Consider the following 54921-nt stretch of genomic DNA (forward strand, 5'->3'; position numbering starts at 1 on the left):
CTCGAAAATCGAGAAGGACGCTGTCAGCGGCCAGCAGACCACCGGCCATGAATGGGACGGCATCCGCGAGCTGAACACCCCGCTGCCGCGCTGGTGGCTCTGGACCTTCTACGCCTGCATCGCCTTCGCGGCGCTCTGGGTGGTGCTCTATCCGGCGCTGCCCTTCAGCACCGGCCTGACCGGCTGGACCGCGCGCGGCGCCATCGGCGAGGAGCTGGCGCGCCATGCCGCCGAGCAGGAGCCGCGGCTGGCCGCCATCCGCCAGGCCTCGCTGGAGGAGATCCGCAGCGAGCCGGGCCTGCGCGCCTATGCCCTGGCTGGCGGCCGCGTCGCCTTCGCCAACAACTGCGCCGCCTGCCATGGCGCCGGCGGGCAGGGGGCGCCGGGCGGCTTCCCGTCGCTCGCCGATGACGACTGGCTCTGGGGCGGCAGCCTGGCCGCCATCCAGGCCACCATCACCCATGGCATCCGCAATGCCGAGGACGAGCGGGCGCGCAGCAGCATGATGCCGCGCTTCCTGGCCGATGGCCTGCTGAAGGCGCCGCAGGTGAACGACGTGGCCGAGCATGTGCTGGCGCTGTCGGGCCGCGGCACCGACGCGGCGGCCGCCGCCCGCGGCGCCGCGCTGTTCGCCGAGAACTGCGCCGCCTGCCATGGCGACCGCGGCACCGGCAACCGCGAGATGGGCGCGCCGAACCTGGCCGACCAGGTCTGGCTCTATGGCGGCGACAAGCGCGCCATCGTGCAGAGCATCGCCTATGCCCGCGGCGGCGTCATGCCGGCCTGGGGGCAGCGGCTGGACCCGGCGGTGATCAAGATGCTCGCCGTCTATGTCCACGCCCTCGGCGGCGGCGAGGCGGAGTAGCGCATCATGGGCCGCATCGCCCTGCCACGCAGCGGCTCGGGGAGCGAGGAGGGCGCCTCGCTCTACGCCGCGCACCAGAAGGTCTATCCCAAGGCGGTGCGCGGCCCGGTGCGGCGCCTCAAATGGGTGATGCTGGCCGCCTGCCTGGCCATCTACTACCTGTTGCCCTGGCTGCGCTGGGACCGTGGTCCCGGCCTGCCGGACCAGGCCGTGCTGGTCGACGTCGCCGATGCCCGCATCTTCCTGTTCAACCTCGAGATCTGGCCGCAGGAGATCTATTTCGTCACCGGGCTGCTGGTGCTGGCGGCGATCGGGCTGTTCGCCGTCACCAGCCTGTTCGGCCGGGTCTGGTGCGGCTTCGCCTGCCCGCAGACCGTCTGGACCGATCTCTTCCTGCTGGTCGAGCGCTGGATCGAGGGCGACCGCAACGCGCGCATCAAGCGCGACGCGGCCCCGGCCTCGCGCGACAAGGTGCTGCGCAAGGTGCTGAAGCACGCCGCCTGGATCGCCATCGCGGCGGCGACCGGCGGCGCCTTCGTCATCTACTTCCAGGATGCGCGCGCTGCCCTCCGCGCCATCCCGGCCGGGACCGCCTCGGTCGAGACCTATGTCTTCTTCGCGCTCTTCACCGGCACCACCTACCTGCTGGCCGGCTGGGCGCGGGAGCAGGTCTGCACCTACATGTGCCCCTGGCCGCGCTTCCAGGCCGCCATGCTGGACGAGCAGTCGCTGGTGGTCACCTATCGCGCCTGGCGCGGCGAGCCGCGTGGCAAGGCGCGCGCCGAGGGCGTCGGCGACTGCGTCGACTGCCGCGCCTGCCTGCATGCCTGCCCGACCGGCATCGACATCCGCGACGGGCAGCAGCTGGCCTGCATCGGCTGCGGCCTCTGCATCGATGCCTGCGACGAGGTGATGCACAAGCTGCAGCGCCCGCACGGCCTGGTCGCCTTCGAGACCCTGGCCAACCTGGCCGCCAGCGATGCCGCGACGCTCGGCATGCCGCCGGGGCCGGTGCGGCAGCTCTGCGGCATGAAGGCGCGCGCCCCTGTCCGCCTCGCCCGGCCGCGCAGCCTGATGTATGCCGGCGTGCTGGCGCTGGTGGCCGCGGTGATGCTCGGCGCCTTCCTGCTGCGCGACAGCGCGACGCTCGCCGTGCTGCGCGACCGCGCCCCGCTCTATGTCCGCCTCTCCGATGGCGGCATCCGCAACGGCTACACGCTGAAGCTGGCCAACCGCCGGCTGGCCGAGCCGGCCCTGCTGCTGGAGCTGGTCGCGCCGCCCGGCTTCCAGCTGGTGGTGCAGGAGGCGCCGCTGGACGCGGGCGGCCATCCCCGCCTGCGCCTGGCCGCCGACGGCATCACCGAATGGCGCGCGCTGGTCAGCCTGCCGGCCGGCCAGCCGGTCGCCGCCAGCACGCCGATCCGCTTCCGCCTGCGCGACGCTGCCGGCCGGGTGCGGCTCGACGAATCCAGCGTCTTCCTCGCTCCTGAAAGAGGCTCGCCATGACCGCCCTCGCGTCGGACCGCCGCAGCAGCTGGATTCCCTGGGTCTTCGTCGGCGGCATGCTGCTGGTGATCGCGGTGAACGGGGTGCTGATCGTCTCGGCGCTGTCCACCTTCACCGGCGTCACCGAGGGCCAGGCCTATGACCGCGGCCTCGCCTACAACGACGTGCTGGCCGAGAATGCCCGCCAGGCGGCGCTGGGCTGGCAGGGCGAGGTGCGGCTGGCCGAGGATGGCAGCCTGGCGGTCAGCGTCACCGACCGCGACGGCCGCCCTGTCCCCGGCACGCTGCGCGGCGTGCTGCTGCGGCCGCTGGAGGCCACCGCCCTGCCGCTGGCCTTCACGCCGCAGGGCGAGGGCCGCTTCCGCGCCGCCCTGCCGGTGCCCAAGCCCGGCCAGTGGGAGGCGCGGCTGGTGCTGACCGGACCGGAAGGCCAGGAATTCGACCTGCGCCGGCGGCTGGTGCTGCCGTGACCCTGCTCTCCCCCGCCGAGCGGCCGGCCGCCCTGGCCTGCGCGCATTGCGGCGCGGCGCTGCCGGCGGGTGGCGGCCGCTTCTGCTGCCGCGGCTGCGAGGCGGCGGCGGGGCTGGTGGCGGGGCTCGGCCTCGATGCCTTCTATCAGCGGCAGAGCACGGCGGCCGGCACGCTGCGCCCGGCCGAGGCGCTGCCGGACACCGATTTCGCGGCCCTGACGATTGCCGAGAAGGGCGGCGTGCAGCGGCTGGAGCTGATGCTGGCCGGCCTGTCCTGCGGCGCCTGCGTCTGGCTGGTCGAGCAGGCGCTGGCCGCCGAGCCCGACGTGCTGCGGGCGCGCGCCAGCCTCTCCGCCCGGCGGCTGACCATCGCCTGGCGCGGCGAGCCCGCGCGCGCCAATGCGCTGGTGGCGCTGATCGCCTCGCTCGGCTTCCGCGCCGCGCCCTGGTCGCCGGCCTGCCTGCGCGCCACCGAGGATGCCGAGGGCCGCGCCCTGCTGCGGGCGCTGGGCATCGCTGCCTTCGGCATGATGAACGTCATGCTGGTCTCGGTCGCCGTCTGGGCCGGGGCCGACATGGGGGAGGCGACGCGCGGGCTGATGCACTGGCTGGCCGCGCTGATCGGCCTGCCGGTGGTGCTGGTGGCGGGGATGCCCTTCTACCGCTCGGCCTGGCGCGGCCTGCGGGCCGGGCGGCCGAACATGGACCTGGCGGTCTCGCTCGGCGTGCTGGCGACCACGGCGATGAGCCTGTCGGAGACCCTGCGCCAGGGCCCCTATACCTGGTTCGACGGCGCCACCGCCCTGCTGGCCCTGCTGCTGGCCGGGCGCGTGCTGGACCGCGCCGCCCGCCGCCGTGCCCGCCAGGCGGTGGCCGAGCTGCTGGCGCTGCAGGATGGCACCGTGCAGCGCATTGATGCCGGGGGGCGCGTCACCCATGCCCCGGCCGGCCAGCTGGTCGCCGGCGACCGCCTGCTGCTGGCCAGCGGCGAACGGCTGCGGCTGGATGCCGCGCTCGACGCGCCCGAGGCGCTGCTCGACACCGCCGCCACCACCGGCGAGAGCCTGCCGTGCCGCGTCCTGCAGGGCGAGGGGGTCGCCGCCGGCGCCGTCAACCTGGGCAACCCGGTGGCGATGCGGGTCACCGCCGCCGCCGCCGACGGGTCGCTGGCCGCCATGGCGCGGCTGCTGGAACGCGCCGAGCAGGCGCGCGGCCGCTTCGTGACGCTGGCCGACCGCGCCGCCCGCTTCTACGTGCCCATCGCCCATGCGGTGGCGCTGGCCACCTTCCTCGGCTGGTGGCTGTGGATGGGCCTGCCCTGGCAGCAGGCGCTGGTGCCGGCCGTCGCCGCGCTGATCATCACCTGCCCCTGCGGCCTGGCCATCGCCGTGCCCGCCGTGCAGGTCGCGGCCTCGGGCGCGCTGTTCCGCCGCGGCGTGCTGGTCGCCTCGGCCAGCGCGCTGGAGCGGCTGGCCAGCGCCGACTGCGCCGTGCTCGACAAGACCGGCACCCTGACCGAGGGCCGCCCGACCCTGCTGGAGGCGCCCGGCCGCCCGGCCTCCGCCCTGCGCGAGGCAGCCTCGATCGCCCGCGCCTCCCGCCACCCGCTGGCCCGCGCCCTGGTCGCCGCCTGCCCCGACGCCCCCGCCGCGCCCGAGGGCGTGCAGGAGATCCCCGGCCAGGGGCTGCGCGCCGGCGCGGTGCGGCTCGGCAGCGCGCCCTTCATCGGCCTGGCGCAGGAGGATGAGGGGCTGACCCTCTGGCTCGCCCGGCCCGGCCTGTCGCCGGTGCCCTTCCGCTTCGCCGACCGGCTGCGCCCCGATGCGGCGGCCACCGTCGCGGCGCTGGCCGGTCTCGGCCTGCCCGCCGAGCTGCTGTCCGGCGATGCGGGGCCGGCGGTCGAGGCGGTCGCCGAGGCCACCGGCATCGGCCCCTGGCAGGCCCGCGCCACCCCGGCCGACAAGGCCGATCGCGTCGCGGCGCTCAGCGTCGCCGGCCACAAGCCGCTGATGGTGGGCGATGGCCTGAACGACGCGGCGGCGCTGGCCCTGGCGCATGTCTCCGCCACCCCGGAAGGGGCGACCGACCTGGCGCAGACCGCGGCCGACCTGTTGCTGCGCGGCCAGGGCCTCTCGGCGCTGCCCTATGCCATCCGCGTCGCCCGACGCGCCCAGCGCCTGGCCCGGCAGAATATTGCTTTCAGCTTGATCTACAACATGGTCGCCATCCCCTGCGCGGTGCTGGGTTACGCGACCCCGCTGATCGCGGCGCTGGTCATGGCCAGCTCCTCGATCATCGTCATCCTCAATGCGCTGCGCGCCGGAAAGGCCCCCGCATGAACGCCCTGCTGCTGCTGGTGCCGCTGGCCCTGTTCCTCGGCCTGCTGGCCCTCGCCCTGTTCCTCTGGACGCTGCGCGCCCGCCAGTACGACGACCTGGACGGCGCCGCGTCCCGCATCCTGTTCGACGATCCCACGCCCGGAGGCCGCCCATGACCGCCAACCGCATCTTCTTCCTGGTCTTCAACGCCATCCTGGCCCTGGTCGGCCTGCTGCTGGCCGGCGCCTCGGTCGACGCGCCGCTGACCTTCTTCGCGCTGTCGCTGTTCCTGTTCGGGACCTTCTTCGCGCTGTGGCTGGTCAAGAAGACCTATGATGAGGCTGACCATCAGTCCTGAAGGGAAGGCCAGGAGAAGGAATTCCCCTGGACCCCATCTTTTTTTTGATTTCTTGGCCCTGCTCAGGCCTGCGCCACCCTGCAGGCCGCGCTTCGGCCGGGCCGTTTCGCCCCTCGTCGCCACCTGGACACGGCAGTCACCGCAGAAAATCGGGGGAATTCATTCCCCCGACCTTCAACCGGCCTGCTTTCTTCCGTTGACGGAGCGCCGCACCGCGCCCATGGTCCGGCGCCCTTTTTTCAAGCCAGGAAATCCCTGACCGATGCCTGCGATCACGTTGCCCGACCAGTCCGTCCGCGTCTTCGACGAGGCGGTGACGGGCACTACCGTGGCGGCCTCCATCGGTCCGGGGCTGGCCAAGGCGGCCTTGGCCATGCAGGTGGACGGGCAGCTGCGCGACCTGTCGCACCGCATCGAGGCCGATGCGGCGGTGCGCTTCATCACCCGCAAGGACCCGGAGGCGCTGGAGCTGATCCGGCATGACTCCGCCCATGTCCTGGCCGAGGCGGTGCAGGAGCTGTTCCCCGGCACCCAGGTGACCATCGGCCCGGCGATCGAGAACGGCTTCTATTACGATTTCGCCCGCAACGAGCCCTTCAAGCCGGAGGATTTCCCGGCGATCGAGAAGAAGATGCGGGAGATCATCGCCCGCAACGCCGCCTTCGTGCGCGAGGAATGGCCGCGCGAGCAGGCCATTTCTTTCTTTGAGGCGAAGGGCGAGCGCTACAAGGCGGAGCTGATCCGCGACCTACCGGTGGACGTGCCGATCAGCATCTACCGCCAGGGCGAGTGGCTCGACCTCTGCCGCGGGCCGCATATGCGGACCACGGGCGACATCGGCGCGGCCTTCAAGCTGATGAAGGTGGCCGGCGCCTATTGGCGCGGCGACCACCGCAACGCCATGCTGAGCCGCATCTACGCGACCGCCTGGCGCGACCAGAAGGAGCTCGACGCCTATCTCCACCAGCTGGAGGAGGCGGAGCGCCGCGACCACCGCAAGATCGGCAAGGAGATGGGCCTGTTCCACCTCCAGGAGGAGGCGGTCGGCTCGATCTTCTGGCACCCCAAGGGCTGGCGCCTCTACACCCGGGTGCAGGACTATATGCGCCGCCGGCTGGACGCGACCCAGTACCAGGAGGTGAAGACCCCGCAGCTGGTCGACCGCCGGCTGTGGGAGGCCTCGGGCCATTGGGAGAAGTACCGGGAGAACATGTTCCTCGCGACCGTCGACGACGAGTCGGAGAAGGACCGCGTCCTGGCGCTGAAGCCGATGAACTGCCCCTGCCATGTGCAGATCTTCAACCATGGCTTGCGCTCCTACCGGGAGCTGCCGATGCGCATGGCCGAGTTCGGCGCCTGCCACCGCTACGAGCCCTCGGGCGCGCTGCACGGCATCATGCGGGTGCGCAGCTTCACCCAGGACGACGCGCATATCTTCTGCACCGAGGCGCAGATCGCCGCCGAGACGGTCGAGTTCGTTGCCCTGCTGTCGCGCGTCTACAAGGATTTCGGCTTCGAGAGCTTCCGGGTGAAGTTCTCCGACCGGCCGGAGAAGCGCGCCGGCGACGACGCCACCTGGGACCGGGCCGAGGGCGCGCTGAAGGAAGCCTGCCTGACCGCCGGCGTCGAGTATGAGCTGAACCCGGGGGAGGGCGCCTTCTACGGCCCCAAGCTGGAATTCGTCCTGCGCGACGCGATTGGCCGCGACTGGCAGTGCGGCACGCTGCAGGTCGACTTCGTGCTGCCCGAGCGGCTGGACGCGGTCTATGTCGGCGAGGACGGCAACCGGCACCGCCCGGTCATGCTGCACCGCGCCATCCTGGGCAGCTTCGAGCGCTTCCTCGGCATCCTGATCGAGCAGCATGCCGGGCGCTTCCCGCTCTGGCTGGCCCCGGTGCAGGTGGCGGTGGCCACCATCGTCGACGAGGCGGCGCCCTTCGCCCGCGAGGTGGCGGCCGCCCTGCAGAAGGCCGGGCTGGCGGTGGAGCTCGACCTGCGCAACGAGAAGATCAACCGCAAGGTCGTCGACCATATCGACCAGCGCGTGCCCGTGCTGGCGGTGATCGGCAAGCGCGAGGCCGAGGAGGGCAAGGTGGTGCTGCGCCGCCTGCCGGGCCGCGAGCAGGTGGTGGTGACGCTGCAGGAAGCGGTCGCCACCCTTGCGGCGGAGGCCACGCCACCCGATCTGTCACCGGACGCATAGCATTTGGTGCGCAAAGGTTGCAGCGGCCCTGCCGCTGCAGCATAAGACCCGTTGAACTTCGTTCCAACAGCGACAGGAGCCGACTCTGGCCCGAGGCCCTATTCCGAATCAGTTGCCGCCCCGCGACGGCCCGCGCGTCAACGAGGATATCCGCGTTCCGCAGGTCCGCCTGATCGATCAGGACGGCGAGATGCTCGGCGTGATGAGCGCGCGTGAAGCGCTGCTGCGCGCCTATGAGCTGGGCATGGATCTGCTTGAGATCAGCCCGAACGCCGTCCCGCCGGTCTGCAAGATCACCGACTACGGCAAGTACAAGTACGAGCAGCAGAAGAAGGCCAACGAGGCCCGCAAGAAGCAGAAGATCGTCGAGATCAAGGAAATCAAGGTTCGTCCGAACATTGATGACCATGACTATGACGTCAAGATGCGCGCGGCCAAGGGCTTCATCGAGGAAGGCGACAAGGTGAAGGTCACCCTGCGCTTCCGCGGCCGTGAAATGGCGCACCAGGATCTGGGCGTGAAGGTTCTCGAGCGCATCCGCACCGAGCTGGCCGAGCTGGCCAAGGTCGAGCAGATGCCGCGTCTGGAAAACCGCCAGATGATCATGGTGCTGGCGCCCAAATAAGCGCCCGCTGGCCTGCGGGGCCGGGGGAATTCCTCCGGCCGGCGCAGGGCCCCCGATAATGTTCGAGCCGATGTTTGAACCCCGGTGTTCGAACCAACGTCCGAAGCCGCCCCCTCGCCGGGCGGCTTTTTTTGTGCCGTGCCGGCCGGGCAGGTGTCTCCGGTACCGCGTGGTAAGGCGCGGGCCCGCATCCTGGGAAGGCCGGCGGGCGCCGCAATTCCGCCACCCTTCGGCCGCCGGCCGGCCGGGATCGGGTCGCAGCCTGCCGGAATGATGGCCGGGCCGCCTGCCGGGAAGGGATCGCCGATGACGCGGAAGACCTTACGCTACCGCCTGGGGCTCGCCCTCCTTGGCCTGCCGCTGATGGCCGGCGCGGCCGCGGCCGAACCGGCGGTGGTGATCGACCGCATCCGCCTGCATGCCGGCCCGGCCGCCGAATACCCGATGATCGCCGTGCTGGAGCGCGGCATGACGGTCGAGGTGGTCGGCTGCCTGCAGGGCTATACCTGGTGCGACATCCTGGTCGGGCCGCAGCGCGGCTGGCTGCGCGGCGGCTTCCTGGCGATGAGCCCGTATCCTGCCCAGGCGCCCGTGCCGCTCTCCGGGATCGGCCCCGCGGTCGGCCTGCCGATCGTGGTGTTCAGCCTCGGCCACTACTGGGATTCCTATTACCGCGGCCAGCCCTGGTACCGGGAGCGCGACCGCTGGGCCTCGGCCCCGCCGCCGCCGCCGGGCTACGGCCCGGGCTGGGGTGGCCCGCCGCCGCCAGGCTGGGGCGGCGGACCTCCGCGCCCCGGTTGGGGGCCTGGGCCCCGTCCGGGACCTGGTCCGGGTCCGGGTCCTGGCCAGGGCGGGCCGCCGGTGCCGGGCTGGGGTGGCGGACCACCGGGATCGGGCGGGCCGGGGCCGGGTTGGGGCGGTGGGCCGCCGTCGGGCGGACCGGGCCCTGGGCCAGGCCCTGGTCCGGCTGGGCCAGGGCCGGGCTGGGGCGGGCCGCCGACGGGTGGTCCGGGACCGGGATGGGCCGGGCCGCGCCCGGGCCCTGGTCCAGGCGGAGCGCCGGGGCCGGGGTCTGGTGGTCCGGGCGTCGGCCCGGGAGGTCCGGGGCCGACCGGCCCAGGTCCCGGGATCGGCGGGCCAGGCGGTGGCGCTGGACCGGGCGCTGGGGGTTCCGGCGGGCCGCGGCCGGGTGGCGGCCCGGGCGGTGGCGCTGGGCCGGGCGTTGGAGGTCCTGGCGGGCCGCGGCCGGGTGGTGGTGGTCCGGGGCCGGTCGGGCCGGGTCCCGGGATCGGTGGGCCGGGCGGTGGCGCTGGGCCGGGCGCCGGGGGTCCTGGCGGGCCGCGGCCGGGTGGCGGCCCGGGGCCGGCCGGGCCGGGTCCCGGGATCGGTGGGCCGGGCGGTGGCGCTGGACCGGGCGCCGGGGGTCCTGGCGGGCCGCGGCCGGGTGGTGGTCCGGGGCCGATCGGGCCGGGTGCCGGCGGTCCGGGGCCGCGGCCGGGCGGGCCTCCGCCGGGTGGCGGCGGGATGCCGGGTGGGCCGCCGCATGCGCCGGGGATGCCGCCGGGCGCGTCGCCGCGGCCGGGGCCGGTGGCCGGACCGGTCAATCATCCGGCGCCGATGCCCGCGCCGCGGCCTGCCGGCCCGCCGCCGGCGATGCATCAGGGGCCGCCGCAGGGCGGCGGCGGCCATCCGCCCCCGCGCCCGCAACAGCAGGAGCGCCCGCCGCGCTGAAAACAGGCAGAAAAAAGAAGGGGTCCAGGGGAATTCCTTCCCCTGGCCTGGCTTACTTCTTGGAGAACCGCAGCTCGAGCCCGCGCGCGCGCCAGCCCGCCTCGATGACCGCCTTGTCGACCAGCCCGGAGGGATCGGCGCGGCGCGGCGCCGTCGCCAGGCCGGGCGCCCGGTCGCGCCGCCAGATGCCGAGCAGGCGGCGCATCTCGTCGAGCGGGGTGGGGTGGTCGTCGACCCGCAGGTCGAGGTCGGGGAAGTCTTCCGTGGTGATCAGCTTCATCGCCGCCGATTGCCGGCCGCGGCGGTCGCCGCCGGCGGCCTGGCCGGCATCGAGCGCCAGCATCAGCCGCTCCGGCAGCGGCAGGGCGGCGGCGGAGGCGTAGCAGGCGGCGGTCTCGGTCACCACGCTCTCGCCGGCCAGCATGTTGCCGGCGACCGAGAAGCCGGGGCCGCTGGTGCTGCCGGCCCATTCGACGCAGCTCTCGCCGGTCCAGGCGGCCGCGTTGCCGTGGCGGTCGACGCAGTGGATCTGGCGCAGCGCCGCGCCGCGGTCGCCGGCCAGCGCGCCCTGGATGGCCTCGGCCGGCGCCAGCCCGCGCGCCAGCCCGTCCAGCACCGCCGGGCCCAGGTAGCGGTTGGTGAAGGACTGGGTGGAGACGGCGCCGATGCCGGGCCGCACGAAGGGGCAGGAGGCGCCGACGGCGAAGGCGCAGGTGGTGACGGCGACGGCGAAGGCGCCGCTGGCAGGGTCATGCGCCACGATCGACCAGGTCATCCGGGAAGGCTCCTCACCGCTGTTCGCCTGACCGTGGCGGCGGGCGCGCCGCCGATCAAGGGGGCGGGCGAGCGCCGTTGCGTGAGGCGAAAGCCGGGATGCGCCCCGCGAGCAGCGCAACCGTTGCAACCCTGTCGCGCCGCGGCGGCCGCCTGGCCACCGCTCGAAAGTCTTGCGTCGCGGAGGGGAACGTGGTGCAAGCTCGCCCATGGCCGACCTGTCCTCCCAAGCCCTCCACCAGGACCGCATCCTCATCCTCGATTTCGGCAGCCAGGTGACGCAGCTCATTGCGCGCCGGGTCCGGGAATCGGGCGTCTATTGCGAGGTGTGGCCCTTCACCGCCCAAGCCGAGCGCATCCGGGGCTTCGCGCCGAAGGGGATCATCCTCTCGGGCGGGCCGGCCAGCACGGTCGACGAAGGCAGCCCGCGGGCGCCGCAGGCGGTGTTCGAGATGGGGGTGCCGCTGCTCGGCATCTGCTACGGCCAGCAGACCATGTGCATGCAGCTGGGCGGGCTGGTCGAGAAGAGCGACCACCAGGAATACGGCCGCGCCTATGTCGAGGTGCAGGAAGCCTGCGCGCTGACCCAGGATGTCTGGGCCGCCGGCGCCCGCGAGCAGGTCTGGATGAGCCATGGCGACCGCGTCGCGCGGCTCCCCGAGGGCTTCCGCATCGTCGCGACCTCCGAGGGCGCGCCCTTCGCCATGGTCGCCGATAACAGCCGCCATTTCTACGGCATCCAGTTCCACCCCGAGGTGGTGCACACGCCGCATGGCGCCGCGCTGCTGAAGAACTTCACCCATGGCGTCTGCGGCTGCCAGGGCGACTGGACGATGGCCGCCTTCCGCGCCGAGGCGGTGGCGCGCATCCGCGCCCAGGTCGGCACCGGCAAGGTGATCTGCGGCCTCTCGGGCGGCGTCGATTCCTCGGTGGCGGCGGTGCTGATCCACGAGGCGATCGGCGACCAGCTGACCTGCATCTATGTCGATCACGGGCTGATGCGCGGCGGCGAGACCGAGCAGGTGGTCGCCACCTTCCGCGACCGCTTCAACATCAAGCTGGTGCATCGCGACGCCTCCGACCTGTTCCTCGGCCAGCTGGCCGGCGTCACCGACCCGGAGAAGAAGCGCAAGACCATCGGCCGGCTGTTCATCGAGGTCTTCGAGGAAGAGCAGGCGAAGCTGGGCGGCGCCGACTTCCTGGCCCAGGGCACGCTCTATCCGGACGTGATCGAGAGCGTCTCGGCCACCGGCGGGCCCTCGGTCACCATCAAGTCGCACCACAATGTCGGCGGCCTGCCCGAGGGCATGCGCATGCAGCTGGTCGAGCCGCTGCGCGACCTGTTCAAGGACGAGGTCCGCGCGCTGGGCCGCGAGCTCGGCATGCCGGAGGAGATCGTCGGCCGCCACCCCTTCCCGGGGCCCGGCCTGGCGATCCGCATCCCCGGCGAGGTGACACGCGAGAAGGTGCAGGTGCTGCAGAAGGCCGACCTGATCTATCTGGAGGAGATCCGCGCCGCCGGCCTCTATGACGCGATCTGGCAGGCCTTCACCGTGCTGCTGCCGGTGAAGAGCGTCGGCGTGATGGGCGACGGCCGCACCTATGACAATGTCTGCGCGCTGCGGGCGGTGACCTCGACCGATGGCATGACGGCCGATGTCTATCCCTTCACCATGGACTTCCTGACCCGCGTGGCGGGGCGCATCGTCAACGAGGTGCGCGGCATCAACCGGGTGACCTACGACATCACCTCGAAGCCGCCCGGGACGATCGAGTGGGAATGATCCCGCGCCGCTGACGCCGCAGGCGGCGGGGGGCCTGCGCGCGCCCCGCCGCGGCTGGTAGCATGGCCCGTCGCGCCGCCCCGATTCGGTCCTGATGGCAGGTCCTCGCGGCGGCGGATACGGAGGAAGCCATGCTCAACCACGTCATGGTCGGCTCGAACGATATCGAGCGATCGAAGCGTTTCTACGATGCCGTGCTGGGCACGCTCGGCGCCGGCGAGCCGGTGCGCAACACCGCCGCCAGCGGCCACCAGCGCCTGTTCTACCGCCATGCCGGCAGCAGCTTCGGCGTCAGCCAGCCGATCGACAACGCCCCGGCGACGGCCGGCAATGGCAGCACCATCGGCTTCAAATGCGACAGCCCCGAGCAGCTGAAGGCCTTCCATGACGCCGCCGTGGCGCATGGCGGCACCTCGATCGAGGAGCCGCCGGGCCCGCGCGAGAGCCCGATGGGCACGATCCACCTGGCCTATGTGCGCGACCCGGACGGCAACAAGCTCTGCGCCGTGCACCGCCCCGCGGCGGGGTGACAGGCGGCGCCAAGCTGCCGGCGGCATGACCGCCGCGCCTGGGGGTGCGGCCCGGCCCGCACCGCCGGCGGCACGCAAGGCGGTCTCCGCCTGCGGGGCGCCCCCCTGGCCGATCCGCCGCGGCACACGATATGCCGGTCAGCCAGGCCAGGAGGGAGAAGGGCGATGTTCCTCGATCTGCCGGGCGGCGGGCCGCCCCGGCCGCCGGAGCTGCCGCCGCCGCCGCGCCTCTCGCCGCAGCGCCAGCGGCTGCTGCTCTGGATCATCGGCCTGAACGTGCTGCTGCTGCTGGTCGCGCCAATCGGCGGCGCCACGCTGATCACCGGGCTGCTGGCGCTGCTGCGCTAGGGCGGTTTCCCTTCGCCCTGGCGCAGGTCAGCCACTCTGGCCGCTTGTTCTTGCGGGCATCTTCACCCGGTCCGGTGATTCCACCAGACCGGGATCTGCTCTGGCCGGGTGGCCGGGTGGCCGGAGGCGCGGCCGGGCGGCCCTTGCGGCGGCCGGCCCCGGCGGCCGATACTCGGGGGCAGCGGCCCGGCAGAGGCCGTGGCCCCGGGGAGGGCGGCGCCCGTGTTCCGCGACCCTCCCAGGCGATATCCCCGATGCCCGCAAATTCCCCTGTCCGGCTGTTCGACATCGTGACCCCCGGCAGCACCAATCACCATGGCACCCTCTTCGGCGGCATCGGCCTGGCGCATATGGACAAGGTCGCCTTCATCGCCGCGGCACGCTTCGGCCGCGCCGATTTCGTCACCGCCAGCTGCGAGCGCATCGACTTCGCCGCCCCCTGCCGGCTGGGCGACATCGTCACGGTCGAGGGGCGGGTGGTGCGCCGCGGCCGCCGCTCGCTCGGCGTGGCAGTGAAGCTGCTGGCCGAGGCACCGCTCACCGGCGAGGTCCGTCATTGCGGCGGGGGTCTTTTTTCGATGGTCGCCCTCGGCGAGCCGGCGCCGGTCTTCCCCGCGCTGGTCGAGGACGAGGTCGAGCCGGAAGGAGAGCTCCGCATGGTTGACCTGGTGCTGCCGGGCCTGACCGGGCAGGGCGGGCGGATGGCGGCCGGGCGCAGCATCGACGCCATGGCCCGCGCCGCCTGGATCGCCGCCACCCGCGCCACCCGGCAGGCGCTGCAGCTGGCCGAATCCCGCGACGTGGTGCTGGAGCAGCCGATCGCCCCGGGCGAGGTGATGGAGCTGGTGCCGCGGCTCGAGGGCGGCGCCGGCGGCGCCTGCTGGGTGGCGGTGGAGCTGCGCGCCGAGGATGTGCTGAGCGGGGTGCAGCGGCGCTGCGGTGGCGGGCGGTTCCGGCTGGCCGCGGCGGCCGCGCTGGCGCCCGCCGGCGCCGTCGCTGCCTGAGCGGCCGCCCGGCGAGGGTCACGCCCAGGCGATCCCCGCTGTCTTCACTTCGTGCCGGACGTCCATGGTCACGCGGAAGGCCGGTCCCCAGATAAGAGTCCGAAGGCCGGGTGGGCAGCCCGCCGCACCCGCGCCAAGCCACAAGGAGCCCGGAAAGACATGTCTCTGCGGATCAATGCCACGGCGCCGAACTTCCAGGCGCAGACCACCCAGGGCCTGATCGACTTCCATGAATGGATCGGCGACAGCTGGGCGATCCTGTTCTCGCACCCGAAGGACTTCACCCCGGTCTGCACCACCGAGCTCGGCGCCATGGCCGGGCTGAAGCCGGAATTCGACCGCCGCAACACCAAGGTCATCGGCCTGTCGGTCGATCCGGTGGACAACCACGCCAAATGGGCCGCCGATATCGAGGAGACCCAGGGCCATGCGGTGAACTTCCCGATGATCGGCGACACCGAGCTGAAGGTGGCCACCGCCTATGACATGCTGCCCGAGAGCGCCGGCACCACCTCGGAAGGCCGCACCGCCGCCGACAACGCGACGGTCCGCGCCGTCTTCATCATCGGCCCGGACAAGAAGATCAAGGCGATGCTGACCTACCCCATGACCTCGGGGCGGAATTTCGACGAGGTGCTGCGGCTGCTCGATTCCTGCCAGCTGACCGCCCGCCACACGGTGGCCACGCCGGTGAACTGGCGCCCGGGCGATGACGTCATCATCCCGCCCTCGGTCAGCAACGAGGCCGCCGCCCAGAAATATCCGGCCGGCTGGAAGACACTGAAGCCCTATCTGCGCGTCGTCGCCCAGCCGCGCGACTAGCTTCTGTGCGTTCCGGGCGGTCGCTGGACGCCCGGAACGCCGCGCTGACGCTGCCACTGGTCGGCCCCTCGTTGCCAATTATAGTGTTGGCAGCGTAACAGGGCCGGCCGATGTCGATCTCCTTCGAGGAACTTGTCGGAACCCAGGACTGGGAGGCCTGGAAGCGCCGCAACCGGCACAACCTGGACCATCCCGCCGATTTCGAGCGGATCTTCGTCGAGCGGGTGCTGCAGGCCGTCGCGCGGATCGAGCCGGCTGACGTTGTGGCGCAGTTCCCCTTCACCTGCGCCAGGCGCCGGCAGCGTCGCGTCGACTTCATGATCATCTCCCCGGCCAAGGGATACCTGCTGCCGATCGAGCTCGATGGCAAAGACAAGGGCGAGGTCAAGAACCAGTGGAACGACTTCCTGTTCCGCCAGAATCAGATCATCCGGACCTTCGGTACGATCCTGCGCTTCACCAACGACCAGATGTTCAACGAGACGCGGCAGGTCGTCGACACCATTGACGAGGTCCTGGCGGAGCAGGCGGCCGACCGCAAGGATGGTCGCCGGGCCGCCTATCTCCGGCGCTATGGCGGTGTCGGGGAAGCCCCGCCGCCATCCAAACCGCGGCCGCCGGTCGCCGAGCCGACCTCGGCGCAGGTGCCGCAGCGCCGTTTGGTCCCGGGCAGCCTCATGGAACGGCTGATCACCCTGCAAGGGGCGCGAGCGGCCGCCGAGACGCCCCCGGCCAGGCCGCCCGGCGTGGCGCCAAGCCCCCGGTTGTCGTCCACGGTGCCCTCGGTGAACAAGGTTCTCCGCCTGCCGGCACCGTCGTCGGTGGAGCCGTCGCCCAGGCCGGCTGCGGTGACAGCGGGGGGGACGGCGCTGGGCACAATCCTCGGACCGCTGCTGACCCCGGCGGGGCCGACCCCCGGAGGGGCGGCCCGCCCCGTCGCCGCTCCACCGCCCGTGGAGGCCGCGCCGCAGTCCGCCCGGCCGCCATCTGGTCCGCCGCAATCTGTCCCGCTCCGGCCTGCCCCATCCGTGCCGCCAGCGTTGTGGCCTGGCCGCCGCTGGCGCGGACCTGCCCTGGTGGCCGGCAGTGTGGCGGTCCTTCTGGCCGGACTGGCCTTTGGTCTCGCCCGGCCCGAGCCGCCGGCCGTACCGGCGCTGCGCGACGTCGGGCGGATCTCCGGCCAGGACGGGGCGGGCGCCCGCTTTCTGCCCGCCAGTCAGGCCGGCGCCCTGGTCGGTAGCGCGGGGACGCTCTGCGGGCAGGTGGTGGCGCTGCGCCACACCACGGAGGCCGTGGTCCTGGATCTCGACCGTCCGGCACCGGCGGCCGGGGTCAGCCTGGTGCTGCCTGCAGTCCTGGCGGCCGGCGCGGCGGCGCTGGATCTGCGTGTCGGTCGCTTCCTCTGTGTGCAGGGAAAGGTGCAGAGCCACCAGGGCCGGCCGTATCTGGAGATCCTGACGCTGGGGCAGGTGCTGCCCTGAGGCTTAACTTCCGCCATTGACCGTCTTCATATACGAACCATATACAATTCGTATATTGAGAGGCAGGAGGAACTACCGCCATGGGTCTCGTGAAGATCGACGACGCGCTGCATGAGGAGATCCGCCGCGCCAGCACGGTGATGTGCCGCTCGATCAATGCCCAGGCCGAGTTCTGGATGAAGATCGGCATGCTGGCCGAGGCACATCCGACGCTCTCCTTCACCGAGATCGTCCGCCGCGAGCTGGCCGCCGCCCAGGCCGCGCCCGCCTCGGCCGACCGTCCGGCCGCCTGACATGGTCAAGACGCCGGACGAGCTGGCCCTGATGCGCGTCTCCGGCCGGCTGCTGGCGCGGGTCTTCGAGATGCTGGACGGGCTGGCGCTGGCGGGGATGTCGACGCTGCAGGTCAACGACCTGGTCGAGCGCTTCATCACCGGCGAGCTGCAGGCCCGCCCGGCCAGCAAGGGGCAATACGGCTTCGGCTTCGTGCTGAACGCCTCGGTCAACCAGGTGGTCTGCCACGGCGTGCCGGAGGCGGCGCGGATCCTGCGCGAGGGCGACATCGTCAACCTGGACATCACGCTGGAGAAGGATGGCTTCATCGCCGATTCCAGCAAGACCTACCTGGTGGGCGAGGTGGCGCCCGCCGCCCGCCGGCTGGTCCAGGTGGCCGAGGCCGCGATGTGGCAGGGCATCCGCCAGGTGCGGCCCGGCGCGCATCTGGGCGATATCGGCCATGCCATCGAGCGCCATGCCAGGCGCCATGGCTGCTCGGTGGTGCGGGAATATTGCGGCCACGGCATCGGCCGCGCCATGCACGAGGAACCGCAGGTGATGAACACCGGCCGCCCCGGCGCCGGGCTGCGGCTGCGGCCGGGCATGGTCTTCACCATCGAGCCGATGATCAACCAGGGCCGCCGCCAGGTCGCCACCGAGCCGGATGGCTGGACCGTGGTGACGGTGGACGGCAAGCTGTCCGCCCAGTTCGAGCATACGGTGGCGGTGACGGCGGCGGGGGTCGAGGTGCTGACGCTGCGACGGGGGGAGGCGGCCGCCTGACGGCAATGGCCGGCCCGCCGCGTCACCCGGCCGCCACCGCCGCCACCGCGGCCGCCAGCGCCGCCACGGCGCGCTCGATCCGCCTGGGCTCCAGCGCGCCATAGCCCATCATCAGCCCGAGGCTTCCGGGTTGCGGCGCGCCGGGGGCGTAGAGCGGCGCCACCGGATGGAGGCCGATCTGGCGCCGCAGCGCCGCCGCGCGCAGCGCCCCGGCAGCCGTGGCGGGCAGGGCGTCCAGCCAGGCCAGCAGGTGCAGCCCGGCGGCATCGCCCTCGATGCGGATCGCCGCGCCGAAATGGCGCTGCAGCGCCTCGATCAGCGTGGCGCGGCGCTCGGCGTTGCGGCGGCGCAGGCGGCGGATATGCCGCTCATAGGCGCCGCTCTCCAGCAGGGCGGCCAGCGCCGCCTGCTCCAGCGCCGCGGTGTGGCGGTCCGTCACCTGCTTCGCCACCGCGAAGCTTTCCGTCAGCGCCCGCGGCAGCACCAGATAGCCGAGGCGCAGCGTCGGCGAGAGCGTCTTGGAGACCGTGCCCAGGTAGATCACCGGGGCGGCGGCCTCGCCTTCCTCCGCCAGCGCGTGCAGCGGCGGGACCGGCGCGATGTCGTAGCGGAACTCGCTGTCGTAATCGTCCTCGATGACGAAGGCGGCCTGGCGGCGGGCCCAGTCCAGCAGGGCGCGGCGGCGCGCCACCGGCAGCACGCCGCCCAGCGGGAACTGGTGCGAGGGCGTCACATAGGCCAGCCGCGCCGCGATTCCTGTCAGTTCCTCCGTGCGCAGCCCCTCGGCGTCGACGGGGACGGGGATCGCCTCCGCGCCGACACTGGAAAAGATATGGCGGGCCATGGCGTAGCCCGGGTTCTCCATGACGAAGCGGTCGCCCGGGTCCAGCAGCAGCCGGGCGCAGAGATCCAGCCCCTGCTGCGAGCCATTGACCACGACGATCTGGCCAGGCTCGCAGCGCAGGCCGCGGGCGCGCCATAGATAGGCCTGCAGCGCCGCGCGCAGCTCCGGCGCGCCCTGCGGGTCGCCATAGGCCAGGCGGTCGGGGCGGCGGGCGATGGCGGCATCCACCGCGCGCTTCCACAGCAGGGTCGGGAAATCGCCGGCGGCCAGGTCGCCATAGCGGAAATCGGCCAGCAGCCGCGGCGCCGGGGCCTGCCAGCGCACGGGCCCCGAGGGCAGCCGCGCCGCATAGGCCGACAGCCGTGGCCCCGGCGGGGCCGTGGCGGTCGGCGGCGCGGCGGGGGCGGGCGCCAGCCCCGCCACCTGCGGCCGCGCGCCCTGGCGGATGGCCACGAAGCCTTCGGCGGCGAGCTGCTCATAGGCGGCGGTGACGGTGGTGCGGGAGACGCCGAGCTCCGTCGCCAGCGCCCGCGACGAGGGCAGCAGCCCCTGGCTGCCATAGGCGCCGGCCAGGATCTGCTGCTTCAGCGTCGCATAGATCGCGCGCCCGCCCGGGCGTGGCTGGACCACCATCTGTCGTCGGAATCCTGAAGCCTGCCCGGCCAGTGTCGCGCGCGGCGGGGCGGCCGCCAAGCACTACTGGACCAGCCGGATCGGCGCCAACTGGTCCTGCGCAGGCCGGGCGGCTTGCGGCAAAGCGGCATGATCCCCGTTCCCGCGCGAAGAAGCCCCGCCATGTACCTGCCGCCGCATTTCTCCGAGCCCGACCGCGCGGCGCTGCACGCCCTGGTCGCCGCCCATCCGTTGGGCGCCCTGGTGACGCAGGGGCCCGAGGGGCTGGACGCCAACCACATCCCCTTCCTGATCACGCCCGGCAAGGACGGCGCGCCGGACCGGCTGGAGGCGCATCTGGCGCGCGCCAACCCGGCGCTGGCGGCGATCGGCGCGGGCGCCGAGGTGCTGGTGATCTTCCGCGCCGAGCAGGCCTATGTCTCGCCCAGCTGGTACCCCAGCAAGCACGAGGCGCATCGCCAGGTGCCGACCTGGAACTACCGCGTGGTGCATGCGCATGGCCGCGCCGTGCTGCGCGATGACGAGCGCTTCCTGCGCCCGCTGCTGGCGCGGCTGACCCGGGTGCACGAGGCGCCGCTGGAAAAGCCCTGGAAGATGGCCGATGCCGAGCGCAGCTATCTCGACGCGCGGATGAAGGACATCGTCGGGCTGGAGATCGTGGTGACGCGGCTGGAGGGCAAGTCGAAGCTCAGCCAGAACAAGGAGCGCCGCGACATCGAGGGCGCTGCCCGGGGACTGGCCGAGCACGGCGCGCCGGCGCTGGGGGCGGCGATGCTGGCGGCGGCGCCGGAAGGCTAGCCCGCCCGGCGGAAGGTCAGGTTCAGCCGCGCGGCGCCGGTCGCCGGGTGCCGGCCCGGCTTCAGCGCCAGGATGCCGTGGTGGAACAGGCGGGACGGCCCGCCCCAGGCCAGCACGTCGCCATGGTCGAGCCCCAGGCGGCGCACCGGGTCGCCGCGCTGCAGCCCGCCCCATTGGAACGTGGCCGGCAGGCCGAGCGAGACCGAGACGATCGGCGCCCCGGTGTCGCGCTCGTCCTTGTCCTGGTGCAGGGCGAGCTTCGCCCCGGGGAGGTAGCGGTTGATCAGGCAGGTATCGGGGGCGAAGCCCGGGAAGCCGGCCTCGGCGGCGGCGCGTTCCGCCAGGGCGCGGAAGGCTTCCGGCATGGCCGGCCAGGCGGCGCCGCTGTCGGGGTCGCGGGGGGTGTAGCGATAGCCGCGGCGGTCGGTGACCCAGCCGAGCGCGCCGCAGCTGGTCATCGCCACCGACATGGTGAAGCCGCCGGGGGTGACCATGTGGCGGAAGGGCGCGGCGGCGGCGATGGCGGCGATGCCGGCCAGCAGGTCAGGCGCGGCCTCGAGGGCGAAGCCGCGCAGCAGCAGGGCGCCGGGGGAGAGGCTCTCCCGTGCCGGCGGCGGCGGCGCGAACAGGTCGGGCTGGGCCATGCTGCTGGCTCCTGTCGTCGCAGGAGGCGCCCTGCCGGGACAGTCTGCCCGCTTCGCGCCGCGCGGGAAGGGGGCGGGCGGTGACATCCCGGATACCGCCGCCGGCGGCCGGCTCAGCCGGGCCCGGCCGGGGCGCGATGGCGGGCCTCGTGGTCGAGCAGCCAGCGCTTGGCCGCCAGCCCGCCGGCGAAGCCGGTGAGCGACCCGCCGCTGCCGAGGGCGCGGTGGCAGGGGGTGACGATGGAGAGCGGGTTGCGGCCATTGGCGGCGCCGACCGCCCGGCTGGCGCGCGGCGTGCCGAGCTGGGCGGCCAGGCCCGCGTAGCTGCGGGTCTCGCCATAGGGGATGGCGCGCAGCGCGGCCCAGTGGCGGCGCTGGAAATCGGTGCCGTCCTCCTGCAGCGGCAGGTCGAAGGCCTGGCGGGTGCCGGCGAAATACTGGCCCAGCTGGCGGATCGCCTCGTCCAGCAAGGGGCTGGTGGCATCGACGCTCTCGCCCAGGCGGACGCGGCGGGGGTTCTCGCCGGGCCAGAGGATGGCGTGCAGGGCCTCGCCGCTGGCGTAGAGGGTGAGCGGTCCGACCGGCGAGTCGATGGTGCGTCTGCGAAGCATCGGCGCGTGTCCCGCCGATGGACAGCGTCCATCGGCCCCGACAGAAAAAGAGGGGGGTCCGGGGGAATTCCTTCCCCCGGAACTTACTTCTTCCTGTGCCGCTCGACGATCTCGTCGAACCGTTCGCGCCGCAGCCGCTCGTAATGCCGCCGGTGGAACCCGTCGACCTCGAGCAGCTTGGCCTCGGTCATCGGCTGGAAGTCATAGGTCTCGCTCCGGGCGATGCTCATCCGGTCGAAGCCCATGGCGCGGAAATGCTCCGGCGAGAAGGAATTGCCGCGCTCGCCGATGTAGCGGCCGAAGGAGACGGTGGTCAGCACGCGGGTCATGTCGAGCTCGAGGCAGGCGATCGACTTGGCGGCGTCCTGCGAGGAGGCCTCGGAGGCGATGGCCAGCGGGCGGAACAGCTCGTAGATCGCCGCGTGGTCGCGGGCATTGTAGTCGCGCCCCTCGAGCAGCGCGTAATAGGGTTCCAGCCAGCGCATCATGCGGCGCCAGGCGTGGCGGCGCAGCGCGAAGCCCCAGTGGTGCTCGAGCGGGATGTATTTCACCACCGGCCCCGGATAGTCGCGGCGGTGGTCGCCATAGGCGCCGAAATAGGCGACCCGCTCGAAGGGGGCGGTGAGCTCCTTCAGGCGTTCGAGCGCGAAGAGATACCAGGGGCCGAGCTCGAGGTCGTCCTCGAAGAAATAGCCCAGCTCGGCGTTCAGCTCGTCGAAGACCAGGCGCTCGCCGCGCAGGATGTTGCGGGCGACGCCCAGGTTGTGCGGCGCGGCCAGCACCGGGCTGTCGGGGAAGTGGCGGCGGAAGGCGGCGATCGAGGCGGCGATGTCCTCGTCCTTCGCGAAACGTTTGCCGGTGCGCGGCGAGACGGCGGCGTCCTGCAGCAGGAAGACACGCCGCGGGTCGAGGGTCACGCCGCGCTGCGCCGTCAGCGAGGCGGCGACGCGGTCCAGGTAGTCCGGCCGGTCGAAGGCATAGAGGATGATCGGCGTGTCGATCGGGGGCGGCGTCCCGCTCACAGCGAGGGCCCGCGGTGGAAGCCGGGCAGCTCCGGCGGCTCGGCGAATTCCTCGGTGATGACGTCGACGCGGGCCAGGCGCGGGCCGGCGCGGCAGGCGGTCAGCAGGGCGCCGACGGCGGCGGCGTCGCCGGCCACCAGCGCCTCGACGCTGCCATCGGCGCGGTTGCGCACCCAGCCCTGCACGCCGAGGCGGTTGGCCTCGGCGATCATCCAGTCGCGATAGCCGACCCCCTGCACCCGGCCCTCGATCCGCACCCGCTTGGCGTCCATCCTGGTCGCGCTCCTGTTGCTAGGATTAGCCTGCGTCAGCGCCGCGCCAGGGCCAAGAGGCGGGCGGCGAGCGCCACCTCGGCCGCGACATTGCGGCGGCGTTCGGCGGCCTCGGCGTCGGTGCCCCAGAGCTCCTGCTGGAAATCCTCGTCGAGGAAGGCGAGGCGGGTGGCCTCGTCGGCGTCGAGGCGGCCCTCGGCCAGCGCCAGGCCCAGCACCAGGCTGCCCAGCGCCGGGATGGCGACGCCGAGCGCCGCCAGCTCCAGCGCGTTGCGGCGGGCGAGCGCCGCGGCGAGCGCCGCGCGCGAGGCGGCGGGCTGGCTGATCGGCATGATGCCGGTGGTGACGCCGAGCGGCGCGCCATAGGCCTCGGCGGCCCATTCCAGCAGCGGCTGCCATGCCTGGCGCTGGCGGGCGGCCAGCTTCGGCTCGGCGGCGCGGTAGCAGAGCAGGTCGGTGCCGCCATACTCGGCCAGCGCCAGGATCGAGGGCTCGGTGTCGGGGGCGATGCGCTCGAGGGCGGTGGCGACGACGCGCGTCAGCGGCACGTCCTCCATGCGGAACTCGGCGCCCTTCTGCCCGCCGGCGGCCTGCCATTCGGCGGCGACCGCCTCGGCCAGCGGCGCCGAGGGCAGGTTCAGCGGCCCGGCGCCGGGCAGGCGCAGCGGGCGTCCATCGAGCAGCACGGCATGGCCTTCGGCGGTGGGGGTCGCGACGGCCTGGTCCCAGAAACGCTTCATGGGCTGGCTTATGGGGGGCGGGCGGCGCGGCGCCAAGGGGGGCGGGGGGCGGCGGCGGCCCGGATCGCGCGAATCGGCCGGCGGCGGCCCGGCCGGATCGCCGCCGCCGGAGCGGCCCGGAGCCCGGCCCCACGGGCGCGGCGGCGGCCGCAGCCCGTCAGCCCTGCGGCTTGGGTCAGAAGCTATGCGTATCGTCTCGCGGACGCCGGTACCGGCTGACTTTCAAGGCTGTGATTTCCTTTAACCATTGCGAAATGCAACCCTGGGTCGTTGCCAGATCGAGACCGCCCGATGTCCTCCCCCCGAGCCGCCGCCGCCCCGCTCTCGCCGCCGGGGCGCCCCGCATGTCGCCGCTGAGCGGGCTGGAGCCGGCGCCGGCCGTGGCCGCCGGCTTGCCCGAGGGGCTGATCGCCGGGCAGGTGCTGCAGCAGGCGCTGTTCGGCCCGCTGCCGGTCACCACGGCGCCGCCGCCGCCGGCGATCGTCGCCGCCGGGCCGCAGCATCTGGCGGGCATGCGGATGCTGTTCAACGAGATCGTGGCCGGCAGCACCGCGGTCTATGCCGACCTGCCGGAAAGCGCCGAGCAGCGCGCCGCCTGGCTGGCGCAGCGCCAGGCGGCCGGCCATCCGGTGCTGGTGGCCGAGGCGGCCGATGGCGGCGTGCTGGGCTTCGCCAGCTTCACCGATTTCCGCCCCTGCTTCGCCGGCTTCCGCCACACCGCCGAGCATTCGGTGCATCTGCGGCCGGAGGCGCGCGGCCAGGGGCTGGGCCGGCGGCTGCTGGAGGCGCTGCTGGCCGAGGCGCGGGCGCAGGGCCGGCACGCGATGATGGCCTCGATCGATTCGGGCAATGCCGCCTCGCTGGCGCTGCATGCGCGGCTGGGCTTCCGCGAGGTCGGCCGGCTGCCCCAGGTCGGCTGCAAGTTCGGCCGCTGGCTCGACCTGGTGCTGATGCAGAAGCTGCTGGACGAGCGGCCGGCGCCCGGGGGCTAGGGACGAGGCTCAGCCCGGCAGCAGGATGGCGACGAGGATGGCGATCAGCCCGGCCAGCGACAGCGTCCAGGCCAGGCTGCGCAGATAGGGCACGCCGGCGGCATAGAGCGGCAGGTGCAGCAGGCGGCCGATCAGGAAGGCCCAGGCACCCCAGAAGGTCAGCGCGCCCTCCCGGCCGGCCAGGTGGGCGATCAGGATGGCGGCGGCGAAGAGCGGCAGCGTCTCGAAGAGATTGGCCTGGGCGCGGCGCAGGCGCGCGGTGACCCGGCCGACCGGTGGCCCCGGCTCGTCGCGCGGCCCGGCATTGTAGGCGATGCCGGTCTCGCGGTTGCGCGCCATGGCGGGCAGCAGCACCTGGACCAGCGCCAGGACCAGGGTCCAGCCCAGCAGGGTCAGCTCGGGGGTCATGGCGGCATCCTTTCTCGGCGGCGATGCCGGGAGAATGCCGCAGGCGGCGGGCTGTTGCGCGGGAAAACGCGTCCCGCGCAACCGCTCCCTCAGCGCCAGGCGGCGATGTCGATCACCTCGGCCGCGGGCAGCCGGGCGACCGGGCCGAGCATGGTGGCGCGGCCGGTCTCCAGCGACAGGCTGTGCAGCGTGCCGCCGGCCAGCAGGAAGGCGGTGTCGCCGCCACCCGAAGCGGTCAGGATGTCGAAGGCGACGCCGGCCGGCAGCGAGGCGGCGACCTCGCCCTTCGGCTGCTGCACCCCGTCATTCGGCGGCGCCTGCAGGTTCATCTGGCGCAGCAGCGTGTCGATGGTGAAGAGCTGCGTCGCCGTCGCGCCCTTGACGCTGCTGGTATAGGCGCCGGCGGCGATGCGCGGGGTGGTCTCGGCCAGCGGGCCGGCCTGGTATTTCAGCGTGCCGTCGCGGGTGACGGCGCCGGTGTCGGGATGGACGCGGAAATTGACGCCGTTCATGCCCATCAGCCGCAGCCGGTCGGCCACCGGGTTGAAGTCGACCACGGCGCGGCCGCCGGCGGCGAAGGCCTCGGACAGCCGGGCGACCTGGGTGGCGCGGCCGGTCGCCGGGTCGATGGTGACGATCTGCCCGGCATCGCTGACGCCATAGAGCCGGCCATCCGCCGGGCGCTGGTCGATGCCGAGCAGCCGGCCCTCGACACCGCGGATGGCGAGGGGGCGGGCGGCCTGGCGGGTCTCGCTGTCGATGCGGACCAGCTGGTTGTCGGCGGTCAGGCCCAGCAGGGTGGCGGCGCTGAGCGGGGCGGCGCCGAGGCCGATCAGGGCAGAGGCCGTCAGCAGCAGGGGTCGCAGGGACATCGGAAGCTCCTTGGACACGGGCAGGGGCGGGATGCCCCCCTGCCGGCCTTACGGAGCGGCGCGCCGGCTGGACGCAGGGGAGGCGAAAAAAAAGCCGGCCGCCGCCGGCCGGCCGGAGAATGGCAGGGCGGACATGAATGTTCCGTTCAGGAAGGCGGTGCCCAGCTCAGCTCTGCCCTGCCGCCGTCAGCCGGCCGATGAACAGGATCGGTCCGCTCGGCCGCGGGTTGGGCGAGCCGCCGGGCGGCTCCAGGGTGATCTCGATCAGCATGCCCGGGCCCGGCGCCACCCGGCCGGGGGCGATGCTGACCGCGCCCGAGGGCGGGATCAGCCCGAGCGAGACCGGCGCCGTCGCGCCCTGCGGCAGCGCCCAGAGCTGCAGCACGCGGCCCTCGGGCGCCGGCTGCGGGTTCAGCGCCGCCAGCCGCAGGCTGCCGCCTTCCGCCTGCACCAGCCAGGCCGGCTGGTCCTGGCGCGACAGCAGCACGGTCATCAGCTGCGGCGGCGGCGCCGGCTGCCGCCAGAGGAACAGCGCCAGCCCGGCGGCGACCGCGCTGGCCCCGGCCGCCCAGGCCGGCCAGAGCCAGCTTCTTCCACGAGGCAGCGGCACCACCACCGCGGGGGCCAGCGATCCCTCGATCCGTTGCCACAGGCCGGCCGGCGGCGCCGCGGGCGGCGCGAGAGAGAACAGCGGCGCCAGCCGCGCCTCCCAGCGGGCGATGGCGGCGCGCAGCGCCGGGTCGGGATCGGCGGCCACCGCGCGGGCGGCGCCGGCCTCCAGCGTGCCGAGCACGTATTCGCCGGCCAGCGCCTCGGTCTCCTCGGGTGTGCGGGGGGCGGGCGTCATGCCAGGCAGCCCCGCAGCTGCACCAGGCCGCGGCGGATCCAGGCCTTCACGGTGCCGAGCGGCAGTTCCAGCTTCGCGGCGATCTGCGCATGCGACAACCCGTGCACGAAGGCCAGCAGGATGCCGCGGCGGCGGCTTTCCTCGAGGGCGAGGAGGCAGTCGCGCAGGCGGCGGCCGTCCGCCTCGGCGGCGACCTGGGCCAGGGCCTCGGGCTCGACGGGCAGGTCGCCGAGCGCCGGGTCGTCGGTCGGGATCTCGCGCCCCTGGCGGCGGGCGATGTCGAGGGCGGCATGCCGCACCACCGCGCCGGTCCAGGCGCTGGCCGCGCCGCGCGCCGGGTCGAACTGCCCGGCCCGGCGGGCGATGTTCAGGAAGCCGTCATGCAGCGCGTCGGCGGCACGGTCGCGGTCGCGCAGCAAGGCGAGGGCGATGCCGTAGAGCCGTGGCGCCTCGGCATCGTAGAGGGCGCGCAGCGCCGCGCGGTCGCCGCCGGCGATGGCGGCGAGCCGCGCGGCGGCGTCCACCGGCGCGTCAGCCCGCCGCCTGGACGGCCGCCTTGGCCTCGCGGCGGCGGCGGTGCAGCACGAACTCGGTATAGCCGTTGGGCTGGGTCGTGCCCTCGAAGACCAGGTCGCAGGCGGCCTTCCAGGCGGGGCCGTCATAGCCGGGCGCCATCGGGCGATAGGCCGGGTCGCCGGCATTCTGCTGGTCGACCACGGCAGCCATGCGCTTCAGCGTGTCCTCGACCTGGCCGCGGCTGACCACGCCGTGGCGCAGCCAGTTGGCGATGTGCTGGGCGGAGATGCGCAAGGTCGCGCGGTCCTCCATCAGCCCGACATCGTTGATGTCCGGCACCTTGGAGCAGCCCACCCCCTGGTCGATCCAGCGCACGACATAGCCGAGGATGCCCTGGGCGTTGTTGTCGAGCTCCGCCTGCACATCGGCCGGCGCCCAGTTGGAGGGCGACAGCGGAATCGTCAGGATTTCTTTCAGTTCCGCGCGGGCGCCACCGGCGAGAAGCGCCTCCTGCCGCGCCGCCACGTCGGTCTCATGGTAGTGCAGCGCGTGCAGGGTGGCGGCCGTCGGCGAGGGCACCCAGGCGGTGTTGGCGCCGGCCTTGGGGTGGCCCGACTTCTGCGCCAGCATGTCGGCCATCCGGTCCGGCATGGCCCACATGCCCTTGCCGATCTGCGAGCGGCCACGCAGCCCGCAGGCCAGGCCGGTGTCGACGTTCCAATCCTCGTAGGCCTTGATCCAGGCGGCGCCCTTCATGTCGCCCTTGCGCAGCACCGGGCCGGCTTCCATCGCGGTGTGGATCTCGTCGCCGGTGCGATCCAGGAAGCCGGTGTTGATGAAGGCGACCCGGCCGGAGGCGGCGCCGATGCAGGCGCGGAGGTTCACCGTGGTGCGGCGCTCCTCGTCCATGATGCCCATCTTCAGCGTGTTGGGCTCCAGGCCGAAGGCGGCCTCGACGCGGCCGAACAGCTCATTGGCCCAGGCCACTTCCTTCGGCCCGTGCATCTTCGGCTTGACGATATAGACCGAGCCGGCGCGGGAGTTCAGCCGCTTGCCGCGGATGTCGTGCAGCGCGATGGCGACGGTGACCATGGCGTCCAGGATGGTCTCCGGCGTCTCGGCGCCGTCCAGCGTCACCGCGTCGGTCATCATGTGGTGGCCGACATTGCGCACCAGCATCAGGCTGCGGCCATGCAGGGTCAGCGTGCCGCCCGAGGGGGTGGTGTAGTCGCGGTCCGGGTTCAGCCGGCGGGTGATGGTGTGGCCGTCCTTCTCGAGCTTCGCCTCCAGGTCGCCCTTCATCAGGCCGAGCCAGGCGCGATAGACGGCGACCTTGTCCTCGGCATCGACGGCGGCGACCGAGTCCTCGCAATCCATGATGGTGGAGACGGCGGATTCCAGGATGACATCGGCGATGCCGGCCGGGTCGTCCTTGCCGATCGGATGGGCGCGATCGAGCTTCAGCTCGAGATGCAGGCCGTGATTGGCCAGCAGGATGGCCTCCGGCGCCTCGGCCGTGCCGCGGTAGCCGACAAACTGGGCCGAGTGGCGCAGCGCGGTGGCGCCGCCCTCGGCCAGGCCCACGACCAGCACGCCGCCGACGATGGAAAGGGAAGCAACATCGGCCCAGGAGCCGCCCAGCAGCGGCGCGGCCTGGTCCAGCACGGCCCGCGCCCGGGCGATCACCTTCTCGCCGCGGGCGCGGTTGAAGCCGCGCCCGGCCGCGAGCGCGCCCTCCTGCGGGATGGCGTCGGTGCCGTAGAGCGCGTCGTAGAGGCTGCCCCAGCGCGCATTGCCGGCGTTCAGCGCATAGCGCGGGTTGTTCACCGGCACGACCAGCTGCGGCCCGGCGATGCTGGCGATCTCCGGGTCGACCTTGTCGGTGGTGACGCTGACCGGGCCGGGATCGGGCAGCAGGTAGCCGATCTCGCGCAGGAAGCCAGTATAGGCCGCGGCATCAACCGGGCGGGCCGGGTTGGCGCGGTGCCAGGCGTCGAGCTTCGCCTGCAGCGCGTCGCGCTCGGCCAGGAGTTCGGCATTGCGCGGCGCGAGATCGGCCAGGATGCCGGCATAGGCCTCCCAGAAGGCGGCCGGCTGCAGGCCGGTGCCGGGCAGCGCCTCGGCCTCGACGAAATCCTTCAGCGGCTGCGCTACCTGCAACGATCCGACCTGCGCCATGGCATCCCTCCGCTTTTGAACCTTCGCGGGGAGTTAACCTGCAACCGCGGGGAGGGGGAAGGGGGGCTGGGCGAGGAGGCAGCCCGAGGGCGGCGCGGGCTGGCGGCGGCCTTCAGCCCGTCTTTCGCAACGTGGCGTCCATGATGGTCCTGACCCGGCCGTCCACCTCCTGGAAGATGGTGGCCATCAGCCTCGGGAAGTAGCGCTCATGGTCCAGTTTCACCGCCATGCCGCGGCAGCGCCACATGTCGTCCCAATCCTTGTTGGCGCGGTAGAAGCCGGCGATCTCCCAATAGCGGCGGGGCACGTATTCGTCGTAGATGCCCAGCGACTTCATCAGGTCGCCGTATTTCTCGACGATGAAGTCCAGGCTCGCCTCGACATGCCGGCCCGGTCGCATGGTGCTGAAATGATAGACCATCGCGGCGTCGCCGCCGATCGCGTGCAGCTTGCCGCCCGACAGCAGGAAGCGGATCAGGAGGTCCTGGTCCTCGCTGCGGTGCAGGCTTTCGGTGAAGCCGTTGAGGGCTCGATAATGGCTGGTCCGCATCATCGATGACCAGAGATAGGCCCTGAGTTCTCCGCGCAGGATCGCGGCGACCGCATCGCCCTCATACTGGGAGAAATCATAGGTCTCGTGGCCCATGAGGAAGTTGGAGAAGACCGAGATCTTCTCGTTGCTGAGCTTCTCCTGGGAAGTCACCGATCGGTACTGAACATCAATCTTATTGGGAAAGTAATAATCGTCGGCGTCGAGCCAGGTCATGTAGGTCCCCCGCGCCCGCTTCAGGATCGAGTTCCGGGTCGTGGCGACGCCACGGTTCTCGAAGCGGAAGAAGCGGACGATGTCGGGAAACTGCAGCGCGTAGGAGCGCGCGATGTTCGGCGTGAGGTCGGTCGAGCCGTCATCCGCCACGACGATCTCGTAGCGGCCGCCGAAGCTCTGGCCCAGCGCGCTGTCGATGGCGCGTTCCAGGGTGTTCTCGGCATTGTAGGCCGCGATCCCGATCGTGACCTCGGTCATGCCGACATCCTCCTCGCGCAGATCTCTCGAATGGTGTCGTCCCACAGGCCATAGACCGCCTCGGGGGAGAAGCGGGCGATAGAGGCGCGCGCCTGCTGGCCCATGGCCGCGCGGCGCTCCGGCGCCTCGATCAGCCCTCCGATCGCCCGCGCCAGCGCCGCGGCGCTGCGCTCAGGCACCAGCTGCCCGACCTCGGGGTCCTGCAGCAGCCAGTTGACTCCCGAGCAGTCGGCGAAGCCGATGCAGGGCAGGCCGGCAGACATCGCCTCCGTCAGGGTCAGGCCCCAGCCTTCGTAGAGCGAAGGAATGACGAAGATCGTCGAGCGCGCCATCTCCTGAGCGATGGCGTTGCTGGTGCCGTGAAAGAGCACGTTCTTCTGCAGGAAGTTCTCCCGCACGATCTGGCGCAGGGCGGCTTCCTCGGGACCGCTGCCGAACAGCGAGAGCTGCCATCCGGGATGATCGCGGACGACATGCGCCATGGCGCGCAGCAGGATGTCGAAGCCCTTCTGCGGGACCAGCCGCCCCACGGCAATGATCCGGCCGTTATCGGCAGGCGAGGCCGGCGGGCCGTCGGCGGGGCGCACGCAGTTGGGGATGACGCAGAGCCGTGGCCGCAGCCGGGCGGGCAGCTCGTCGACGAAGTTCGGGATCAGAACCTGGATGCGGGCGGCGAGGTCGAGGCTTTCCAGCCGGAGCCGTCGATCAACCTCGCTGGGGTCGTGCCGCCCGGGATTGAAGTAATCCTGCGACGGGCTGTTCTGGTTGGCGACGATCACCGGCAGCTGGGCGCCAAGCTGCTGCAGGACCGGTGTGTTGGTGTGCGGCATGAAGGTGATCGCCACCTCGGCCCGGAAGTTGAGGATCGCCCGTTCCCACCGGAGCCGCATGGATGCGGAGCCGCTGAACCATTGCAGCGTTTCCGGATCACCGGAGAAGCGCGCGATCCGCCGCTCCTCCTCCGCCCTCTCCCGGGGGCTCGGTTCGATCCGTGCCTGGCTGATGGCCGTGTTCTCGTATTCCACGCCGGGGAGCAGCGGGAAGAAGGGCAGGGCGTCGGATTTTTCCTGCGTGAAGATGCGGACCGTATGGCCGCGCTGATGCAGCGCATTGGCCAGGTCGACGACGACACGCTCGGCGCCTCCGGCCACGCCGGCCAGATACTTGATGACGAGGGCGACTCGGTGGGTCACGGCGTTGTTCCTCCGGCTCAGATCGCCCGAAAGCTCTCGATGTAGGGGAGGTAGGACTGCTTGACCTGCTCCCGGTCGATCCCGTGGCTTTCGTAGAGAGGCGCATGCTTGTCGACGACGAGGTCCATGCAGGTCTGGATCTCGTCCGGATCCCTGCCTTTCGGCTCAAAAAAGAAGGCCGCGAGCGGGTTGCCGCCGACGAAGCTCATCTCCCCGCCGGCCGCGAAAAAGCGGATCAGGAAGTCCCAGTCCTGGGCGCGGCGCAGCCGGTCGTCGAACTCGCCGACCTCCCGGAAGAAGTCAGTGCTGAGCAGTGCCAGCTGGCTGATCGGCGTATTCTTGCCGCACAGTACTTCGGGAAGGCTGTAATTCTTGCCGTAGCCTTCCGAGAAGCGCTTGATCCGACTCTTTCCGGAAGCGAGGTCGATGTGGTTGATATTGCCGCAGACCATCGTCTTCCGGACGCTTTCCTCCGACGACACCACGTCCAGATGGGCGAATTGCCGGGCGAGCTTGTCGGGATACCATTGGTCGTCCGCGTCCAGCATGGCGAAGTAACGCCCCCTGGCTTCCCGCAGCAGGGTGTTCCGGGCGGCCGGGCGTCCCCGGTTCGTCTCATGCCGAACCAGTCTTATGTTGTTGACTCTGTTCGAAATCTTCTGAATGACCTGGCAGGTCTCATCGGTCGATCCGTCATCGACGATGAGTATTTCAAAGTCGCCGTTCCATGTCTGGTTCAGCACCGACGAGATCGCGCGGGTGATGGCCAGCTGTTCGTTAAAGACAGGAATCCCCACAGTCAGCAGCGGCGCGCTCACTCCAGTTCTCCATGCTTTGAATTCGTTTCGAAACCATCACGATGTCGCGGGGTTTGCAACAATTTTGATCAATTGTCCGTGCCATGAACCAATGCGGGACCAATTGATTAAAATTTATACAGCCCGGCAGGGGCGTGGGCGCCAGGCCGATGGGAAGGCCGGGCGGGCCGTGGGATGGCTGGACAGTCCTGCGGGAAGGCAAGAAGCTCCGGCCCACCCAACAGGATGCGCTGCGCCATGACCCTTTCCACCGAGCCGCCGGTTTTCACCACCCAGCACTGGCAGGTGACCAAGCCTGTGGCGCGGGGCAAGCGGGGCATGGTGGCCAGCCAGAGCCGGGCGGCGGCCGAGGCCGGCGTCGCGGTGCTGGAGGCCGGCGGCAACGCGGCCGATGCGGCGGTCGCCACCGCCTTCGCCCTGGCGGCGATGGAGCCGTGGAATTCCGGCCTCGGCGGCATCGGCTTCGCGCTGTTCCACAAGGCCGGCAGCCCGACCGCCGAGCTGCTGGATTTCGGCCCTGTCGCGCCGGGCGCCAGCGACCCGGCCGACTATCCGCTGACCGGCAAGATGAAGCAGGACCTGTTCTCCTGGCCGGAGGTCGAGGGCGACCGCAACATCCACGGGCCGCTCTCCTTCGTCATCCCCTCCTCGGTCGCCGGCTATGGCACCATGGCGGAGCGCTTCGGCAGCGGCATGGGGATCGCCGAGCTGCTGGCGCCGGCGGTGGCGCTGGCGAAGCGCGGCCTGCCGCAGGACTGGTACACCACGCTGAAGATCGCCAATTCCGCCAAGGTGCTGCGGCTCTATCCGGAAAGCGCGCGGATCTACCTGCCGGACGGGCTGCCACCGGTGGCGCCCTACCAGGGCTCGCCCGGCTTCTTCCGGCTCGGCCGGCTGCCGGAGACGCTGGAGCGGCTGGCCGCGGCCGGCTGGCGCGACTTCTACGAGGGCGATGTCGCCGCCTCGATCCTGGCCGACATGAAGACGCTGGGCGGGCGGATCTCGGAGGCCGACCTGAAGGGCTGCAAGGCCGTGGTGCGGCCGGCGCTCTCCATCCCCTGGCGCGGCGGGCTGACGCTGCAGGGGGCCGGCGGGCTGACCGCGGCGCCGACGCTCGCCCGCGTCGTCGCCGAGATGGCGAAGCTCGACCCCGGCGCCACGCCGGATGCCGCCTGGTTCAGCGCGCTCGCCCGCGCCATGCGGGAGGCCTATGCCGAGCGGCTGACCGGCCTGGGCGCCGGTGCTGAAGCGACGGGGTCGGAGCTGGTCGGCGCCGAGCCGTCGGAGACCTGCACCACCCACCTGACCGTGGTCGATGCCGAAGGCAACATGGTGGCGATGACCACGACGCTGCTCTCCTCGATGGGCAGCCGCGTGGTGCTGCCGGGCAGCGGCGTGCTGATGAACAACGGCATGATGTGGTTCGACCCGCGCCCCGGCTCGGCCAATGCGATCCGGCCCGGCGCGCGGCCGCTCTGCAACATGTGCCCGGTGACCGTGGCCGATGCCTCCGGCCCGATCCTGGCCGGCGGCGCCTCGGGCGGCCGGCGGATCCTGGCCGCCGTCTACCAGGCGCTGGCCTTCAGCCTGGATTTCGGCATGGACCCCGAGGCGGCGGCGCACCATCCGCGCATCGATGTCTCGGGCCCCGACGGCGCCACCGCCGACCGCCGGCTGCCGGCCGACGTGCTGGCGGCGCTGCAGGCGCAGGGCGGGCTGACCACGGTCGAGCATGCCGTGCTGCCGGTGAACTTCGCCTGCCCCAACTTCATCCGCAGGGAAGGCGACAGCTTCGCCGGCGTCAGCGACGTGATGACGCCCTGGTCGGCCGCCCTCGCCGCGCATTGAGGGAAGGCCGATGACCGAGGGCGCCCCGCCCGTCGCCCCGCTTGTTGCCCCGGCCGCCGCCATGCCGGTCACCATGCCGGAGGAGATCCTGCTGCTGACGCTGGACGACGCCACCGGCCGGCCGGTCGGCGCCGCCGGGATGGCGGCGGACCTGGCCATGGCCGGCGCCATGCTGATGGAGCTGGCGCTGGCCGGGCGGATCGACAGCGACCCGGACCAGCTCTACCAGACCGACGCGGCGCCGCTGGGCGAGGCGCCGCTGGACGCGCTGCTGGCGCGGATCGGCGCGCAGCAGCCGCCGCAGCGCAGCCGCTGGTGGATGGAGACGCTGGCCAGGGAGGCCGCGAAGCTGCGCGCCGCCTGGCTGGAGCGGCTGGTCGGCCGCGGCATCCTGAAGCGCGAGAAGGGCCGGGTGCTCTGGGTCTTCCCCGACCACCGCTATCCCAAGCGGGATGACCGCCAGACCCGGGAGGTGCGCGCCCGGCTGCGCGGCGTCATCCTGGCCGACGAGATCCCCGAGCCGCGGGATGCCATGCTGATCGGGCTGTGCCGCATCACCGGGCTGGTCCCGCTGCTGCTCTCGCCCGAGGAGGCCGCCCGCGCCGAGGGCCGCATCGCCCAGCTGGCGGCGCTGGAGGAGATGGCCCGGTCGCTGGCGGCCTCGGCGCGCGATCTGTCCTTCGGCGGATCGCACCGGGACGGGTGAGGTCCCGGCCGGTGGTGCTTCAGCCGTAGGCCTTCAGCATGCCGAGGACCTCGGCGAAGCGGCCCTGCGCCTCGGCATGGCGCAGCATTCCGACGCGCTCGACCAGGATCTCCTCCGGCGTCGGGGTGGCGGCCAGCAGGTCCATCACCTCGTCGGCGAAGGCGTCGAGCGGCAGGTAACCCTCGCGCGTCGACTGGCCGGGGGTGAGCTCGGTCTGCACCGCGGGCGGCGCGATCTCGATCACCTCGACCGGGCCGCCGCGCAGCTGCTCGCGCAGCGCGACGCTGTAGGAATGCAGCGCCGCCTTGGTCGCCGAATAGGTCGGCGTCGACGGCAGCGGCACGAAGGCCAGGCCGGAGGTGACATTGACCACCGCCGCCGCCGGCTGCGCCGAGAGATGCGCGATGAAGGCGTCGATCAGCCGGATCGGGCCGAGCAGGTTGGTGGTCAGCGTCGCCTCGGCATCCGCGAGGTCGCGCGGCGCGGTCAGGTTCTCGCGCCGCATGATGCCGGCATTGTTGACCAGCACGTTGATCGCCGGATGGCGGCGGATCGCCTCGGCGGCGAAGGCGCGGAGGCCGGCGGCATCGTCGGCGTCGAAGGCCAGCGCCGCCATGCCGGGACGGCCGGCGATGGTCTCCTCCAGCGCGGCCAGGCGGCGGCCGGCGACGATGACGCGGTTGCCGCGGTCGTGCCAGCGCTGCGCGAGCGCCCGGCCGATGCCGGAGCCGCCGCCGGTGACCAGGAGGGTGTTGCCGGTGGTCTGCATGGGGGTCTTCCTTCCGAGGGGAACGGGATGGCGGTGACTTGCGCCTTTCGCTCTCCAATGGGAAGAAGGCACCCGAAAGTTCCATACTTACCGCATGGAGAGTGTCGATGCCGCGGCTGCCCTTCTCGCCCGAGGCCATCGCCCGCGCCGAGGCCGCCCGCGCCACCACGCCGCCGGCCGAGATCGACCCGCGGGTCGAGGCGCTGGTGAACCAGCTGATCGGCCGGGTCGCCGACAAATGGACCATGCTGGTGCTGGAGGCGCTGGCCGAGCACGGGCTGCTGCGCTTCACCGCGCTCGCCCGCGCCGTGCCGGGGGTCAGCCAGAAGATGCTGACCCAGACGCTGCGGCAGATGGAGCGCGACGGGCTGATCACCCGCATCGTCCATCCGGTGGTGCCGCCGCGCGTCGAGTACCGGCTGACCGGGCTGGGCGAGGGGCTGGGCGCCGCCTTTTGCGGCGTCTGGATCTGGGCCGAGGAGAACCTGGCCGCGGTGGAGGAAGCCCGCCGCGCCTTCGACGACCGCGCGGCGGGGTGAGGCGTCAGGCGGCCGCAGTCGGGCGGATGACCATCTCGCTGACATCGACCTCCTCGGGCTGCGCCAGCGCATAGCGCACCGCCCGCGCGATGGCCGAGGGCTGCAGCGCGATGGCGCGGTAGTCGCGCATCGCCGCCGCCGCCGTGGGATCGGTGATGCTGTCGGCCAGCTCGCTCTCGACCACGCCGGGATGGAGGCAGGTGACGCGGATCCGCCGGTTCTCCTGGCGCAGCCCCTCGGAGAGGGCGCGCACCGCGAACTTGGTGGCGCAATAGACCGCGGCGGTCGGCACCACCGACAGCGCGCCGATCGAGGCGATGTTCACCACATGGCCGCTGCCGCGCGCCGTCATCTCCGGCAGCACCGCGGCGATGCCGTGCAGCACGCCGCGGATGTTGACGTCGATCATGCGGTCCCATTCCTCGACCAGCAGCGAGGCCATCGGCGAGAGCGGCATGACGCCGGCATTGTTGACGATGACGTCGACGCGGCCCCAGGCGGCGCGGGCGGCCTCGGCGAAGCGGGCGACATCGGCGCGGTCGGTGACATCCAGCCGCTGCGCCAGCGCCTGGTGGCCCTCGGCGCGCAACGCGGCGGCCAGGGCCTCGACGCGGTCGAGGCGGCGGGCGCCGAGCATGACGCGGGCGCCGGACGCGGCCAGCTCGCGGGCGATGGCCTGGCCGATGCCGCTGGAAGCGCCGGTGACCAGAACGACCTTGTCCATGGGAATCTCCCTCCTGTTGGCGATGGCGATGAGGTAGAGAGCCGACAGGAGTAAGAAAATCCGCCCAATGCTGACCGGGCTGGTAAGCAGGATGCACGAATGGACCTGAATGCCTTCGCCGTCTTCGCCGCCGTGGCCGAGGCGCGCAGCTTCCGCGCCGCGGCCGAATCGCTCGGCGTCACCCGCCCGGCGGTCAGCCAGGCGGTGCGCCGGCTGGAGCAGTCGCTCGGCGTCGCCCTGCTGCAGCGGACCACCCGCAGCGTGGCGCCGACCGAGGCGGGGGCGGCGCTGCTGGCGACGCTGGCGCCGGCGTTGGCGGAGATCCGCGCGGCGGCGCAGGCGGCGCAGGAAAGCCAGGGCGCGCCGCGCGGCCGGCTGCGCCTCGCCGTCTCCACCATTGCCGAGAGTTTTCTGTCAGGACCGCTGCTGGCCGGGTTCCTCGAGACATTCCCGGAGGTGCAGCTCGACGTCACCCTGACCGACGAGGAATTCGACATCGTCGCCGCCGGCTACGACGCCGGCGTCCGGCTGGGCGAGGTGATCGAGCAGGACATGGTGGCCGTCCCCGTCTCCGGGCCGCAGCGGCAGATGGCGGTGGCCTCGCCGGCCTATCTGGCGCGGCGGGGGGTGCCGGCGCATCCGCGCGAGCTGCCGGCGCATCGCTGCATCGGCTGGCGGCCGGCGCCGCACCTGCCGCCCTATCGCTGGGAGTTCTGCGAGGGCGGCCGCGAGTTCGACGTCGCGGTGGCGCCGGAGGTGACCACCAACGACATGGGGCTGATGATCCGCCTGGCGGTCGCCGGCGGCGGCATCACCTTCGGCATGGCCGACACCTTCTCCACGCCCCTCGCGCGGGGGGAGCTGGTCGAGGTGCTGCAGGAGTTCTCCGGCAGCTTCCCGGGCTTCTTCCTGTACTTCCCCTCGCGCCGGAACCTGGCGCCCAAGCTGCGGGCGCTGGTGGACCATCTGCGCGCGGCGCGCGGCAGGCCGGGCTGAGAGCCGGCGAAACGATCGCCGCGGCGCGGTGTTGAGGGCGAATGCCTTTCACCCCCGACCGCGACGAGATGCGCAGCCCCGATGCCGCCGCCCTGGCGCAGCGGCTGCGGCTGCACCAGTGCATCCTGCGCGACTTCGGGCGGCTGGCGCTGGAGGAGCTCGAGATCGGCCCGCTGCTGCAGCGGGCGGCGGCGCAGGCGGCGCGCGCCACCGGCGTCGCCCATACCAAGATCCTGCGCCACCGGCCGGAGCAGGGCGACCTGCTGACCGAGGCCGGGGTGGGGTGGAAGCCCGGCGTGGTCGGGCGCAGCCGGCTCGGCACCGACCCGGCCTCGCCGGCCGGGCGGGCGCTGCAGACCGGCGACGCGGTGGTGATCGAGGATGTGCGCGGCCATCCGGAATACCGCGTCGAGCCGGTGCTGGCCGAGCACGGGCTGGTGGCGCTGCTGAATGTCTGCATCTCCTTCGACGGCCAGCCCTGGGGCGTCTTCGAGGTGGACAGCCAGCGGCCGGGCCATTTCGACGCGCTGGACGTCGAGTTCCTCGAGACCCTGTCCTGCCTGCTGGCGGTGGCGCTGTACCGGCGCGAGACGATGGACCGGGCGCAGCAGGCGGCGGTGGCGGCGGCGCGGCGGGCGGAGCGGCGCGGCTTGCTGCTGGCCGAGCTGCAGCACCGGGCGAAGAACAACCTGGCGCTGATCTCGGCGATGATGTCGCGCGAGCGCCGTGCCGCGGCGCGGGCGCAGGAGGCGGAGGGCGTCCTGCGGCTGGGCCGGCTGATGCAGCAGGTCAATGCCATCGGCCTGGCGCAGGGCCGCCTGGCCCTGACCGAGGAAGGCGGGGCCGGCGAGGGGGGGGCGACCGACCTGGCCGGCTATCTGCGCAGCCTGCTGGGCAGCCTCGAGCTCAGCTTCGAGGGGCGGATCCGCTTCGAGGTGGCGCTGGAGCCCTGCCTGCTGCCCTTCGACACGACGGTGGCGATCGGGCTGATGGTCAACGAGCTGGTGACCAACGCGGCCAAGCACGCCTATCCGGAGGGCGAATCGGGGGTGGTGCGGGCCAGCCTGCGCCTGGACAGCGACCGGGCCGAGGGGATGCTGACCATCGCCGACGAGGGCCGCGGCATGGACCCGGCCGCGGTGGCGGCGCGGCGGGCGGCCGGTGGCCAGGGTTCCGAGCTGGTGCGCTACCTGGCGCGGCAGATCGGCGGCGAGATCGAGCAGGACCCGGTGGCGCGCGGCGCCAGCATCACCCTGCGCTTCCCCTGCGTGGCCTAGCGCGGGGCGCGGCGCTCCGACAGGGTGAAGAGGATGCCGCCGCCGATCAGCGCCAGGCCGGCGGCGTGGAAGGGCTGCAGCCGCTCGCCCAGGAAGGCGACGGCGAGGATGCTGCCGAAGAGCGGCATCAGGTGGATGAACTGGCCGGCCCGGTTGGCGCCGATCAGCTCCACGCCGCGGGTGAAGAACAGGTAGGAGAGCAGCGAGGGAAACACCGCCAGATAGGCGATGGCCGCCAGCGCCGTGCCGCGGGGCGCGACAGGGCCGCCCCGGGCGACCTCGTAGAGAAAGCCCGGCAGCAGGGCGAGCAGGGTCAGGAAGATGCCGGCGGCCATGAAGCTCAGCGGATGCAGGCGCGGGCGCCGCTTCAGGCAGGCGGAATAGACGGCGTAGCAGAGCACGGCGCCGAGCACCCAGAGGTCGCCCGGATGCAGCCGCAGCCGCAGCAGGTCGGCCATCGAGCCATGGCCGGCGATGGCGGCGACGCCGGCGATGGAGAGCGCCACGCCGATGACCTGGCGCGGCCGCGGGCGCTCGCCGAAGAGGGCGAAGGAACAGGCCAGGATGGCCACCGGGATGACCGATTGCAGCAGCAGCCCGTTCACCGCCTGGGTCGAGCGCAGCCCCTGGTAGACCATGACGCTGAAGGCGGCGATGCCGGTGATGGCGTAGCCCAGCAGCGCCAGCGGGTGGCGCTTCAGCACCGGCCAGTCGCGCCGCAGATGCGGCCAGGCGAAGGGCAGCAGCAGGGCGAAGGCCAGCAGCCAGCGCCAGAAGGCCAGGAAGAAGGGCGCGGCGAGGCCGCTGACCGCGCGGCCGACGATGAAATTGCCCGACCAGAACAGCGCCGCCAGCGGCAGCAGCAGGAAGGGCGCGGCCCAGAGGCGGAGCGCCAGGCGGGTGGCGGGGCCCTGGCGGGGGGCGGCGGTGGCGGCAGGCGGCATGCGGGGCGGTCTCCAGCGCCCAGGCCTAGGCCGCGGCCCGCGGCGGGGCAAGCGCCATGCTGCATTGCAGCGCGCTTGGTTCACAACCGCTTAAGCTCAAGGGAATGCGCGGGGCAGGCCGGTGGACGGGCAGGAAGGCCGGTGTGAAAGGATCAGGGCCGCTGACCCGATGAGGTGCCCCCCGTGATCCGAACCGCTCTTCCCCTGATGGCCGCCGCGCTGCTGGCCGCCTGCGCGCCGCAGCCTTCCGATGTCGTGGGCGACCCGGTGCTGTCGAAGACCGGCTCCGGTGCCGGGGCCGGCGCCGCGGTCAGCGGGCCGGTTTCGAGCGGCGGCGGCTCCCCGCTGCTGCAGGCGATGCGGCAGGATCCGGACGGGACGGACATCGCCACCGTCTTCAAGATGTTCTGCCTGGAGCGGTTTCCCGCGCGCCCGCTGATGTCGGGGGAGATGCCGCCGGGGACGAGCTCGGCGGCGATGACGCCGCAGCAGGTGCGGCAGTTCCTGCATGACGATCCGGGGGTGGGGTGGTGGTACCAGACGCCCTTCGGCACCTATGCCGTCACGGTGGAGGCGCCGCCCTATTTCGCCTGCGCCGTGCGCCGCAACTACCCGTCGGTGCCGGGCTATGAGGCGGTCTACCAGGAGAATCTGCGGCGCTGGGTGGAGGCCGAGGGCCGTGGCCCGCTGCGCGGCGAGGTGGGCATGGCGCCGGCCAACAGCCGGAACACGCTGGCCTGGGCCCGCCCGGTCCCCGGCCCGCGCCCCGAGGTGCTGATGCGGCTGGAGACGCAGATGTCCGCCCGCCAAGTCGAGGTGCGCCTGGTGAGGCAGATCCCCAATACCCCGGTGCGCGCGACGCAGCCTTTCTGAGGTGGGGGTCCGGGGGCCTTCAATGCCCCCGGCGCTTTCTGGCTTTACGCCGTCGCCAGCAGCGCCACCCCGATCGAGATGAGCCCGATCGCCGCGATCTTCTGGCTGCCCAGGCTTTCGCCGAAGACGAAGTAGCCGACCAGGGCGATGACGACGTAGGAGGCGGCGGTGCAGGGCAGCGCCACGCTCATCGGGATCTTCCGCAGCGCCACGATGTAGAGCATGGCGGCGCCGCCGTAGCAGACCAAGCCGATCATGGTCTGCGGCCGGAACAGCTGGGCGATGAAGCTGCCTTCGTCGGTGGCGCCGGCCTTCAGCAGCACCTGGCCCACGAGGGAGGTGCAGATCGCCGCCGCGAGCACCAGCCAATAGGCCATCATCAGGAGGGGTCCCGCGCCGTGATGACCTCGCGGACGACGCCCTGCGGCTTGCCATTGGCCGAGAGGAAGGCGCGGCCGAGATACTCGCCCATGACGCCGAGCACGAAGAACTGCACCCCGGCGACCAGCAGGGTGGTGGTCATCACCGAGGCCCAGCCCGAGGGGGTTTCCGCCGTCAGCGCCTCGATGATGGTGAAGACGGCGCCGATGACGCCGAGCACGCCCATGGCCAGGCCGGCGAACATGGCCAGGCGCAGCGGCATCAGCGAGAAGTTGGTGGCCAGGTTCAGCCAGAGCCGGATCAGCCGGCGCAGCGTGTAGTTGCTGCGGCCCTCCATGCGGGCCAGGTGCTTGACCTCGATGCTGTCGATCCGCTGGGTGACCTGCATGATCAGCCCGTCGATATAGGGATAGGGGCCGCGGTAGCGGGCGATCTCGCGCACCACCAGATGCGACATGCAGCGGAAGGAGGAGAGGTAGAGCCCGCGCGGCTTGTCCATCAGCTGGTCGGCCACCCAGTTGGCGAAGCGCGAGCCGAGGTTGCGCCAGCCCTCATGCTCCTTCTTGGCGTAGCGCGTGTAGACCACGTCCCAGTTGCCGAGGCGGGCATGGTCGTAGAGCCGCAGCACCTCCTCGGGCGGGTTCTGCAGGTCGTCGTCCATGGTGATGACGTAGCGGCCGCGGGCGTGGCGCAGCCCGGTCATGACCGCGTTGTGCTCGCCGAAATTGCGGGCGTGCTCGACATAGGTGAGCGGCACGCTGGCGGTCGCCGCGAGGGCGCGGCAGACCTCGCCGCTGTTGTCCGGGCTGCCGTCATTGACCAGCACGATCTCGATGCCGCCCTCGGGGGCGAGGGCCGAGAGGGCGGCGACCAGCCGGCCCACCGTGTCGGCGCCGCGATAGACCGGCACGACGATCGAGAGGCCGAGGCTGGGCGAGGCGGCGGCGGGGGTCATGGCGGTCGGTTCCGGCAAAGAGAGAAAGGCGGAGGTCAGGCGGGGCGGCGGGCGGTGACCAGCACCGAGCCCCCGGCCGGGTAGCGCAGGCCGAGGCCGGCCAGGGCCGCCTCGGCCCGGGTGGCGGCATAGAGGCTGGCGTCCAACCATGGCGGGAAGGGGGCGACGTCGCTGGCGGCGTCCTCGTCGCGCGCCAGCACCTTTCTCTGGAGCACCATCAGCGGCAGCAGCAGGGCGTTCCAGTAGCGGCCGCGCACCGCCTCGAAGCCGGCGGCCTCGACCAGGGCGCGGGCCTGGCGCGCCGTGTAGCGGCGGGCATTGTGGACGCGGCGGTCATGCGCCGAATGCAGCCAGGAAAAGGCCGGCAGGTTCAGCAGCAGCAGCCCGCCGGGGCGCAGCACGCGGCGCATTTCTGTCAGCGCCGCCGCCTGGTCCACCGCGGCGTGGCAGAGCACGTCCATGCTGGCCACCGCCGCGAAGGATTCGTCCGCGAAGGGCAGGCGCGCAGCATCGCCGGCGGCGACCACGGCGCCGGATTTCTCGGCGGCCCGGAAGGCGGCATCGGGGTTGTATTCCAGCCCGACCAGCGGCTGCGACGGGAAGGCGCGCGCGAGGTGGTGCAGCAGCCCGCCGGTGCCGCAGCCGCAATCGAGCCAGGGGCCGGCCAGGGGACCATGCGCGGCGTTGGCGCGCAGTTCCGCCTCGGCCCGGTTGCGCAAGGCGCGGTACCACCACATCCCGGCCTCGGCCCGGTCCATCAGGGCATATTCAGCGGCGTCCACAGGTCAAGCTTGTGGCAGCGCCCGCATCTCGCCGCAATGGGCTGCGATGGGATTGCGCAACCGCCCGCGCGGCGGAAGGATGACCGGGCTGAAGGAACCGTCCCGCCTCCATGACGCCTGACCTGATCCGGACCGGAACCGGTCCGTCTGCCCCCGCCTGGCGGGGCTGGCTGCTGCGGCTGGGCGGGCTGGCGCCCAGCCTGATCTTCCTGGCGGCGGTGCTGGCGCCGCCGCTCAACCACGACGTCGCCGCGGTGCTCGACTTCGCCAGCCGGATGCTGGGGGGCGAGCGGCTCTACAGCGACCTGATCGACGTCAACCCGCCGCTGATCTTCCTGCTGAACCTGCCGGCGGCGTGGATGGCGCGGCATTCGGCGCTGACCCCGCCCGAGGCGCTGCTGATCTGCCTAATGGCCGCCTGCGCCGCCGTGCTGGCGCTGGTCGCGGCGCTGCTGCGGCTGCCGGGCCGCCACACCGGGCCGGTCGAGCGCGCCACGCTGTTCTTCCTGATGCCGCTGCTGCTGGTCGCCTCCGGCCATGATTTCGGCCAGCGCGAGCAGATCATGGCGATGCTGGCCTTCCCCTATCTGTTCATGGCCGAGCGGCGGATCGAGGGGCTGGCGACGCCCCGCCCGCTGGGGCTGGCGGTGACGCTGATCGCCGGGCTGGGCTTCGCGCTGAAGCCGCATTTCCTGGCGGTGCCCACTTTGGTGGAGGCACTGGTGCTGCTGGCCCGGCTGCGGCGGCCGGGGCTGGCGGTGGCGCTGCGCGACCCGGTGCCCTGGCTGATGGCCGGCTTCTGGGCCGCCTACCTGGCCGGCATTGTCCTGTTCTTCCCGGATTATTTCGGCCGGGTCGTGCCGCTGGTCTTCGATTGGTACCTCGACCTGGGCGGCACCCCCTGGTGGCGGGTGCTGCTGACCGACCTGACCGGCAGCGCCGCCATCCTGGCGCTGGCCCTGCTGGGCTTCGCCGGCGCCGCCCGCTTTGGCTGGCTGCCGCGGCTGCTGACGGCCGCCGTCATGGGCGGCATGGCCGCCGCCCTGGTGCAGCACAAGGGCTGGTCCTACCACCTGGTGCCGGTCTGGATGTGGGGCGGGCTGGCCGGCGGGCTGCTGCTGGCGCGCGGTGCCGATCGCGGGCTGCGGCCCGGGGATGCCCGCCGCGCCGCGCCACTGCTCGGCGCCGGCACGGCCCTTGCCTTCGGCCTGTTCACGCTGCGCGGCGGCGACGCCCCCTGGATGGAGCTGCGCTATCCCGACAGCACCGGCGGCCGCCTCTCCGCCTGGCTGCAGGTCCATGCGCGGGAGAAGCCGCTGCTGCTGCTCTCGCCCGACATCCCGGTGGTCTATCCGGCGGTGAACGAGGCGGAGGCGCGGCTGCAGCTGCCCTTCATGTCCACCTGGCTGCTGCAGGCGGTCTATCAGCAATGCCCGGCCGGCGGCGCGCGCTACCGCGACCCCGCCGCCATGCCGGCCGCCGAGCGCTTCGTCTGGGACGAGGTGGTGGAGCGCGTCGTCGCCGAGCCGCCGGCGGCGGCGGTGATCCAGCGCTGGACGGCGATCCCCGACTGCGCCGGGCAGCGCTTCGATTTTCTGGAATATTTCCGCCGCGACCCGCGCTTCGCGGCCAGCTGGGCCCGCATGCGCCCGGCCGGCGAGATCGACGGCTTCTTTCTCTACATCCGGGAGGACTGACAAAAATGGCCTATGAGGAATTCGTCGGGCGCAGCGAGACGCGCGAGGACCGGATGGACCCCCGCCTGGTGGAGGGCATGGCCGCCACCATCGCCCGCCCAGGGACTGCCCACCCGGTGACCGGCGAGGCATTGCCGCCGCTCTGGCACTGGCTGCTGTTCCAGGACTGGAAGCCGGCCGAGGGGCTGGGCCCCGACGGCCACCCCCGGCGCGGCGGCTTCCTGCCCCCCGTCCACCATCTGGAGCGCCGCATGTGGGCCGGCGGCCGCGTGTCCTTCAGCGGCGATATCCGCACCGGCGATGTGCTGAAGCGCACCAGCACCATCCTGAAGATCTCGGAAAAGAAAGGCGGCAGCGGCGAGCTGGTCTTCGTCACCGTCGGCCATGTGCTGGAAGGCCCGCGCGGCCCGGTGCTGCAGGAGGAGCAGGACATCGTCTATCGCGGCACCGGCGGGGCGGCGATGCGCGCGGCGGCACCGGCCGAGGCCTGGCCGGGGGCCACCACCGTCGAGCTGCTGCCCGACGCGGTGCAGCTGTTCCGCTACTCGGCGCTGACCGGCAATGGCCACCGCATCCATTACGACTTCCCCTATGTCACCGGGGTCGAGGGCTATCCGGGCCTGGTGGTGCATGGCCCGCTGCAGGCGACCTGGCTGGCGCAGCATGCGCTGGACGTCGCCGGGCCGGGGGCGAGGCTGGCGAGGTTCAGCTATCGCGGCCAGCGGCCGGCGATCGGCGGCCATGCGCTGCACCTGTTCGGCGAGCGGGACGGGCAGAAGGTGAAGCTCGAGACCCGCGACCATGAGGGCGCCACCTGCCAGGTCGCCGAGGCCGACCTTGTCTGACGGCGCCGCGCCCGGTCGATTGCCCGGCGCCAGCGCGCCGGCGTCGCCCCTGGGCGCGGTGGCTGCCCCGCTCCGGCCGCGGATCGACGATGCGGTCCGCGGCATCGGCTATATCGCCACCGGCTATGCCATCATCGCCTGCGCCGATGCGGCGGTGAAATGGGCGCTGCCGCAGGTGGGACCGGCCGGCGCCATGGTCTGGCGCGGCGTCTTCGGCGCGCTGGCGATCTGGATCCTGGCGCGCGGCGCCTCGCTGAAGCCGGTCAACCTGCGGCTGATCGGCTGGCGCAGCACGCTGCACTGCATCGTCACCGTCGCCTATTACGTGGCCTGGGCGCGCGCCATGCCGCTGGCCGAGACCTATGCGGTGGCCGCCGCGGCGCCGCTGCTGATGACGCTGCTGGCCATCCCGCTGCTCGGCGAGCAGGTCGGCTGGCGGCGCTGGACCAGCACCATGGTCGGCTTCGGTGGCGTGCTGGTCATGCTGAACCCGGGCGGCGCGCTGTGGCGCTGGGAAAGTGCCATGCTGCTCGCCGGCATCGCGCTGATGGCGCTGACCCGGATCTGGACCCGCATGCTGGCGCGCACCGACGCGCCGGCGACCATCGCCTTCTGGCTGCTGGCCGCCCATGTGCCGATCGGCCTGGCCCTGCTGCCGGTCTTCCCGCCGCCCGCTTTGCTGCCCGATCCGGTGACCATCGCCGCGCTGGTCTTCCTCGGCTGCGCCAATGGCGTGGCGCATTTCCTCTTCGCCCGCGCCTTCGCGGTGGCGCCGGTCTCGGTCCTCGCGCCCTTCGAATATTCCACCCTGGTCTGGGGCCTGCTGCTGGGGCTGCTGATCTGGGGCGAGTTCCCGGCGACCGCGACGCTGGCGGGGGCGGCCATCGTCATCGCCGCCGGCCTCTACAACCTCTATCGCGAGCGGCTGCGCGCCCGCCAGGCGAGGCACCGCGCATGACGCTCCGCCACGACATGAAGCGCGGCGCGCTGATGATGCTCGGCGCCACCGCCCTCTTCGCGCTGATGAGCGCGCTGGTGAAGGAGCTCGGCAGCCACATCCCCTTTCCCGAGCTGATGTTCTTCCGCAATGCCTTCGCGCTGCCGGTGGTGCTGGCGATCGGCCTGCGGCGGCATGTGACGCTGCAGACGCGGCGCTTCAGCGGCCATGTGATGCGGGCGTTGACCGGCATCTCGGCGATGAGTTGTTCCTTCTTCGCCCTGACGATCCTGCCGCTCGCCGAGCAGACCGCGCTCAGCTACACCACGCCGATCTTCGTGATCATCCTATCGATCCCCTTCCTGGGCGAGCGGCCGGGGCCGCATCGCTGGGCGGCGGTGCTGATCGGCTTCCTCGGCATCGTGGTGATCGCGGTGGGGCAGGGCGCCTTCGGCTCCAGCCGCGCGCTGCCGGCGGGGATGCCGGACTGGATGATGTGGGTGGCGCTGGGGGCGGCGGCCTGCAACGGCGTCTTCTCCGGCCTGACGACGATGCTGGTGCGCCAGCTCTCCGACACCGAGAGCAGCGCCACCATTGTGCTCTGGCAGTCGCTGCTGATGACCGGCTTCAGCCTGCTGGCGCTGCCCTTCGTCTGGGTGACGCCGAGCCTGTGGCAGCTGGTCCTGCTGCTCGGCATCGGCCTGCTCGGCGGGCTGGCGCAGGTGCTGCTGACCGAGGCCTATGCCAGCGCCCAGGTTTCCTCGCTCGGGCCCTATTCCTACACCGCGCTGATCTGGGCGATCGTCATCGGCTGGATCGTCTGGGGCGAGGCGCCCTCGCTGACCATGCTGGCCGGGGCGGGGCTGATCATCTTCGCCGGGCTCTACATCCTGCACCGCGAGATGCGGCGGCGGGGGCGTTGATTCTTTCTTTCCGTAAAGACAGGAAGCCGTTCCGGCTGGGCCGGCTTGGCCCGGCCGGCCAGCGCCGCGACACGGCGCCGCCTTCCTGCTAGGCTGGGCCGCTCCGCCACCGGCTCGACAAGGCCGCCATGCCTCTCCCTGCTTCCGCCGCGGTCTGGCTGCGCTCCTATGGCGCGCCGAGCACCCCCCATTGCCACGACTTCGCCCAGCTGGTGCTGCCGCTGGAGGGCTCGCTGGAGATGGAGATCGGCGGCCGTGGCGCCGTGCTGGACCGCCGCACCGCCGCCTATGTCGACCAGGGCGTCCGGCACGACCAGGCCAGCCCGCAGCGCAACCGCGCCGTCATCCTCGACCTGGACCGGCAGGCCCTGGGCGGCGGCCTGGCCGACCGGCTGGCCGCCCGCCCGCTGATCGTCCTGCCGCCGGAGGCGCGCAGCCTGGTCGACTACATGGGCCAGAGCCTGGCGCGCGGCCCGGCGAGCCCGGCGCGGCTGGCGCATTGGATGCCGCTGCTGATCGAGGCGCTGGGCGGCGGGGCGGCGGCGGCCGAGGCGCCGCGCCTGGCCGGCCTGCTGGCCGCGCTGCGCCAGGAGCCCTTCCGGCCCTGGACCACGGCGGCCATGGCCGCCGCGGCCGGGCTGAGCACCAGCCGCCTGCACGCCGTCTTCCGGGCCGAGCTCTCCGCCACGCCGCGCGCCTATCTGGCCGGGCTGCGGCTGGCGCATGTGCAGCGCTGGCTGGCCGAGGGCGAGACCCCCATCGCCGAGCTCGCTTGCCGCGGCGGCTATGCCGACCAGAGCGCGCTGACCCGGGCGCTGCGCAAGGCCACCGGCCTGACTCCGGCGGCCTACCGGCGGCAGGCGCAGGAGTCCCGGTCCAGGCCGCAGGAGCCCTAGCCAAGACCGCAGGCCCGCTGCCGCCCTATGGCCCCGGCCAGAGGAGAGGGCGCATGGCGGATCGCAGGCAGGCCGTGACCGGCATTCTGTGTGGCATGGGGGCGGGGGCGCTGTGGGGGCTGGTCTTCCTGGCCCCCGAGCTGGCGCGTGATTTCTCCCCGCTGCAGCTGACGGTGGGGCGGTATCTCTGCTTCGGGCTGGTCGCGGCAGGCCTCGCCGCGCCGCGCTGGCGGCGGCTGGCGGCGCCGCTGGGAGGGCGGGAATGGCGCGCCCTGGCCTGGTTGGCGCTCGCCGGGAACACCCTCTACTACGTGCTGCTGGCCAGCGCGGTGCAGCTCGGCGGCATCGCCATGACCTCGCTGGTGATCGGCTTCCTGCCGGTGGCGGTGACCCTAATCGGCAGCCGCGACCGGGGCGCCGTGCCGCTGCGGCGGCTGCTGCCCTCGCTGCTGCTCGGCGCGGCCGGCGCCGTCTGCATCGGCTGGCAGGCGATCGCCGCGCCGGCGGCGGAGGACGCCGGCACGCAGCTGGCCGGCCTGCTCTGCGCCCTCGGCGCGCTGGCCTCCTGGACCAGCTATGCGGTGGGCAACAGCCGCTGGCTGGCCCGGCTCGACCAGGTCTCGCCGCATGACTGGAACCTGCTGACCGGGGTGATGACCGGGGCGCAGGCGCTGCTGCTGGTGCCGCTGGCGCTGATCCTCGCCGGCGACAGCCCCGGTGGCGCCGCCTGGGCGCGCTTCGGCGCGGTCTCGGCCGGCGTCGCGGTGCTGGCCTCGGTGCTGGGCAATGCGCTGTGGAACCGGATGAGCCGGCTGCTGCCGCTGACGCTGGTCGGCCAGATGATCCTGTTCGAGACGCTCTTCGCCCTGCTCTACGGCTTCCTCTGGGAGCGGCGCTGGCCCGGCCTGCTGGAGGCGCTGGCCTTCGTCCTGGTGGTGCTCAGCGTGCTGTCCTGCATCGCCGCGCATCGCCGCCCGGCGCCGCGCCCGGCGGCGCAGCCCGCCACGGCGTGACTGGACGGGCGCGGCCGGGCGCCCCACCTCAGCCGGGCAACCGCCGGCAGTTCTTCCCGATGCAATGCTTCGCCCGGCTCCTGGCCGCCTGCCTGGTCGCCGCCCCAGCCTTTGCCGCCCCGGCCTTCGCCGCGCCGCCGCCGAGCGGCGATGGCGGGGTTTCCGGCTTCTACCGCTGGGAGGGCGATACGCCGGTCCCCGGCCGGATGCTGCGCCAGGAGGACCTGCCGGCCGCCCAGCGGATCGAGGGCGCGGCAACCGGCAGAAGGATCCTCTACGGCTCGGCCAGCGGGATCGACGGAAGGCCGATCGCCGTCTCCGGCCAGCTCTTCCTGCCGGCCGGCGCGCCGCCCGCGGGCGGCTGGCCGCTGCTCGCCTGGGCGCATGGCACGGTGGGGGTGGCGGATCGCTGCGCCCCCTCCTGGCGCGGCGGCGGGCGGCAGGATGTCGGCGGCTGGCTGGCCGCCGGCTACGCGGTGGTGGCCAGCGACTATGAGGGGCTCGGCACGCCCGGGCTGCACCCCTATCTGGACAAGCGCGCCGAAGGGCAGGGGGTGCTGGACGCCGCCCGCGCGGCACTCGCCGCCGAGCCCGGCCGCATCGCCAACCGCGTGGTCATCGCCGGCCAGTCGCAGGGCGGCGGCGCCGCGCTGGCCGCGGCCGGGCTGGCGCCGTCCTATGCCCCCGATCTCGCGGTCGCGGCTGTCATCGCCACCGGCGCCCCCTATCTGCGGCCCGGCGCGCTGCAGGCGACCGGCGTGCCGCCCGACCGGCCCGATCCCGGCCTGGCCTATGCCTTCTACTTGGCGCTGACGGCGCGGCTGCACGCGCCCTCCCTCGACCCCGCGACCCTGTTCACCGACGATGCCCTGCCGCTGGCCGGGCGCGCCGCCGAGCTCTGCATCGGCGAGCTGGCCGGGCAGGTGATCGCCGCCGGGCTGACGCGGGCCGCCGCCCTGCGCCCCGGCGTCGAGGCGCGGGTCGAGCCGGTCATCCTGCCGCGCGTCGCCTACCCGACGCTGCGCTTCGCCATGCCGGTCTTCCTCGGCATCGGCGAGGCCGATCGCGACGTGGCGGCATCCGGCCAGCTCGCCCTGCTGCGCGATGCCTGCGCCGCCGGCAGCCGGGTGCAGGGGCGGCTCTATGCCGGGATGGACCATGGCGGCGCCTTCCAGGCCGCGCGGCGCGACGCGCTCGACTTCGCCGCCCGCGCATTGCAGGCTGCGCCGGTCGCCACCGACTGCGACCCCCGCCCGCTGCCGCCCGGAGGCCCGAGGCCATGAGCATCCCCTTCCTGCGCGACGACCCGCTGCCCACCGGCGCCGTGGAGGAGCTCGGCCGCTTCGGCGGCACCCGGCTCCGGCGGATCCGCTGCGGCAATCCCGGCGCCTTCACCTTCCTCGGCACCAACACCTATCTGATCGGCGAGGGGCAGGGCGTCGCCGTGCTCGATCCCGGCCCGGTCGACGAGGCGCATCATTCGGCGATCCTGGCGGCGCTGGACGGCGAGACGGTCAGCCACATCCTGGTCAGCCACACGCATCGCGACCATTCGCCGGGTGCGGCGCCGCTGGCCGCCGCGACCGGCGCGCGCACCGCCGGCTTCGGCCCGCACCAGACCCCGCGCGAGGCCGGCGGCGAGGGCGGCGACTTTTCCTTCAGTCCCGACATCGTCCTGGCGGACGGGGACGTGCTGGACGGCGAGGGCTGGCGCCTGACCGCGCTGCACACGCCGGGCCATTGCGCCAACCATCTGTGCTTCGCGCTCGAGGGCGGCGAGGCGCTGTTCTCGGCCGACCATGTGATGAGCTGGTCGACCAGCGTGGTCAGCCCGCCCGATGGCGACATGGCGCAGTACATGGCCGGGCTCGCGCGCCTGGCCGCGCGCGGCGAGACGGTGTTCTTCCCCGGCCATGGCGCGCCGCTGCCGCAGCCCGCGGCCTTCACCCGCGCGCTGCTGGCGCATCGCGAGGCGCGCGAGGCGGCGCTTCTCGCAGCGCTTACCGACCGGCCGGCGCCGGTCGAGGCGCTGGTGCCGCCGCTCTATGGCCCTGCGCTGGAGCCCCGGCTGCGCCCGGCCGCGGCGCGCAGCCTGCTGGCGCATCTGATCAAGCTGGCCGAGGAAGGCCGCGCGCAGCAGGCGCTGGACGGCTGGCACCGTTCCGGCTGATCGCTGTCGGCATCACACTCCGGTGCGCCGCCGGCCTGGCCGGGGCACGCCCGATAGCGTGATCGGGGAACCGGTTGCCAGGGCGTCGCAACCCAGCCATGGCTGCGCCGTTCAGCGTTCGGATGAGAAGAGGCAGATCCCCCATGCCACGGCAGCTCGCCCCCCAGGCTGCGCTTGCTCTGTCGTTTTTCGCCGCCGCCGGCAGCCTGCCGGCCGCGGCGCAGCCTGGCCCGATGGGCTATCCGGACCCGTCCTTCGAGATCGTCAACAACACCGATCGCGGCATCGAGCAGCTCTTCGCCAATCCGGTCGGGCTGCGCGACTGGGGCCATGACCGGCTCGGCGCGCAATGGGTGCCGCCCGGTGCGCGGCATGTCGTGCGGCTGGACCCGCGCGGTGGCTGCCGCCAGGACCTGCGGCTGGTCTGGCGCGACGGCAGCGTGCAGGACCTGCGCGACATCGACACCTGTGCCCAGCGCCAGCTCGTGCTGGGCGCGCCATCCTATGCCCCGACGCCCGCCCCGATGCCGGGCAAGATGGCGCCGGGCTACGCGCCGCAGCCGCCGCTGACGCTGCGCCTGGAGAATCGCGGCGGGCGGCCGATTGCCCTGGCCTTCGCCACGCCCTCGGGCCAGCCGGACTGGGGCCAGGACCTGCTGCTGGGCCGGATGCTGCGCGCTGGCGCCCGCCAGAGCCTGGCCCTGCCGCCCGGCCCCTGCCTCTACGACATCAAAGTGGTCTTCGCCGACGGGGCCGCGCAGGAAGCGCGCGGCCTGGATCTCTGCGCCCGCCCGGCGGTGCGCTTTCCTTGAGGAGCCCTAGCATGCGGATCACCCTGGCAGCCGCCGCCCTGACCCTGGCCGGCCTGACCTTCGCCGGCCCTGCGGCGATGGCCCAGTCGGAGCAGGACGGCTCCTTCAACCTGACCAATCGCAGCGGCCGCACCATCGAGCGGCTCTATGCCTCGCCGCAGCGTTCGCGGAACTGGGGCGAGAACCGGCTGACCGGCAACGGCCTGGCCAACGGGGCGGATTTCGCGGTGCGCATGCCCCCGACGGGCGGCTGCCGCACCGACCTGCGCATGGTCTTCGAGGGCGGCCTGACCGAGGAGAAGCGCGACGTCGACACCTGCTTCGACCGCGACGTGGTGATCGGCACGCCGGCGCGCACCGGCACGCTGCAGCGCGACGCCAGCGGCAAGCCGGTGACGCCGCGCGGCAACCCGAGCTTCGAGCTGGTCAACGACGGCAACCGGCAGATCCGCGAGTTCTTCGCCTCGCCGACCACCAGCGACGACTGGGGCGAGGACCGGCTGGGCCAGGACGTGGTGGAGCCGGGCGACCGCCTGCACATCCGCCTGCCGAACGGGCCCTGCCAGTACGACCTGCGCGTGGTGTGGAGCAACGGGCGCTCCGACGAACGCCGGGACGTGAATCTCTGTGAGATGAACGAAGTCAGCTTTAAGTAAGAAAAGACAGAGGCAGGCCAGGGGAATGAATTCCCCTGGACCCCTTCTTTTTTCTGTCAGACTGCCGTGTCCACGTGACGACGGTCCGTGAAACGGCCCAGCAGCAGCGCGACCTTCAGGGTCGTGCTGTTTTCATATCCGGCGCCCCGCCTTGATGCCCTGGTGTCACCCGTGGTGAAGGCGCTGGTCTGAAAACAGCCGGTGATCAGGAAGAAGATGGGGGTTCGGGGGAATTCATTCCCCCGACCTTTTAAATCTTCAGGCTGCCTTCGCCAAAGCCTTCCAGATCACCTCCGGCGTCGCCGGCATGTCCAGATGCGTCACGCCGCGCGAGCGCAGCGCGTCGACCAGCGCGTTCATGATCGCCGGCGGCGATCCCACCGCGCCCGCCTCGCCGGCGCCCTTCACGCCCAGCGGGTTGGTCTCGCAGGGAATTTCCATCAGCTCGACCTCGATATCCGGCAGGTCGCCCGCGCGCGGCAGGGCGTAGTCGTTCAGGCTGGCCGAGAGCAGCTGGCCGGTCTCGGGGTCATAGGCGGTGCGCTCCATCACCGCCTGGCCGATGCCCTGGGCGACGCCGCCATGCACCTGGCCGCGCACGATCATCGGGTTCAGCGCATGGCCAACATCGTCGACGACGATGTAGCGGGCGACGGTGACGTGGCCGGTGTCGGGGTCCACTTCCACCTCGGCGATGTGGCAGCCATTGGGGAAGGTGTGGGCCGGGATCGGCGCCACTTCCGCGGCGTCGAGCAGGGTGACGCTCTGCCCGGCGGCGGCCTTCTCCCGCTGCGCCGCGGCGAGCTCGAGGATGCCGATGCCGCGGTCGGTGCCGGCGATGCCAAAGCGGCCGGCGGCGAACTCGATATCGGCGGCGGCGGCTTCCAGCGCCTCGCCGGCGGCCTGCTTGCCCTTCTCGATGACGGTGGTGGCGGTGGCGAGCAGGGCGGTGCCTTCGGAATAGAGGCTGCGCGCGCCGCCGGTGCCGCCGCCGGTCGGGATGGCGTCCGAATCGCCCTGGACGACGCGGATCTTCTCCAGCGGGATGCCCAGCTGGTGGCTGGTGATCATGGCATAGGCGGTCTCATGGCCCTGGCCGGTGGACTGGGTGCCGACCAGCACTTCCACCATGCCGTCGGCGGCGAAGCGCAGCTCGGCGCGCTCGGAATCATCGCCGCCGGTGGCTTCCAGGTAATAGGCCATGCCGATGCCGCGCTGCAGGCCGCGCGCCGCCGCCTCGGCCCGGCGCGCCTCGAACCCGGCCCAGTCGGCCTTCTTCAGGGCGGCGTCGAGCACGGTGGCGAATTCGCCGGAATCATAGTTCTGCCCGACCGGCGTGCGGTGCGGCATGGCCGAGGCCGGCACCATGTTGCGGCGGCGCAGCTCGATGCGGTCGATCTTCAGCTCCTGCGCGGCGGCGTCGATCAGCCGCTCGACCAGGTAGTTGCTCTCCGGCCGGCCGGCGCCGCGATAGGCGTCGACGGGCACGGTGTTGGTCAGCACGCCCAGCACATGCGCGTGGATCGCCTGGAAGCCATAGACGCTGGCCAGCACCTTGGTGCCGGCGCCGGTCGGGATATAGGGCGCGAAGGTCGAGAGATAGCCGCCCATATCGGCGATGTTGCGGGTGCGCAGCGCCAGGAACTTCCCGTCGGCGTCGAGGGCGATCTCGCCCAGCGTCAGGTTGGCGCGGCCCTGGGTGTCGGACTGGAAGGCTTCCATCCGCTCGGCGGCCCATTTCACCGGGCGGCCCAGCTTGCGCGCCGCCCAGCAGCACAGCGCGTATTCGGCATAGAGATACAGCTTCATGCCGAAGCCGCCGCCGACATCGGGGGTGATGACGCGAAACTTCTCGGGCGGCAGGTGGAAGACGCTGCTGGCCAGCAGG

57 protein-coding genes (2 of these 57 only partly in view) are annotated in these 54921 nt (G+C 72.5%); 35 read left to right on the top strand and 22 right to left on the bottom strand.

The genetic code is table 11. The annotated features are described in order from the left end of the window. From ccoP to WFI16_RS26935, 9 genes are all read left to right on the top strand, one after another. Window positions 1–865 carry the 3' portion of a cytochrome-c oxidase, cbb3-type subunit III gene (gene ccoP, locus WFI16_RS01520; RefSeq protein ID WP_419896023.1) on the top strand. The gene continues 5 nt to the left of window position 1, outside the view, so the window shows 865 of its 870 coding nt (coding positions 6–870); its start codon lies beyond the left edge, outside the window; it ends in the stop codon at window positions 863–865. Between the two features lie 6 nt (window positions 866–871). After that, a complete protein-coding gene (gene ccoG / locus WFI16_RS01525) occupies window positions 872–2371 on the top strand; it encodes a cytochrome c oxidase accessory protein CcoG (protein WP_419896024.1) in 1500 nt (499 codons plus the stop codon). Further along, window positions 2368–2841, top strand: coding sequence for a FixH family protein (locus WFI16_RS01530; RefSeq protein WP_419896025.1), 474 nt, complete (start codon window positions 2368–2370; stop codon window positions 2839–2841). Before ccoG ends, WFI16_RS01530 begins: the two co-directional genes overlap by 4 nt. After that, window positions 2838–5180: a heavy metal translocating P-type ATPase gene (locus WFI16_RS01535; protein WP_419896026.1), complete on the top strand. Its 2343-nt coding sequence runs from the start codon at window positions 2838–2840 to the stop codon at window positions 5178–5180. Before WFI16_RS01530 ends, WFI16_RS01535 begins: the two co-directional genes overlap by 4 nt. Continuing rightward, complete coding sequence (gene ccoS, locus WFI16_RS01540) at window positions 5177–5335, top strand: cbb3-type cytochrome oxidase assembly protein CcoS (RefSeq protein ID WP_419896027.1); 159 nt, start codon at window positions 5177–5179, stop codon at window positions 5333–5335. The genes WFI16_RS01535 and ccoS overlap by 4 nt, the downstream gene beginning before the upstream one ends. Continuing rightward, window positions 5332–5517, top strand: a complete 186-nt coding sequence (locus WFI16_RS01545; protein WP_419896028.1) for a hypothetical protein — start codon at window positions 5332–5334, stop codon at window positions 5515–5517. Before ccoS ends, WFI16_RS01545 begins: the two co-directional genes overlap by 4 nt. A 262-nt stretch (window positions 5518–5779) precedes the next feature. After that, the gene (thrS, locus tag WFI16_RS01550; RefSeq protein WP_419896029.1) at window positions 5780–7720 is read left to right on the top strand and encodes a threonine--tRNA ligase; all 1941 of its coding nucleotides are present in this window, start codon (window positions 5780–5782) and stop codon (window positions 7718–7720) included. 112 nt (window positions 7721–7832) lie between these two features. Beyond that, window positions 7833–8345, top strand: coding sequence for a translation initiation factor IF-3 (infC, locus tag WFI16_RS01555; RefSeq protein WP_106409200.1), 513 nt, complete (start codon window positions 7833–7835; stop codon window positions 8343–8345). A 468-nt stretch (window positions 8346–8813) separates the two neighbouring features. Next, window positions 8814–10076, top strand: a complete 1263-nt coding sequence (locus WFI16_RS26935) for a hypothetical protein (RefSeq protein ID WP_442970651.1) — start codon at window positions 8814–8816, stop codon at window positions 10074–10076. A 52-nt stretch (window positions 10077–10128) separates the two neighbouring features. Here the strand turns inward: WFI16_RS26935 and WFI16_RS01565 are convergent, their stop codons facing one another. Next, window positions 10129–10851 (bottom strand): DUF1028 domain-containing protein, encoded by a 723-nt coding sequence (locus tag WFI16_RS01565; RefSeq protein ID WP_419896031.1) that lies wholly within the window; start codon window positions 10849–10851, stop codon window positions 10129–10131. A gap of 208 nt (window positions 10852–11059) precedes the next feature. Between WFI16_RS01565 and guaA the strand changes: the two genes are divergently transcribed. The 8 genes from guaA (at window position 11060) to map (ending at window position 17878) form a co-directional block, all read left to right on the top strand. Then, a complete protein-coding gene (gene guaA / locus WFI16_RS01570; protein WP_419896032.1) occupies window positions 11060–12634 on the top strand; it encodes a glutamine-hydrolyzing GMP synthase in 1575 nt (524 codons plus the stop codon). Window positions 12635–12765: 131 nt separating this feature from the next. After that, window positions 12766–13164, top strand: a complete 399-nt coding sequence (locus WFI16_RS01575; protein WP_419896033.1) for a VOC family protein — start codon at window positions 12766–12768, stop codon at window positions 13162–13164. A 165-nt stretch (window positions 13165–13329) separates the two neighbouring features. After that, a complete protein-coding gene (locus WFI16_RS01580; protein WP_419896034.1) occupies window positions 13330–13512 on the top strand; it encodes a hypothetical protein in 183 nt (60 codons plus the stop codon). A gap of 254 nt (window positions 13513–13766) precedes the next feature. Then, entirely contained in the window at window positions 13767–14516 is a 750-nt protein-coding gene (locus WFI16_RS01585; RefSeq protein WP_419896035.1) for an acyl-CoA thioesterase, read from the top strand. Window positions 14517–14675: 159 nt separating this feature from the next. Then, window positions 14676–15338: a peroxiredoxin gene (locus WFI16_RS01590; RefSeq protein WP_419896036.1), complete on the top strand. Its 663-nt coding sequence runs from the start codon at window positions 14676–14678 to the stop codon at window positions 15336–15338. Window positions 15339–15448: 110 nt separating this feature from the next. Then, a complete protein-coding gene (locus WFI16_RS01595) occupies window positions 15449–16819 on the top strand; it encodes a hypothetical protein (RefSeq protein ID WP_419896037.1) in 1371 nt (456 codons plus the stop codon). 80 nt (window positions 16820–16899) lie between these two features. Continuing rightward, window positions 16900–17112 (top strand): ParD-like family protein, encoded by a 213-nt coding sequence (locus WFI16_RS01600; RefSeq protein WP_419896038.1) that lies wholly within the window; start codon window positions 16900–16902, stop codon window positions 17110–17112. Between the two features lies 1 nt (window position 17113). Further along, a complete protein-coding gene (map, locus tag WFI16_RS01605) occupies window positions 17114–17878 on the top strand; it encodes a type I methionyl aminopeptidase (protein WP_419896039.1) in 765 nt (254 codons plus the stop codon). 22 nt (window positions 17879–17900) lie between these two features. Here the strand turns inward: map and pdxR are convergent, their stop codons facing one another. Then, entirely contained in the window at window positions 17901–19355 is a 1455-nt protein-coding gene (gene pdxR / locus WFI16_RS01610) for a MocR-like pyridoxine biosynthesis transcription factor PdxR (RefSeq protein ID WP_419896040.1), read from the bottom strand. A 162-nt stretch (window positions 19356–19517) separates the two neighbouring features. On the opposite strand from pdxR, the gene WFI16_RS01615 reads away from it, so the two are divergent. Next, complete coding sequence (locus tag WFI16_RS01615) at window positions 19518–20153, top strand: FMN-binding negative transcriptional regulator (RefSeq protein WP_419896041.1); 636 nt, start codon at window positions 19518–19520, stop codon at window positions 20151–20153. Here WFI16_RS01615 and alkB read toward each other — a convergent pair. The 5 genes from alkB to WFI16_RS01640 all read right to left on the bottom strand — a co-directional run bounded on the left by alkB (window position 20150) and on the right by WFI16_RS01640 (window position 23442). Then, window positions 20150–20797 carry a DNA oxidative demethylase AlkB gene (gene alkB / locus WFI16_RS01620; protein ID WP_419896042.1) on the bottom strand — a complete coding sequence of 216 codons (648 nt, stop codon included), beginning with the start codon at window positions 20795–20797 and terminating at the stop codon, window positions 20150–20152. The genes WFI16_RS01615 and alkB overlap by 4 nt on opposite strands. Window positions 20798–20910: 113 nt before the next feature. Continuing rightward, window positions 20911–21408, bottom strand: a complete 498-nt coding sequence (locus WFI16_RS01625; protein WP_419896043.1) for a methylated-DNA--[protein]-cysteine S-methyltransferase — start codon at window positions 21406–21408, stop codon at window positions 20911–20913. Window positions 21409–21491: 83 nt separating this feature from the next. Then, window positions 21492–22430 (bottom strand): hypothetical protein, encoded by a 939-nt coding sequence (locus WFI16_RS01630; RefSeq protein ID WP_419896044.1) that lies wholly within the window; start codon window positions 22428–22430, stop codon window positions 21492–21494. After that, a complete protein-coding gene (locus tag WFI16_RS01635; protein ID WP_419896045.1) occupies window positions 22427–22702 on the bottom strand; it encodes an acylphosphatase in 276 nt (91 codons plus the stop codon). The genes WFI16_RS01630 and WFI16_RS01635 overlap by 4 nt, the downstream gene beginning before the upstream one ends. A 35-nt stretch (window positions 22703–22737) precedes the next feature. Continuing rightward, complete coding sequence (locus WFI16_RS01640) at window positions 22738–23442, bottom strand: ATP12 family chaperone protein (RefSeq protein WP_419896046.1); 705 nt, start codon at window positions 23440–23442, stop codon at window positions 22738–22740. A gap of 344 nt (window positions 23443–23786) precedes the next feature. Here WFI16_RS01640 and WFI16_RS01645 point away from each other — a divergent pair, with 344 nt between their 5' ends. Continuing rightward, window positions 23787–24434 carry a GNAT family N-acetyltransferase gene (locus WFI16_RS01645; RefSeq protein WP_419896047.1) on the top strand — a complete coding sequence of 216 codons (648 nt, stop codon included), beginning with the start codon at window positions 23787–23789 and terminating at the stop codon, window positions 24432–24434. Window positions 24435–24443: 9 nt separating this feature from the next. Here WFI16_RS01645 and WFI16_RS01650 read toward each other — a convergent pair whose 3' ends face one another. The 8 genes from WFI16_RS01650 to WFI16_RS01685 form a co-directional block, all read right to left on the bottom strand. Further along, entirely contained in the window at window positions 24444–24842 is a 399-nt protein-coding gene (locus WFI16_RS01650) for an MAPEG family protein (protein ID WP_419896048.1), read from the bottom strand. 89 nt (window positions 24843–24931) lie between these two features. Next, window positions 24932–25714, bottom strand: coding sequence for a DUF4394 domain-containing protein (locus WFI16_RS01655; RefSeq protein ID WP_419896049.1), 783 nt, complete (start codon window positions 25712–25714; stop codon window positions 24932–24934). Between the two features lie 166 nt (window positions 25715–25880). Then, window positions 25881–26561 carry an anti-sigma factor gene (locus WFI16_RS01660; protein WP_419896050.1) on the bottom strand — a complete coding sequence of 227 codons (681 nt, stop codon included), beginning with the start codon at window positions 26559–26561 and terminating at the stop codon, window positions 25881–25883. Further along, on the bottom strand, window positions 26558–27085 hold the full coding sequence (locus WFI16_RS01665; RefSeq protein WP_419896051.1) for a sigma-70 family RNA polymerase sigma factor: 528 nt from the start codon (window positions 27083–27085) through the stop codon (window positions 26558–26560). The genes WFI16_RS01660 and WFI16_RS01665 overlap by 4 nt, the downstream gene beginning before the upstream one ends. A gap of 7 nt (window positions 27086–27092) precedes the next feature. Further along, window positions 27093–29255: a malate synthase G gene (locus tag WFI16_RS01670; RefSeq protein ID WP_419896052.1), complete on the bottom strand. Its 2163-nt coding sequence runs from the start codon at window positions 29253–29255 to the stop codon at window positions 27093–27095. Between the two features lie 112 nt (window positions 29256–29367). Beyond that, window positions 29368–30279 carry a glycosyltransferase family A protein gene (locus WFI16_RS01675; RefSeq protein WP_419896053.1) on the bottom strand — a complete coding sequence of 304 codons (912 nt, stop codon included), beginning with the start codon at window positions 30277–30279 and terminating at the stop codon, window positions 29368–29370. Then, window positions 30276–31472, bottom strand: coding sequence for a glycosyltransferase (locus WFI16_RS01680; RefSeq protein WP_419896054.1), 1197 nt, complete (start codon window positions 31470–31472; stop codon window positions 30276–30278). The genes WFI16_RS01675 and WFI16_RS01680 overlap by 4 nt, the downstream gene beginning before the upstream one ends. A 17-nt stretch (window positions 31473–31489) precedes the next feature. Beyond that, complete coding sequence (locus WFI16_RS01685) at window positions 31490–32290, bottom strand: glycosyltransferase family 2 protein (RefSeq protein ID WP_419896055.1); 801 nt, start codon at window positions 32288–32290, stop codon at window positions 31490–31492. Between the two features lie 237 nt (window positions 32291–32527). Here WFI16_RS01685 and WFI16_RS01690 point away from each other — a divergent pair, with 237 nt between their 5' ends. Both WFI16_RS01690 and WFI16_RS01695 read left to right on the top strand, forming a co-directional pair. Then, entirely contained in the window at window positions 32528–34138 is a 1611-nt protein-coding gene (locus WFI16_RS01690) for a gamma-glutamyltransferase (protein ID WP_419896056.1), read from the top strand. A gap of 10 nt (window positions 34139–34148) precedes the next feature. Then, on the top strand, window positions 34149–34844 hold the full coding sequence (locus WFI16_RS01695) for a GOLPH3/VPS74 family protein (RefSeq protein WP_419896057.1): 696 nt from the start codon (window positions 34149–34151) through the stop codon (window positions 34842–34844). Between the two features lie 19 nt (window positions 34845–34863). On the opposite strand, the gene WFI16_RS01700 is transcribed toward WFI16_RS01695, so the two are convergent. After that, window positions 34864–35613 carry an SDR family oxidoreductase gene (locus WFI16_RS01700; protein ID WP_419896058.1) on the bottom strand — a complete coding sequence of 250 codons (750 nt, stop codon included), beginning with the start codon at window positions 35611–35613 and terminating at the stop codon, window positions 34864–34866. Window positions 35614–35720: 107 nt separating this feature from the next. On the opposite strand from WFI16_RS01700, the gene WFI16_RS01705 reads away from it, so the two are divergent. Next, window positions 35721–36152 (top strand): winged helix-turn-helix transcriptional regulator, encoded by a 432-nt coding sequence (locus WFI16_RS01705; protein ID WP_419896059.1) that lies wholly within the window; start codon window positions 35721–35723, stop codon window positions 36150–36152. Between the two features lie 4 nt (window positions 36153–36156). Here WFI16_RS01705 and WFI16_RS01710 read toward each other — a convergent pair whose 3' ends face one another. Then, complete coding sequence (locus tag WFI16_RS01710; RefSeq protein ID WP_419896060.1) at window positions 36157–36876, bottom strand: SDR family oxidoreductase; 720 nt, start codon at window positions 36874–36876, stop codon at window positions 36157–36159. 99 nt (window positions 36877–36975) lie between these two features. Between WFI16_RS01710 and WFI16_RS01715 the strand changes: the two genes are divergently transcribed. Both WFI16_RS01715 and WFI16_RS01720 read left to right on the top strand, forming a co-directional pair. Continuing rightward, the gene (locus tag WFI16_RS01715) at window positions 36976–37872 is read left to right on the top strand and encodes a LysR family transcriptional regulator (RefSeq protein ID WP_419896061.1); all 897 of its coding nucleotides are present in this window, start codon (window positions 36976–36978) and stop codon (window positions 37870–37872) included. Between the two features lie 41 nt (window positions 37873–37913). Next, on the top strand, window positions 37914–39149 hold the full coding sequence (locus WFI16_RS01720; RefSeq protein WP_419896062.1) for a GAF domain-containing protein: 1236 nt from the start codon (window positions 37914–37916) through the stop codon (window positions 39147–39149). Here the strand turns inward: WFI16_RS01720 and WFI16_RS01725 are convergent. After that, a complete protein-coding gene (locus tag WFI16_RS01725) occupies window positions 39146–40093 on the bottom strand; it encodes a DMT family transporter (RefSeq protein ID WP_419896063.1) in 948 nt (315 codons plus the stop codon). The genes WFI16_RS01720 and WFI16_RS01725 overlap by 4 nt on opposite strands. Window positions 40094–40276: 183 nt before the next feature. On the opposite strand from WFI16_RS01725, the gene WFI16_RS01730 reads away from it, so the two are divergent. Beyond that, window positions 40277–40966 carry a hypothetical protein gene (locus WFI16_RS01730; protein ID WP_419896064.1) on the top strand — a complete coding sequence of 230 codons (690 nt, stop codon included), beginning with the start codon at window positions 40277–40279 and terminating at the stop codon, window positions 40964–40966. Between the two features lie 44 nt (window positions 40967–41010). Here the strand turns inward: WFI16_RS01730 and WFI16_RS01735 are convergent, their stop codons facing one another. Genes WFI16_RS01735 through WFI16_RS01745 form a run of 3 tightly spaced genes read right to left on the bottom strand, consistent with a single transcriptional unit; the run spans window position 41011 to window position 43060 of the window. Further along, the gene (locus tag WFI16_RS01735; RefSeq protein WP_419896065.1) at window positions 41011–41346 is read right to left on the bottom strand and encodes a DMT family transporter; all 336 of its coding nucleotides are present in this window, start codon (window positions 41344–41346) and stop codon (window positions 41011–41013) included. Continuing rightward, window positions 41346–42302 (bottom strand): glycosyltransferase family 2 protein, encoded by a 957-nt coding sequence (locus WFI16_RS01740; protein WP_419896066.1) that lies wholly within the window; start codon window positions 42300–42302, stop codon window positions 41346–41348. Before WFI16_RS01740 ends, WFI16_RS01735 begins: the two co-directional genes overlap by 1 nt. 35 nt (window positions 42303–42337) lie before the next feature. Further along, window positions 42338–43060 (bottom strand): class I SAM-dependent methyltransferase, encoded by a 723-nt coding sequence (locus tag WFI16_RS01745; protein ID WP_419896067.1) that lies wholly within the window; start codon window positions 43058–43060, stop codon window positions 42338–42340. 134 nt (window positions 43061–43194) lie between these two features. Between WFI16_RS01745 and WFI16_RS01750 the strand changes: the two genes are divergently transcribed. The 10 genes from WFI16_RS01750 (at window position 43195) to WFI16_RS01795 (ending at window position 53033) form a co-directional block, all read left to right on the top strand. Then, window positions 43195–44781, top strand: a complete 1587-nt coding sequence (locus tag WFI16_RS01750; RefSeq protein ID WP_419896068.1) for a hypothetical protein — start codon at window positions 43195–43197, stop codon at window positions 44779–44781. Window positions 44782–44786: 5 nt separating this feature from the next. Further along, window positions 44787–45626: an FAS1-like dehydratase domain-containing protein gene (locus WFI16_RS01755; RefSeq protein WP_419896069.1), complete on the top strand. Its 840-nt coding sequence runs from the start codon at window positions 44787–44789 to the stop codon at window positions 45624–45626. Window positions 45627–45684: 58 nt separating this feature from the next. Then, complete coding sequence (locus tag WFI16_RS01760) at window positions 45685–46584, top strand: DMT family transporter (RefSeq protein ID WP_419896070.1); 900 nt, start codon at window positions 45685–45687, stop codon at window positions 46582–46584. After that, window positions 46581–47486: a DMT family transporter gene (locus WFI16_RS01765; protein ID WP_419896071.1), complete on the top strand. Its 906-nt coding sequence runs from the start codon at window positions 46581–46583 to the stop codon at window positions 47484–47486. The genes WFI16_RS01760 and WFI16_RS01765 overlap by 4 nt, the downstream gene beginning before the upstream one ends. A gap of 128 nt (window positions 47487–47614) precedes the next feature. After that, on the top strand, window positions 47615–48382 hold the full coding sequence (locus WFI16_RS01770) for an AraC family transcriptional regulator (protein ID WP_419896072.1): 768 nt from the start codon (window positions 47615–47617) through the stop codon (window positions 48380–48382). Between the two features lie 53 nt (window positions 48383–48435). Beyond that, window positions 48436–49395, top strand: a complete 960-nt coding sequence (locus WFI16_RS01775; RefSeq protein WP_419896073.1) for a DMT family transporter — start codon at window positions 48436–48438, stop codon at window positions 49393–49395. A 59-nt stretch (window positions 49396–49454) separates the two neighbouring features. After that, the gene (locus WFI16_RS01780; protein ID WP_419896074.1) at window positions 49455–50678 is read left to right on the top strand and encodes a lipase family protein; all 1224 of its coding nucleotides are present in this window, start codon (window positions 49455–49457) and stop codon (window positions 50676–50678) included. Then, window positions 50675–51565, top strand: a complete 891-nt coding sequence (locus tag WFI16_RS01785) for an MBL fold metallo-hydrolase (protein WP_419896075.1) — start codon at window positions 50675–50677, stop codon at window positions 51563–51565. The genes WFI16_RS01780 and WFI16_RS01785 overlap by 4 nt, the downstream gene beginning before the upstream one ends. 143 nt (window positions 51566–51708) lie before the next feature. Further along, entirely contained in the window at window positions 51709–52377 is a 669-nt protein-coding gene (locus tag WFI16_RS01790; RefSeq protein ID WP_419896076.1) for a hypothetical protein, read from the top strand. 11 nt (window positions 52378–52388) lie between these two features. Next, entirely contained in the window at window positions 52389–53033 is a 645-nt protein-coding gene (locus WFI16_RS01795) for a hypothetical protein (RefSeq protein ID WP_419896077.1), read from the top strand. 258 nt (window positions 53034–53291) lie between these two features. Here the strand turns inward: WFI16_RS01795 and WFI16_RS01800 are convergent, their stop codons facing one another. Further along, window positions 53292–54921 carry the 3' portion of a xanthine dehydrogenase family protein molybdopterin-binding subunit gene (locus WFI16_RS01800; RefSeq protein WP_419896078.1) on the bottom strand. The gene runs 692 nt beyond the window's last position, so only the last 1630 of its 2322 coding nucleotides appear in the window; its start codon lies beyond the right edge, outside the window; the stop codon is at window positions 53292–53294.

The organism is Roseomonas sp. USHLN139 (assembly GCF_037145735.1).
Lineage (GTDB): Bacteria > Pseudomonadota > Alphaproteobacteria > Acetobacterales > Acetobacteraceae > Pseudoroseomonas.

Bases quoted from the DNA above. Each gene is read 5' to 3' on its own strand.
- WFI16_RS26935 (WP_442970651.1), top strand. From the start codon at position 8,814: ATGACGGTCGAGGTGGTCGGCTGCCTGCAGGGCTATACCTGGTGCGAC.
- WFI16_RS01595 (WP_419896037.1), top strand. From the start codon at position 15,449: ATGTCGATCTCCTTCGAGGAACTTGTCGGAACCCAGGACTGGGAGGCC.
- ccoS (WP_419896027.1), top strand. From the start codon at position 5,177: ATGAACGCCCTGCTGCTGCTGGTGCCGCTGGCCCTGTTCCTCGGCCTG.
- WFI16_RS01640 (WP_419896046.1), bottom strand. From the start codon at position 23,442: ATGAAGCGTTTCTGGGACCAGGCCGTCGCGACCCCCACCGCCGAAGGC.
- alkB (WP_419896042.1), bottom strand. From the start codon at position 20,797: ATGGCCCAGCCCGACCTGTTCGCGCCGCCGCCGCCGGCACGGGAGAGC.
- WFI16_RS01710 (WP_419896060.1), bottom strand. From the start codon at position 36,876: ATGGACAAGGTCGTTCTGGTCACCGGCGCTTCCAGCGGCATCGGCCAG.
- WFI16_RS01625 (WP_419896043.1), bottom strand. From the start codon at position 21,408: ATGCTTCGCAGACGCACCATCGACTCGCCGGTCGGACCGCTCACCCTC.
- WFI16_RS01740 (WP_419896066.1), bottom strand. From the start codon at position 42,302: ATGACCCCCGCCGCCGCCTCGCCCAGCCTCGGCCTCTCGATCGTCGTG.
- pdxR (WP_419896040.1), bottom strand. From the start codon at position 19,355: ATGGTGGTCCAGCCACGCCCGGGCGGGCGCGCGATCTATGCGACGCTG.
- WFI16_RS01530 (WP_419896025.1), top strand. From the start codon at position 2,368: ATGACCGCCCTCGCGTCGGACCGCCGCAGCAGCTGGATTCCCTGGGTC.
- map (WP_419896039.1), top strand. From the start codon at position 17,114: ATGGTCAAGACGCCGGACGAGCTGGCCCTGATGCGCGTCTCCGGCCGG.
- WFI16_RS01715 (WP_419896061.1), top strand. From the start codon at position 36,976: ATGGACCTGAATGCCTTCGCCGTCTTCGCCGCCGTGGCCGAGGCGCGC.
- WFI16_RS01775 (WP_419896073.1), top strand. From the start codon at position 48,436: ATGGCGGATCGCAGGCAGGCCGTGACCGGCATTCTGTGTGGCATGGGG.
- WFI16_RS01750 (WP_419896068.1), top strand. From the start codon at position 43,195: ATGACGCCTGACCTGATCCGGACCGGAACCGGTCCGTCTGCCCCCGCC.
- WFI16_RS01655 (WP_419896049.1), bottom strand. From the start codon at position 25,714: ATGTCCCTGCGACCCCTGCTGCTGACGGCCTCTGCCCTGATCGGCCTC.
- WFI16_RS01735 (WP_419896065.1), bottom strand. From the start codon at position 41,346: ATGATGGCCTATTGGCTGGTGCTCGCGGCGGCGATCTGCACCTCCCTC.
- ccoG (WP_419896024.1), top strand. From the start codon at position 872: ATGGGCCGCATCGCCCTGCCACGCAGCGGCTCGGGGAGCGAGGAGGGC.
- WFI16_RS01770 (WP_419896072.1), top strand. From the start codon at position 47,615: ATGCCTCTCCCTGCTTCCGCCGCGGTCTGGCTGCGCTCCTATGGCGCG.
- WFI16_RS01785 (WP_419896075.1), top strand. From the start codon at position 50,675: ATGAGCATCCCCTTCCTGCGCGACGACCCGCTGCCCACCGGCGCCGTG.
- WFI16_RS01660 (WP_419896050.1), bottom strand. From the start codon at position 26,561: ATGACGCCCGCCCCCCGCACACCCGAGGAGACCGAGGCGCTGGCCGGC.
- guaA (WP_419896032.1), top strand. From the start codon at position 11,060: ATGGCCGACCTGTCCTCCCAAGCCCTCCACCAGGACCGCATCCTCATC.
- thrS (WP_419896029.1), top strand. From the start codon at position 5,780: ATGCCTGCGATCACGTTGCCCGACCAGTCCGTCCGCGTCTTCGACGAG.
- WFI16_RS01795 (WP_419896077.1), top strand. From the start codon at position 52,389: ATGCGGATCACCCTGGCAGCCGCCGCCCTGACCCTGGCCGGCCTGACC.
- WFI16_RS01765 (WP_419896071.1), top strand. From the start codon at position 46,581: ATGACGCTCCGCCACGACATGAAGCGCGGCGCGCTGATGATGCTCGGC.
- WFI16_RS01675 (WP_419896053.1), bottom strand. From the start codon at position 30,279: ATGACCGAGGTCACGATCGGGATCGCGGCCTACAATGCCGAGAACACC.
- WFI16_RS01745 (WP_419896067.1), bottom strand. From the start codon at position 43,060: ATGGACCGGGCCGAGGCCGGGATGTGGTGGTACCGCGCCTTGCGCAAC.
- WFI16_RS01720 (WP_419896062.1), top strand. From the start codon at position 37,914: ATGCCTTTCACCCCCGACCGCGACGAGATGCGCAGCCCCGATGCCGCC.
- WFI16_RS01705 (WP_419896059.1), top strand. From the start codon at position 35,721: ATGCCGCGGCTGCCCTTCTCGCCCGAGGCCATCGCCCGCGCCGAGGCC.
- WFI16_RS01580 (WP_419896034.1), top strand. From the start codon at position 13,330: ATGTTCCTCGATCTGCCGGGCGGCGGGCCGCCCCGGCCGCCGGAGCTG.
- WFI16_RS01645 (WP_419896047.1), top strand. From the start codon at position 23,787: ATGTCGCCGCTGAGCGGGCTGGAGCCGGCGCCGGCCGTGGCCGCCGGC.
- WFI16_RS01575 (WP_419896033.1), top strand. From the start codon at position 12,766: ATGCTCAACCACGTCATGGTCGGCTCGAACGATATCGAGCGATCGAAG.
- WFI16_RS01615 (WP_419896041.1), top strand. From the start codon at position 19,518: ATGTACCTGCCGCCGCATTTCTCCGAGCCCGACCGCGCGGCGCTGCAC.
- WFI16_RS01565 (WP_419896031.1), bottom strand. From the start codon at position 10,851: ATGACCTGGTCGATCGTGGCGCATGACCCTGCCAGCGGCGCCTTCGCC.
- WFI16_RS01585 (WP_419896035.1), top strand. From the start codon at position 13,767: ATGCCCGCAAATTCCCCTGTCCGGCTGTTCGACATCGTGACCCCCGGC.
- WFI16_RS01780 (WP_419896074.1), top strand. From the start codon at position 49,455: ATGCAATGCTTCGCCCGGCTCCTGGCCGCCTGCCTGGTCGCCGCCCCA.
- WFI16_RS01700 (WP_419896058.1), bottom strand. From the start codon at position 35,613: ATGCAGACCACCGGCAACACCCTCCTGGTCACCGGCGGCGGCTCCGGC.
- WFI16_RS01725 (WP_419896063.1), bottom strand. From the start codon at position 40,093: ATGCCGCCTGCCGCCACCGCCGCCCCCCGCCAGGGCCCCGCCACCCGC.
- WFI16_RS01670 (WP_419896052.1), bottom strand. From the start codon at position 29,255: ATGGCGCAGGTCGGATCGTTGCAGGTAGCGCAGCCGCTGAAGGATTTC.
- WFI16_RS01590 (WP_419896036.1), top strand. From the start codon at position 14,676: ATGTCTCTGCGGATCAATGCCACGGCGCCGAACTTCCAGGCGCAGACC.
- WFI16_RS01790 (WP_419896076.1), top strand. From the start codon at position 51,709: ATGCCACGGCAGCTCGCCCCCCAGGCTGCGCTTGCTCTGTCGTTTTTC.
- WFI16_RS01650 (WP_419896048.1), bottom strand. From the start codon at position 24,842: ATGACCCCCGAGCTGACCCTGCTGGGCTGGACCCTGGTCCTGGCGCTG.
- WFI16_RS01755 (WP_419896069.1), top strand. From the start codon at position 44,787: ATGGCCTATGAGGAATTCGTCGGGCGCAGCGAGACGCGCGAGGACCGG.
- WFI16_RS01690 (WP_419896056.1), top strand. From the start codon at position 32,528: ATGACCCTTTCCACCGAGCCGCCGGTTTTCACCACCCAGCACTGGCAG.
- WFI16_RS01695 (WP_419896057.1), top strand. From the start codon at position 34,149: ATGACCGAGGGCGCCCCGCCCGTCGCCCCGCTTGTTGCCCCGGCCGCC.
- WFI16_RS01600 (WP_419896038.1), top strand. From the start codon at position 16,900: ATGGGTCTCGTGAAGATCGACGACGCGCTGCATGAGGAGATCCGCCGC.
- WFI16_RS01545 (WP_419896028.1), top strand. From the start codon at position 5,332: ATGACCGCCAACCGCATCTTCTTCCTGGTCTTCAACGCCATCCTGGCC.
- WFI16_RS01635 (WP_419896045.1), bottom strand. From the start codon at position 22,702: ATGGACGCCAAGCGGGTGCGGATCGAGGGCCGGGTGCAGGGGGTCGGC.